This window comes from Nonomuraea thailandensis, from assembly GCF_024172165.1.
GTDB classification, from domain to species: Bacteria; Actinomycetota; Actinomycetes; order Streptosporangiales; family Streptosporangiaceae; genus Nonomuraea; species Nonomuraea thailandensis.
This window is the reverse complement of sequence record NZ_JAMZEB010000004.1, coordinates 1-54,572: the sequence shown is the minus strand read 5'-3', so window position 1 is coordinate 54,572 and position 54,572 is coordinate 1. Positions and strand designations below refer to the sequence as shown.

The following is a 54,572-nucleotide window of genomic DNA, read 5'->3' as shown; positions in this document are numbered from 1 at the left end:
GCACCAGCAGCTTGACGCTGAAGGCACAGAAGCCGATCGGGCGGGGATCGAACAGGGCGTAGCCGTGGATGATCCCCGCGCGCACCCGGGCAGCGCCGCCGATCAAGCTGGCCAGCGGGTCCTTCACCATCACGTCGGGCGCGAACTGGGTGTGCCGGACGTAGTCGGCCACCGCCTCGGCCATGCGCTCGACATCGACGTGGCCGAAGGTGAACAGGCTCTCGCAGTCCTCGCCGTCGTAGATGTTCAGGCCGGCGGCCGGGAAGCCGGGCGGCGGGTCGGTCAGCGGGTTGCGGGCCGGGATGACCTCGCCGCCGGTGGTGACGACGGCGATGAGCCGCTCCCGTTCGGGCGGGGTGAGCACGACGTCGGCGGCGTAGGCGTGCACGCCCGGGGCCGTGACGGTGTCGATGTGCAGGGTGCTGTGGCCGTTCGCGCTCTGGGTGACCGCGGCGATGAGCGCGGTGCCGTCGGCGAACTCCTCGCACTGATGGGGCTCGGGTCGGCAGTCGGCGAACTCGCGCTCGATGGTGTGGTCGTTGACGAGCGGGTCCGCCGGCGCTGCGGCGCGGTGGCTGCGCAATTCCTCGACCAGGTGGGCGCGGTTGCGGAGGTAGAGGGTGAGGCTGTGGCAGTGCCAGGTCCCGCCGGCGCGCCGGTGCCCGACGCTGAGGTGTATCCAGTCGCCGTCCAGGCAGGAGTCATCGATCGCATACGGCTCGGCGCCGCCGGCGGCCGCTCCGAGCGCGTTGGCGCCGGTCAGGGCGAACGAGTCGGCCGGTGCCGGCGTCGGGAGGGTGGTGTTGTTCACGAGCATGCCTTTCGTGGTGATGGCGAAGGGGTGATCTCGCAGATGGTGAGGGCGGGCCCAGATCCGGCGCAGGTCGTAGCGGGAGAGGCCGTCGATCACGGCGTTCGCGCCGTGGTGCAGTGCGTCAGTGAGGGACATGGGTCAGGCCACCCCGAGCATCTGCGTGAGGTCTTTCCAGTCCTGCTGGTCGTGGGCGAAGCGCTCGCACAGCCGCCGTACGGCGGCCGCCTCCTCCGGTGTGGGCGGTACGGGGCGGCACACCAGCAGCGCGTTCTCCTCGACCTTCAAGGCGGCATCGACGTGCGGGGCCTTGCGCTCCGGCGGGTCGGCCGGGGGCCGCCGCGCTCGCGGCTTGCGGGGGCGCGCGGCGGACGGTGGTGCCGCCTCGGGAGCCGGTTCGACCTGCGGTTCTGCCTCTGCGGCGGCGTCGACCCCGACGGATGCGGCCACGCTCGTGGTGTCGGCGTTTGTCGGGGTTTCAGCGGTTATCCCGGCCGTGCCGGGAGCGGGGCCGGTGGTGTCTTGTTCGGTGCGGACGCGCCGGTGCTCGGTGGCCAGCTCGGTGGCCACGACCTTGACCAGGCGGGTGCGGAGCCGTTCGATCGCGGCCGACAGTTGCCGGGCGGCCGGGCGCATCCCGGTGGCCGGGCAGGTGCGGGCCAGGTCGATCAGCTCGGCGGCGTCGGCCTGGGCCAGACGCTGCAGGAGCGCCTGGAAGGCGTCGGCCTCGCCGAGCGTGCCGGTCTCCGCGGGGGCGGTGGGGGGCGAGAGCGTCATGGGGTCACCTCGAACAGCGGCGTGGAAGGGAAGTCGTCCCAGGTGCGGCCGTCCAAAAGCCGGCCGCCGGCTTTCGGGGTCGGCCCACCGACCTGCACCGTTGACTGCACTATCTGGCTGTACTGCTGGTGATCACAGGGTGGAGGCATAGAGCATCTGTCCTTGTGTCTGGGAATGGTGAGTTCAATGGGGCCCATCGGGACCTGATGGATGGGCGTGCGGATCTCCCTCGGGTAGGGGCCGTGGTCGAGGGGGCGGTGCCGTCGCTGCCGTGGATGGTCGTGGACGCGGCCAACCGGGAGATCGAGGCAGTCAGCCGGTATCTGCGGGATCTGTACCTGGGTGATGTGAGCCCGCTGACCTGCCGTAGCTACGGACATGATCTGCTGCGGTGGTTCCGGCTGTTGTGGTCGGTGGATGTCGGGTGGCAACAAGCGACCGAGGCCGAGGTCGCCACGCTCGTCGGCTGGTTGCGAACGGCCCGGAACCCGCAGCGGCAGCGGCATCGCGAGGGCGGCTATGCGGCCGGTTCGGTCAATCCGAAGACCGGCAAGCCGACCCTGGCGGCCGGGTACGCGCCGGCAACCATCGCCCACAACCTGTCGGTGGTCCACGGCTTCTACGCTTTCCACCGACACTTCGGGCTCGGACCCCTGGTCAACCCGGTGCCCGAGAGCAAGTCCCGCCGGGCCGCGCTCGCGCACACGTCCCCGATCGAGCGGCCGCGGCCCTTCCGCCGGGCCCGTCTTCGCCCGAAGGTCCAGCCTCGCCAGCCACGGGCGATCCCCGACCCGCAGTGGGCGGAACTGTTCGCCCAGATGCGATGCGTCCGGGATCAGGCGCTGCTGGCCTGCTACGTCTCCTCCGGCGCCCGCGCCACGGAACTGCTCGGTATCCAGCTGTCGGACATCGACTGGACGACCGGACGGCTCTGGGTGATCTCCAAGGGCACTCGGCTCAGGCAGGCGGTTCCAACCTCTCCCGAGGCCTTGGCTTACCTGGCTGGCTACCTCGACCAGGCCGGACTGCCCGAGCCCGGTGAACCGGTCTGGCGCACTCGCCGGGGACCGGCCCGCCCGTTGAGCTACTGGGCCGCCCGACGAATCTTGCAGCGGGCCGCTGATCAGCTGGGAGCGAACTGGACGCTTCACGATTTGCGGCACACCGCGGCGACTCGCATGGCCAGAGACCAGGCGTTGACGTTGGTGGAGGTGCAGACCATCCTGCGGCACGCGCATATCACCACCACCGCCCTCTACACCGCGGTGGGCCTGGACGACCTGCTCGACAAGCTCGCCGAGCACTACCAGCGCCCCAGCGAACCGGCCCGCTGGTCACAGAGCTACGACGCCGACGACATCTCGGCGGTGTTCGGTGACTGATACCGCCGCCGGGCCGAACATGCGATCCAACGCGACCACGAACCGGATCCGTCGCCACGCCAGCGACCCGGGCGTGCTGTCCATTCCCTCCCAGACGACGCTGATCATCGCGGAGGAGCCGCCCGTTCCGGACAACCCTCCCCGGCCCGTGGGCGAGCTGTCGGCCGCCACGATCGACGAGGTCGTCACCGCCGTCAGGGACGCCTTCGCTGACGTTTCCCGCAACACGCTGGACAACTACCGGCATGGGATGCGGTGCCTGCTGGAACACCTGGCCGAACACCCCGGGCAGAGCTGGCAGCAGCGGTGGGAGGCCGCCGGGTTCAACGAGCGGGACCGTCCCGTCGCTGATCTGGCCGGCGACGACTCCAAAGGGCGCAGCCGGCTTCTCACCGCTACGGGTGCGGCCTTCGCCATGCGGCTGATCCAGCCGTCGATGGCGGCGATGCAGGCCAACGTCGCGCCGCAGTACGTCCGCAGGTTCCGCACGATCGCGGCCGATCCGCTGCTTGAGGAGTTCTTCGACCGCCTCGCCGCCCATCCGGTCAGCGCCGACCTGCGCAAGAAGGCCGCTGGGAGCCTGTGCCGAGCACTGACGGTCTTCGGCATCGACCTGGCCGACCTCACCCCCGGCGCCCTGATGAAGTACGCCCAGGACAACCCCGCAGCCGGGGTCAGCGGGGCCTGGCCGGTGCTGCACGCCATGGGCCGGTTCCCCGCCTGGGTGCCGCAGACCCTGCAGGACGCCAGGATCAAAGGCCGCCGTTCCATCGAAGAGCTGGTGGACCGCCACCAGCTGCGCAACACCGAGATCCGTGACCTGATCGTGGACTACGTCCGCCGCCGCTCCGTCGAGGTCGACTACTCGACCATGGAGAACCTGGTCCGCTCCCTGGCCCAGCTGTTCTGGAAGATCGTCGAAGAGGTCAACCCCGAGCAGACGGACCTGCGGCTCAGCGAAGAGACCGTCCAGGAGTGGAAGCAACGACTTCTGGTCCGCCGAGACGGCAAGCCCCGCGAGCACATCGACACGCCGTTCCTGTCGGTCCGAGCGTTCTACCTCGACCTTCAGACCTGGTCGGCCGCCGAGCCCGAACGGTGGGGACGCTGGGTCGCCCCATGCCCGATCCGCGACGCCGACCTGCGCTGGTTCCACCTGCGCCGCCGTCGGCTGCGGGAACGGATGGCCAACCGGACCCGCGACCGCCAACCGCTGCTGGCGATCCTGTCCCAGCACGTCAACGACGAATGGCAGCGGCTTCGCACCCTCCTGGACGCCGCTCAGCAGGTCGGACTCGGAGAACGGTTCGACCTCCACGGCGTCACCTGGCAGCGGGCTTCCAGCAAGACCGCCCAACGCCAGCCCAGCCTGCTGGGCAGCGAACCCGTCCGCGTCATCAACACCCAGACCGGCGAGCTGGTCCGCTTGTCCCAGGACGAAGACCGCGCGTTCTGGCAGTGGGCGATCGTCGAGACGCTGCGGCTTGCCGGGCTGCGCCGCGAGGAACTGGTCGAGCTGACCCACCTGAGCGTCCGCCAATACCAACGGCCCACCGGCGAAGTCGTCGCGCTGCTGGTGGTCAGCCCGTCCAAAAGCGACCGCGAACGCATCATCCCCATGTCCGCCGAGCTGTTCCACGTCGTCGCGCAGATCATCCGACGGCACCGCGCCGAGTACGGGACCGTCCCTGTCTGCCCCCGCTATGACCAGCACGAGCGCACCTGGTGCGAGCCCCTGCCCTACCTGTTCCAGCGCGTCCAGAGCGGAACACCTCGCGCCCTGTCGATCAGTGCGGTCCGAGTGATCGTCCTGGAAGCGGCCAAGGCCCTGATCCCCGCACATCCGCAGTTCGGCGAGATCCGATTCTCGCCGCACGACTTCCGGCGGCTTTTCGCGACCGAACTGGTCAACAACGGATTGCCGATCCACATCGGGGCGGCCCTGCTCGGCCACCTCGACATCCAGACCACTCGCGGCTACGTCGCGGTCTTCGACGACGACGTCATCGCCCACTACCAGGACTTCCTCGACCGGCGCCGAGCCCGACGGCCCGACAGCGAGTACCGGCAGCCCACCACCGAGGAATGGGACGATTTCCAAGACCACTTCGACAAGCGCAAGGTCGAACTCGGCTCCTGCGGACGCCCCTACGGCACCCCCTGCCAGCACGAACACGCCTGCATCCGCTGCCCGATGCTGTCGATCAACCCCAAGATGCTGCCTCGCCTGGAGGAGATGGAGCACGACCTGTTGGCCCGCCGCCAACGCGCGATCGAGGAAGAGTGGCATGGTGAGGTCGAAGGACTCGACCTCACCCTGAAGTTCCTGCGCAGCAAGCGGCTCCAAGCCCAGCGAGCCGCCGCCAGCGGCCCGGTCTCCCTCGGGATGCCGACCACTCGAGGCCCTCAATGAGGCAGTCAGATCAGCCACGGCTGACCTCGGTCGGGTACTCATCCCACGTCCGGCCGTCCAGCAACCGGCCGCCGGCTTTCGGTGTCGGCCCGCCGATTTGCTTGAAAAACAGGGCTGTGGGCAGGCCCGCACACCGGTCCCGGATCTCCCGCACCCATGCCAAGTCCAAGGGCCGATGTCCTGGGCCGCTCTCCCCACCGATGATCACCCAGTCGATCCCGGCTAGGTCTAGGGACGGCAGCGGGCCCAGCAACGGCTCCAGCGAGAGGAACCTGATCGCTGCCGGGGTCATACGCAATGCGTCGGCGCGCCAGCAGTAGTCGTCGGACTCGATCGAGGTGCCGACCCACACATTCGGAAGCGGCCACGGCGGCAACCACAGCGGTCCGTCGGCGGTTCGCTCCGTGCTCCACTGCGCGCCGAGACCCGAGTCGCCGGCGAGGCGCTGACCGTCCAGGTCGAGCTGCCACCTTCGCCAGAACCGGCTCGCGATCAACTCGCCGGCGTGCTCAGCGACTTCCCGCTGGAACGACGGACTGGCCAGTAGGGTCGCCAGCCGCTTGGGGCGCTTGGTGAGGACCTGGAATTGATGACGGGCCGTCAAGGCCATAACGGCCCATATGCGAGCAATCGCGCTATTCGGGATTCGGACGTGCCCGATGTCGCTCATCGAATTGACGAACACCTTGCGAGGGGTCCGCCAGTTCAACGGCTCGAGCATCGCCGTCTCGTGAACCGTGACGCCGAACCCGGGGCCAGACGTTCGTGGATCGCCGTCGTTTTGATACTTGGCCTGGCCCATGGCCTTGAGGCGCTTGGCCAGGGTCAGCGCATAGCAGTTGTCACATCCCGGCGAAATCCGGTCACATCCGGTGGTTGGATTCCACGTGACCTCGGTCCACTCAATGGACGTCGCGGTGCTCACGACGCCATCCCCAGCCCAGCGAAAATCGGGAGCCTGGGTTCGCTGATCCGTTCTACAGTTCTGCCATGAATCGGCAGTGGATGCGTCAGCGCCTCGAAGAGTTCGACAGCCTGGTTCTGCGCTACGAGCAGACCCGCCGTCCAGGCGACATTCTCGGTGACGACAAACTCCGCCAAGAGCTCTACCGAGCCGAGCCGACGATCAGAAAGATCCTGGGAGCTCTCGAGCCCAAGTTCGCCGAGGAACTCAACCTCGACCAGATGGCCGGCGAAGCCATGGCCCGCAACCTGGTCCATCGCGGGCTGGGCATCCTCGACGACATGGACGCGTGGGCGACCAACCTTGCTCCCGACGCTCCGACCATGCCCGCAGACCAGTTCCATCCCTGGATCTGGGACGCAGCCCGAACTTTCTGGGAGAGCAAGCACTACCGGAAGGCGGTCGACGTCGCAGCCAACGCCGTCAACGCCCACACCCAAGCCAAGGTCGGACGCACAGATGTCTTCGACACCGACCTGATGAACCAGGTCTTCACCGACAAGCCCAAGTCGGGACAGGTCTACCTGCGGCTGCCAGGCGACCAGACCGACCTGACGATCAAGAGCCGCAACCGAGCCCTTCGACCGTTCGCCGAGGGATGTTTCTCCGGCATCCGCAACCATGCAGCACACGAACACGGACCCGACTGGGACGAACAAAAAGCCCTCGAATGCCTCGCCGCCCTGAGCATCCTCGCCCGATGGATCGACGAATGCGCCGTCATGCGCGGAACCTGACCGATCAAGATCAGTGCAGAGAAGCTTGAAGAAGAGAGGAATGTGAAGATCGACACAGCGGTCCCGGATGTCCCTCACCCAGGTCAGGTCCAGCGGCCGGTGCTGCGGACCGCTCTCCCCGCCGACGATGACCCAGTCGATTCCCGACAGGTCCAGTGACGGCACGGGGCCCAGCAGCGGCTCCAGCGAGAGGAACCTGATCGTGGCCGGGGTCGCACGGAGCGCGTCGGCGCGCCAGCAGTAGTCGTCGGACTCGATGGAGGTGCCGGCCCACACGTTCGGCAGCGGCCACGGCGGCACCCACAGCGGCCCGGCGGCGGTGTGCTCCGTGCTCCACCGTGCGCCGAAACCCGAGTCTCCCGCGAGACGCTGGCCACCCAGGTCCAGCTGCCAGCTCCGCCAGAACTGGCTGGCGATCAGGTCGGTGGCCTGCTCGGCGACCTCGCGCTGGAAGCGTGGGTCGCCCAGCACGGCTGCCAGCCGCTTGGGGCGTTTGGTGAGCACCTGGAACTGGTGTCGCCCTGTGAGTGCCATGACCGCCCAGATGCGGGCCTGCGCCGCCCTGCCGACGCGCGCGTGCCCGAGGTCGCTCATCGAGTTGACGAACACCTTGCGCGGCGTGCGCCACCGCAGCGGCTCGAGCATCGCCGCCTGGTGAACCGTGACGCCGAACCCGGGGCCGCTGGTGCGCGGGTCGCCGTCCTGCTGGTACTTCGCTGATCCCATGGCCTTGAGGCGTTTGGCCAGGGTGAGCGCGTAGCAGTGATCACAGCCCGGGGAGATGCGGTCGCAGCCGGTCGTCGGGTTCCACGTGGCCTGGGTCCATTCGATGCGCGAGGTCGTGCTCACGAGGGCTCCCGGCGGTCGTCGGAGCGGGATGGCTCGGCCGGGGTGGCGCCGGCCTGTCCTTGCTCGTGGCAATCGAGGCAGACGCCGTAGCGTTTGGGCAGGCAGTAGTCCTTCTCGATGCCGCACTGCGGGCAGAGACGGCGGGCGCGCAAGGCCTTGGCGATCGCCTCCAGCTGGGCCGGGCTGGGCTCGCGCTTGGGCTTGGCCAGCGCCCGGTCATACAGGTAGGCGACACCGGTGGTCCGCGGGACGCCGGCGGCGCGGCCGCCGTTCGTGGTGGTGCGCCACATGACCTGCGCGCACACCGGCTGCCCGCCCGGGCGCAGCCCGTCGGCGGCCAGCTGGCGTTTCGTGGCCAGGTGGGGCGGGGCCATCTTCCACGGGTAGGTGGGCAGGCCGCCGAACCGGGACCCGGACGGGTCCCAGAACGGCAGCCTGGCCTTGCTCACGACGGACACTCCGCAGTGCCCGCCGCCTCCGGCATGGGATGGCACTGCGGGCACTGCGTCAGCCAGCCGCGCTCGTCCACCGTCTGGCGGGCGACGGCCAGGCAGTGCCCGCACCATGGTGGCCGCCCGTCCACGGGCGCCAGCGCGGCCAGCAGCGCTGTCAGCAGGTCCGTCAGCGGGAGCTCGCTACCGGGCTCGGTGAGCCGGGCGGTGAGCGCCTCCGGACTCCAGCCGGCGGCCAGCAGGTCCATGACGGGGTCGTAGTGGTCGTAACGGTCCTCGTCGTCGCTGGTGACGGCCTTGAGGATCGCGCCAGCGCGGTCGATCAGCGCCCCGCCCAGCAGCGCGTTCCACAGCCCGTCCGGCGTGCCGGTGGCCTTGAGGGTCTGGCTGGTCTGCCGCCAGTCGACGCCGAGCGCGCCGAGCCGGTCGGCGGCCATCAGGGCCTGCCAGGGCGAGGTGTAGTCGTGCCGGCCCTGGATCGCCTCGCCGTGCCAATGCACGACCAGCCAGCGCGGCCCGTCCTCGCCGTCTTCCGGGTTGCGGCTGCGCACCAGCAGGCCAGGCTCGCGTGTGGTGTAGGCGGTCGTGGTGACGACCTGGTCCTGGTCGTAGCTTTCGTAGGCGTACGGGAGCGGGGTGAGCACGACGGCGTCGGCCAGCGCGTCGACGGTCTGCAGGGGCTTCATGCGCTCCTCCCCAGCAGGGTCAGCGGCAGGGCGGTCGCCATCGCCGGCAGCGCGCCCAGCAGCAGGTGCACGGCCAGGCGCAGCCACCGGTACTTGCGGGCGGTCAGCTTGGATGCCTGCAGCAGTTCCTCGCCCAGCTGCTGGCTGACGCCGCTCGCGTCGCAGGCGAGCCCGGCGATGAGCTCGCCGACGTCGCCGGCGGCGGCGTGCCAGACGAAGCCGTAGCCGGCCCCGGCGCGGCCGCGCTGGCGCCGGGTGGGCAGGGCGGGCCGGATCACGCCCAGCAGCGTGGCCACCGCGGCGGCCAGCAGCATGACGGCGGTGATGACCGCCGCCAGCGCGGCCAGCGGCAGGCGGGTGATGCTCGCGGCCGCGGCCAGGATGGCCAGGGCGGTCCCGGCCCAGCCGATCAGCGCGGTGGCTTTGGCGTCGACGCGGGCCAGTTCGGCGCGTACGACCTCCAGTTCGCGCAGCAGCCGGGCGGGCGCGCCGGGGAAGGCGGCGTCGGTGGTGCTGGTGCTGGTGCTGGTGCTGGTGCCGGTGGTGCTGGTGTTGGGGCGGGTGGCGGTCATCGTCCACCCCCTGCGCCGAGCTCGGCGTACCGGGTGATCTGGGCGGTCAGCATGGCCATGACGGCCAGCTCGGCGAAGGAGACGGCCAGCACCGCCGGGCTGTGCGGGCCCACGGCCCAGACCAGCACCAGGGCGGCCAGCGGCGGCAGGCAGAACGCGGCGAGGTTCACCGCCAGCTGCAGCCGCCGGCGCGACGCACGCCGGCGGTCGGGGCTGCGGTGCTCGGTCTCCCACTCGAACATCGGGATGTCGGTGGCGTCGTCGACCAGGCCGTGCAGGCGCGGCCCCAGCCGCTCGCGCACGTACGTGCCGATCGACGTGATCATGTGGTCGTTGTGCGTGTGTGTCCAGCCGAGCACCAGCCCGGCCAGGGAGAGCACCAGCAGCAGCTCCAGCCGCTGCGCGGTGGCGGTGACGGCGGCGATCGCGGCGGCCGCGGTGAGCATCGCGTACAGCAGGTTGTCGCGGAACCTGATGCGGGAGCGTTGTTCGGCCTTGAGCGTCTCGTACTCGCTCAGCAGCACGGCGACGGTCAGCTCGGTGGCCAGCTCTGTGGCTCGCTCGGTGGCCGCGACGGCGCTGTTGGCGGTGTGCGTCATGATGGGAATCAGCCCTTTCCGGTTTCGTTCGGATCGAGTGGGCTTGGTGGGCGCGCTCGCCGCGGAGGTCTTGGCGGATTCGCCGCGGTGATGCGCGCCCGTCGTGCTGTGCGGGAGGTCAGAAGACGCCGGTCATGGCGCCGTACAGGGCGGCCGCGCGCATGAGGAAGGCGGCCGGGTCGTCGTCCGGGCCGACGTCGTCGGGGTCGTCGCCGCGGTCGTCGTTGATCCACTGCTGGTGGCCGGCGCGCCGGCGCAGCGTCAGGTCCTTGGTGTCGAGGGCGGCCTCGAGCCACTCGAAGATCGGCTCGGCGTTGCCGATGACGCTCAGCGGGTTGTGCCGCTCCTTGGTCAGAGAGCTGGCCCAGGCCAGGGCGTCGGCACGGGCATGAGCGCGGGTGTGCTCGCTGATCGGCGCCGGCGTCGGGTACGTGTTCTTCATGCGGTCCTCCGGGCGGCGAGCTGGGCGTAGACCAGGCCGGTCAGCGCCGCGTGGAACACGTCGCCGTCGGTGGCGGCGGCGCCCCCGTCGGCGACTTCGGCCGTCTTCTCGGCTTCCTGCAGGAGGTTGACGGCGTGCTGCTCGCAGCCGGGCAGCAGCGTGTACATCAGGGCCAGCAGGGTCTGGGCCAGCGCGGTCTCGGTCGGGTCGGCCTGGCCGCCGCGGTGGTTGCGGCGCAGCAGATTGCTGGCCGCAGCCAGGTGCTGACGGCCGCGCTTGCCCAGCAGCTCGGCGCTGGCGCCGAGCAGGCCGTGGATGACGGCGCGGTCCACAGGGTGGGTCAGCAGCGTGCTGCCGTGCCGGGCCACCTGGCGGGTGGCCGCGCCGACGAAGTGCCAGGCGTCGCCGGCGGTGGTGGGCGGCGATTCGATGAGGGTCTGGGTCATGCGGTTTCTACTCCTGGTGGGATCGGGCGCGGGCGTCGCCCGTGCGGGTGAGCGGGAACGGGGCCGGGCCTACGTCGGCAGCGGCTGTGGTCGAGGCCTGCTGCAGGTGGGTGATCACCCGGTCGTAGAGCGCCGCGGTGTGCGGGTCGAAGAAGGCGGCCGGCTGGTTGCGCGGGTCGCCGATCGCGGTCATGACCTCGTGGCCGGCCCACACCATGGCGGGCGCGTCGGCCTCGTACGGCTGCAGGCCGGTGAGGTCGGGCGCGAACTGATACAGCAGCGGGTCGGCGGCGCGGTTGCGGATGCCGAGGAAATACGGCCGCCAGCGGCGGAACCACAGGGCGTACCCGGACGCCGACGCGAGCGCCCAGGACGCCTGTTCGGCGAGGTTGCCGCCGGTGTGGCGGCCCCGGATCACGCTGCCGTCCTGGTGCACGAGGAACTGGCGTCCGGTCGCGGTGTCGGGGTAGGGCAGCACCTCGAAGACGCGGGCGGCGTCGTGGCGTCTGCTGACCACTGAGCTGTCCTCCTCGGTTCGCGGTGAGCTGGGGATCATGGCGGGTTCAGAACATGTCGCTCGGCGGAGGGGCGGGCTGGTGGTGCTGCTCAGCTCGCCTGCCGGCGCGGCGGCAGCGCAGGCGCCAGCGCCAGAAGACGACGCAGGCGATGGTCCGGGTCAACCTGCTGGCCTGGTGGTAGGCGGGCTGCGTAAGCCAGCAGCGGCAGCGGCGGCAGGCGAGTCCGCCTCCGCGCCACGTCCCCCATGCGGTGAGCTGCGGCAGCTTCCGCACCGGCAGATGCTCCTCCAGCTCGCAGGCCCGCCTGCGGGTGCAGTCCGGGCAGCGCCACAGCTGCGCGGCCGCGGGCACCTCGTGCGCCTCGCCGAGGCCGCCTTCGACGTCGTGGGCCCGGGTCCAGCCGTAGCCGGGCAGTTCCTCCACCGCCTCCTGCAGGCTGCGGAAGGTCGGCACGTTCGGCAGGCTGCCGGGCTTGATGAAGAACGAGGTGATCCAGCAGCCTTCGACGCATTCGACGCCGTATCCGGCGCGGACTGAGCCCGGCACCGTGCCCATGGGGTTGGTGGTGGCCGGCGGCTGCTGGTCATCGATGTCGTGGCCATGGTCGCCGTCGTGGTCGAAGGCCTCGCCAGCGTCCTGCGTGGGCGCGGATGTGCTGAGTGGGGTGCCGGGACTGGGCATGGTCTCCCCGTTGGTGTGGGCGATGGTGGGCGCCGGGGCGGCCGACGGCGCGTCATCGTCCGCGGCGGCCTCCGTTTCGCCGCAGACGATGACGTCCAGCAGCTCGTGCAGGTCAGCGACAGTCGTGGTGTGGCCATTGGTGTCGGTGAGCTCTGCCGTGGCCAGCCGGAAGCCGTAGGCGTCGATCGGGTAGCCGTGGGGGCGGCTGGTGTCCGGCGTGGGGTCGTAGGCCAAGGTGGCGTGAATGCTGAACCGGTGGCCGTGCTGCCCGGTGTGCGCGGTCAGGTGCAGGGCGGGCCGGTCGGGGTCGCCGCTCAGCTGGATGCTGGTCAGGGACATGCCCATCCAGGCGGGGTGGTCGAAGGCGGTGGCGTCGCCGGCGATGTAGGTGACCGTGGTGTCGTCGGTCAGGCGGGCGTGCAGTTCTGCAGCCCGGAAGTGGGCGCGTTCCTCCGGCAGGAGGCCGCGGTGCACGAGATGGTGGTGGGCGGCCGGGAAGGGCAGCGGCCGCACTTGGCTCGGTTCGGCTTCCAGCAGCCTGCGGGCGCAGGGTCCGCACCAGCCGAACCCATCGGATTCGGCCACCTGGGCGAAGCAGTCGTCGCAACCGCCCACGCACAGGAAGCCGTGGATGTCGCGGTTCCAGCGCGGAATCGGCGCCATGGCCAGGCAGAGGTCGTCCCAGGCGGTGAGCGGCTCCACGCCGGGCAGCGCGGCTCGGTGGTAGTCGCGCAGCCAGGCGGCGTACACCCAGGCGACGACGTCGCCGCCGTGCATGGTCTTGAGCATGCGGGCCTGGTCGACCTGCAGGAGAGCGGCAGCCGATTCGGAGGTGTCGGCGGCCAGGATCCGGTCGAGGTAAGCGCGGATCTGCCGCGCGATGCTGGCGGCCTGGTCTGCGCGGGCGGGGTGTGGCCTGGTAATGGTGGTCACGTAGTCCTCCAGGACGGGTAGCGCCGCGTGATCAGCGGTGGGTGCCGGACGGGAGCGGGGCCAGGCGGATCCAGCGGATCAGCGCCACGACGAACAGCACGGCCAGGACGATCACGACCGGTCCGGGAGCACCGCTCAGGGCGGCGATCAGCAGCGGGATTACCGTGATCATGCACTCGGCGTAGCCCCGCAGCGCCCGCCGCTGCAGCCGGTCCGCCGCGTCGTCGACCGGGTCGCCGGCGGGCGCCAGGACGCGGGGCAAGTGGGCGTGGCGGTGGTCGATCACGACCCGGTGGCCGCGCTCGCGCAGCCGCTCGCCCAGTAGCTGAACCAGAGCGCAGGCGCGGTGTTTGCCCCCGGCGCACCCGATCGCGATGCTGCGTGGCCCGGCGGGCAGTTCGGCGTAGGCGGTCAGGTTGTCGAGCAGTTCGGCGGCACCGGGCGTGGCCAGGACGATCTGCTGGACGCGCGGATCGCGGCCGTCCAAGTCGAGGATGCCGCCGTCGCGGGCGGCCGCCGGGTCACGCAGCCGCTTGCGGACGTCCTCGACCCGGTCGGCGGCCGGCGGCCTCTCGCCGGGCTGGTGCAGGTAGCCGAAGGAGATGAGCGTGATCGGGCGGTGAGCGCCGTCGGCACGCCCGGCGCCGGCGCGGGCGGTGTACGTGAGCGTCATCGATGTGTCCTCTGGGATCCGTGGTGGAGGGGTCAGGCCGGGGCGGAGACGGAGGAACGCAGGCTCTGCAGCAGGGCGGGCAGCCCATCGGGCTTGACGAGCACCTCGCGAGCCTTGGAGCCCTCGCTGGGGCCGACCACGTCGCGCTGCTCAAGCAGGTCCATCAGGCGGCCGGCCTTGGCGAAGCCGACGCGCAACTTGCGCTGCAACATCGAGGTGGAGCCGAACTGGGTGGTGACGATCAGCTCGGCGGCCTGGATCAGCAGGTCCAGGTCGTCGCCGATGTCCTCTCCGTCGACGGCCGCACCGGTGGTGCCGGGCCGCGTGGTCGTGTCGTCGAAGACGTCGCCATGGTGGTCCGGTGCGGCCTGCTGCAGCCAGTAGCCGACCACGGCCGCGATCTCCTTCTCCGAGACGAAGGCGGCCTGCAGCCGCACCGGAGTGCTGGCGCCCATCGGGGAGAACAGCGCGTCGCCCTGGCCGATGAGCTTCTCGGCGCCGGGGGCGTCGAGGATGACGCGGGAGTCGGTCAGGCTGGAGACGGCGAAGGCGAGCCGGGACGGCACGTTGGCCTTGATCAGGCCGGTGACCACGTCCACGCTGGGGCGCTGGGTGGCGAGCACCAGGTGGATGCCGGCGGCGCGGGCGAGCTGGGTGATGCGGACGATGGAGTCCTCGACGTCGCGCGGGGCGACCATCATCAGGTCGGCCAGCTCGTCGATGATCGTCAGCAGGTACGCGTACGGCTTGGCCAGGGTGCCGTCGTCCTTGGTCAGCTGGCCCGCGCGGGCGGCGGCGTTGAAGTCGTCGATGTGCTTGAAGCCGTGCCGCTCCAGGTCGTCGTAGCGGCGGTCCATCTCGCCGACGACCCAGCCGAGGGCTTCGGCGGCCTTCTTGGGGTTGGTGATGATCGGCGTGATCAGGTGGGGGATGCCCTGGTAGGTGGCCAGCTCGACCCGCTTGGGGTCGATGAGGATCATCTGTACTTCGTCCGGGGTGGCTCGCATGAGGATGCTGGTGATCAGGTCGTTGACGCACACGCTCTTGCCAGCGCCGGTCGCGCCGGCGATGAGCAGGTGCGGCATCTTGGCCAGGTTGGCCAGGATGGTGCGGCCCTCGACGTCCTTGCCCAGGCCGACGATGAGCGGGTGGCGGTCGTTCTGCGCGACCGCCGAGCGCAGCAGGTCGCCGAGCGCGACCAGGTCCTTGTCGGTGTTGGGGATCTCCACGCCAATCGCGGACTTGCCCGGCACCGGCGCCAGGATTCGCACGTCCGCCGAGCCGACGGCGTAGGTGATGTTCTTGGTCAGCGCGGTGACCTTTTCGACCTTGACGCCGGGCTCGATCTCGATCTCGTAGCGGGTGATGGTCGGGCCGCGGGTGTAGCGCTTGACGCCGGCGGCCACGTTGAACTCGGCGAGCACGCCGTCGATGGCCTCGACCACCCGCTGGTTGGCGTCGGCCCCGGCCCGGGGCATCGGGCCGGGGCGCAGCAGGCTCAGGCTGGGCACGACCGCCGGCCGCACCGGCATGGGCGTGACGGCGGCGCCTTCGGGGCCGCCGTCGACGGGCTGAGCGGCCGGGACCGCGTTCGTGGCGGCCGGGCTGGTGGTGCTGGTCGATGACGCCGGGTTCGGGGCCCCGGTCGGGGGCTGCTCACCCACGACGGGGCTGTCGTAGGGGGAGCTGTCGGTGAGCAGGTCAGGGTTGACCGGCCGCCGGATCGGCACGACGACCGGGCGGGTCGGCTGGCCGTGCGCGTCCACCTGGTCCTGATCGCCGGGGTGGTCCATGGGCGGCTGGGCGGGCGATGCGGCGGTGGTGGCCTGGGGGGCGCGCAGTTGCGCCAGGCGGCGCTGCAGGAGCCGCTGTGGGGTGCGGATCGCGGTCAGCAGTCCGCCGATCAGCGCGGCGACCAGGACGGTGATGACCCATCCGGTGGGCAGCACCGCCGCGGGGCTGGCGACGCTGATGCCGATCAGGCCGCCGGCGGCGACGATGGCGTGCACGTCCTGCAGATGAGGGGCGCCGCCGGCCAGATGCGCCAGGGCGGCGCCGGTGGCCGTCACGACGGCCCAGCCGACGCTGAGGCGCACCTTTTCGCCCTTGCCGGCCGGTCCGCGCAGCAGCTGCCAGGCCAGCACCATGGCGATCACCGGCGCGAGCATGATCAGGTCGCCGATCAGGGCCCGGGCCAGGATGCGGGCCAGATCGATGAGCGGGTTGCTGAAGGTGCTCCAGGCGGCAGCCGCCAGCAGCAGCGCGCTCAGCGCCAGGCCGAAGCCGATGCCGTCACAGGGGTAGGCGGGCGAGGTGGCGGTGCCGGTGCCGGCCGCCCGCACCGTACGGCCGACTCCGGCGGCGGCGGCGCGCCAGGCGGAGGCCGCCCGCTTGGCCGCTCTGGCGGTCGGGGACGGGGCGATGGCCTGGGCGAGGCGGTTGGTGGCTGCCGGACGCGCGGCGGGGCCGGCGCGGCGGGTCTTGATCCGGCGGGACGGGCTGGCGGTCATGACGTGCTCCTTGGTGATCAGCTGTCGGCGGGCGGGGGCGGAACTTTGCGGGGGCGGAACTGGACGGGCGGGCGGAACTGTGGGAGGCGGAAGTACAGGGCCTCGGGAGCGGAACTGGAGGCGGAACCGGAAGGGGAACTGGGGGCGGAACTGAGATCCGGCGGGGGCGGAACTGACGGCCTGCCGTGGGCGGAACTGAGGCCGGAACCGAGCCCCATGTGGGGGCGGAACCGAGCCGCGGAACCGGCCCGTCCTTCCCGGGTGGCAGAGCCGGTGTGGCCCCTGCCTCCCGCGGGTGTCAGGGCGGGTCCAGCAGTCCCGCCTCCCCGAGCAAGGTGTTACCGAGTGTGATCAGCCCGGCGATGATCAAGGCGAACACCAGAACGAACATGATCATGTTGAAGGCTGTGGGACGCATGAGATGCACTCCGTTTCGTCACGGGAAGGGACAGAGGACTGAGCGGGAGGACTCCCGGTCAGCTGCCGGGCCCCGTCGTCGCAGGTAGAGGCTTTAGGTGACTGCGCGCAGGCGGACGTCGCCAGTCGTGGAGAGGGGTTCCTCCTCCTGGGTTCCCTGGGCTTCTTCGGCCAGTTGTGCAAGGAGCGTGCGGCCGTACCGCTCGGACACGTCCAGCGCGCGGCCCAGCTCGGCGCCGGTGATGTCGGGCTTTTCGGTGAGCAGGGCGCGCGCCTGCTGCAGGCGGATCTCCAGGGCTTCTTGCCTGCTCAGGCCGTCAGTGGAGGTGCGCGGGGCGGGCCCGGCGGTGGTCTTGGCCCGGGCCTTGGGCCGGTCGCCGGCCATCTCCAGCCGGACGCGGGCCTCGGTCTCGGTCCTGGCCTGCTGCACGCGGGCCTCGGTCTCGCTCGCGGCACGCTGCGTGATCTGTTCCGCAGCCCGCTTCAGCCTGGCCGCGTACTCCTCTTCCAGCCGGGCGCGGACGGCCCTGAACTTCTCCTCCTCCTGTGCGCGGGTCTGGTCGCAGGCGGCCTTCAGTTCCGCCTCCCGGGTCCGGTCGGCTTCCGCCTTCAGTGCCGCCCGCGCGTTGGCGAGTTCCGTCTTCAGTTCCGCCCGGGCGGCGACGCGCTCGGCCTCCAGTTCCGCCTGAGCGGCGGCATGTTCTGCGGCCAGTTCCGCGCGGACTTCCGCCTCGACGCCGGGCCTCAGTTCCGCCCGCAGGGCGGCCAGTTCCGCCTCGACATCCGCCTGCCGGACGGCCTCGCGGGCGGTGGCCGCGCCCTTGATGATGAAGTTCAGGGCCAGCAGCGCGGAGGCGTCCAGGACCAGCGGGATGGACCATTCGGCGCCGTAGCCGCCGCCGTACGGCTTCATCACCGCCGCCTGCGAGGCGATCGAGGTCAGCATGGCGACCGCGAACAGGCTCAAGATCGCCATCCGGGTCCACAAGATCGCCTTCGTGGACCACGACGTGATGATGGGGCTGACCAGGCCGTGCGAGAGCATGGCCGCGAACAGCACCGGGACCAGGGCGAAGATGACGCCCAGCGCGCCCTCCGTGCCCGGCTTGTCCAGGGTCAGGGCGTGCCACATGTTCAGGAAGACCGAGATGGCGCATCCCGTGATCAAGATGGTCCACCACAGGCCCAGCCCATGGCTGGGCTGCGGGTGCGTGGTGGCCGTCGTCGGGCGGGTCATGACCGTCGTCCCTTCACAGAAAAAGTCACGGTTTGTAGTTGCCAGGAGGAGGAGCGGGCCGTACCCTCGCGCGCGCATGCGCACGGGCGGGTGTCGCTCCCCGGGTCCGGCCCTCCGGTAGGGGTGGAGGGCAGGAGGAGGAGTGGAGGAGGAGTACGCACCGTCACCGGCACGCTCACGGGCAGGTTCATGAGGCCGCCTTCCACCGGTAGCGGCCGCGCACGCCCTCGACCCGTTCGATGAGCTCCTTGTTCAGCAGCTCGTTCAGCAGGTCGTAGGCGCGGGAGGGAGAGCAGATCTCGGCGTTGCGGATGTCGGCGATGGTCACGTGCTCGCGCTGCTGGAACAGCTCGATCAGCGCGTCCTTGGCGGTCGGGTCGGCCGGGGAGCTGGGCACCGCGTGCAGGGTGCGGCCGCCGCCGTCGTCACCGTCGCCGGGCCGGCTGCTTGATCGCTGGCTCTGTTCGGCCAGCCGCTCGAGCTCGACGATGCCGCGCGCGTAGCCGCGCTCGAACGCCTCGCCGGTGCGGTCGTCGAACGGCGAGCCCATCGGCACCGTGCTGGTGAACGTCCGGGCGAGCACCTTGGCGGTGCGGGAGGGCAGCTCGCGCGGCGTGCCGGTAAGCACGTAGCCCAGGCCGGTGGTCAGCAGCTTCTGCTCCCGGTCGAAGTAGGGCGGCAGCAGGTGCGGGGCGACCTCGACGTCGCCGACCTTGATGTTGCGGGTGATGCGGTTGGAGGCGACCCGGAACAGCACCACGTTTCCGGCCAGCAGCAGGTCCAGCAGTTCACCGTTGTCGTGGAAGCCCTCTTCCACGCCCGGGTTCTGCAGCGCCACGGTCAGCTTGATCCACAGCTTGCGGCCCTCCCGGCCGATCGGGGTGAGGATCTGGCTGATCAGCGGGTTGCCCAGCACCGCCTGGTGGGAGGCCTCATCGATGACGGCGTGGATGATCGGGTGGCCGTACTCGGGACCCATGCGCGTCTCGCCGACCTCGTGCAAGATCGCGATCCGTTCGGCGTGGGCGGCCTCCAGGCCGCGCATCCCGGCGTAGATCTCGCCGGCGTCCAGGAACGAGCGGGTGGTGCGCGGCACCAGGTGCTCGAAGCTGCCGCCGCCGTGCGGGTCGTACAGCAGCACCGCGCTGCCGATGTTCAGCGACTCGCCGGCCACCAGGTGGATCAGGCTGGACTTGCCGGTGCCGGGCGCGCCGGCGAACAGGTCGTGCGGCACGCCCCAGCCCGGCACGTACAGCGGGTAGAACGCCCAGCCGGACCCGTCCGGGTAGACCGAGATCGGCACCAGCCCGCTGTCGGGGTCGAGGCTGGGGCCGGGCCACATGATCTCCTGGATCAGCGGGTTGCGCTCCAGCACGATCAGCTTGCCGCGCGTCTTGTACTGCTGCGGGTCCTGGTCCAGATAGATCAGGGAATCCACGTGCGGCCGGTCCAGCGTGGCCTTGATGTCCTCCATGGCGTTGCGCATGTCGCCGTAGGTGTGCCGGGCGGGCCCGCCGTCGATGATCCAGGCCGTGCCGTTCGGCTCGCCCCGGTGATCGGCGACCGGCTCGGGGTCGATCAGGCTGCTGAACTCCAGCTGGCCACGCGGGCCGCCGACGTGCTCGCCCCAGGCGACCTGGTGCGGGTGGGCGGCCTCGATCGCCGGTACCGGCGCGGCCGCCGTCAGCGCCAGCGGAGCCGCCGGGGCGGTGGGGCGGCGGTCTTCCCGTACGCGCAGCCGGTAGGTCCACCACCACGGGGCGGCCAGCAGGCTGCCGCCCGCCACCAGCGTGGCCGGCATGAGCGTGTCCAGGCCGGCTCCTCCGGTGGCCGCGGCCGCGGTCCAGGCCGTGGCGGCGGCCAGGCAGCCGGCCGCCCAGCGGGGCCGCCAGGGCGCCTTGGCCAGGAAGGTGCGCACCCCGCGCACGCACAGCCCGGCCACTGCAGTGGTGGCGCCGCCGGCCAGCACCCACAGCGGGTGCACGTCGCCGACCTCGTGCAGGACCGTCCCGGCCGTGTAGAGGGCGCCCATGGCGGCGACCGGGTACAGACCCCGGCGCGAGGCCCACAGCAGGCTCTTGGCGGCCCTGCCGAGCTCTTCCCCGACCGGCACCGTGACCGGCCCGGCGGCCTGCTCGGTGGCGGGCGCTTCCGTGCCGGGCAGGGCAGCCAGGTCCAGGTCCGGCTGGTCGTGGGTGGGCAGGGACGAAGAAGGGGCCTGCCGGTCGATGTGGATGGTCATTGTCGTGTCCCTCCTTCGCGGAAGATCAAGAGGTCGGGGCTGGTCAGCGCTTGCCGTAGTAGCGGGTCGACTCGGCGGCGGACTTGCCCGCGGCCTGGACGGCGGCCTGGATGTTGTCGCCGGTCTTGCGCTGGACGTTCATCGCGGCCGCGGCCACGTTGTTGGCCGCGGCGATGTCCTTGCGCAGCTGGGCGGCGGTCTGGGAGGCGGTCTCCAGGGCGATGACCGCGTCCGCCCACTTGTTCAGCACGGGGCCGCCGATCCCGGCGGCCGCCAGCGCGTCCAGGGCGTTCCAGGACGCCTTCAGCGACGCCCTGATCATCAGTTCGGCCTGCTCGGCGGGGTCAGCGGTCATGTCGACCGCGCGGACGATCTTCTTGGACAGGTCGACGGCGTCGTCGTGGGTGTTGCCGCCCACGTCCATGCTGGTCTTGGGCGCGTTGGCCCCCGGGATGGCGACGTACTTGGCCACGTCTTCGGTCCCTTCCATCTGGGGTTCGCCGGCGCGGACCGCGCCGGGGCCTGCTATGGCGGCCACCGCCCCGGCCGGGCGCGGTGGAAGCTCGGTCTGCACCGGCGGCGCAAGGTCACGCGGGGCAGAGGGCGTCGTGAGGGTTCCGCTGCGGGGATGCGGCACCTGGGGCGCCTCGCGGGGGCCGACCTCGATAGGCGCGATCGGCGCCGCGTCAGCCTCCGCCTCTGCCGCCGCGCGCTCGACCTCGACATGGCGGCGCATGCGCCACCGCCCCCACAGCACGGTGTAGTCGTCGCGCACGGTGTGCTTGGGAGCGGGCAGTTCGCCCGCACCACGGCGGTCATCGGGGTGGTCGTCGGACCGGTCAGGTAGGTCGTCGTACGACTCTTCGGGCCGGGCCTCGCCGTCCTGCGGCGCGGTCAGCTCCCGAACGGCCGGCCTCAGCGCACGGGGATCGGAGTCGCGATTGGGGTAGGTGCCGACGACCTCGACCTCGTAGTCCTCGCCCTGGTCCCCGTCATGGTCGGCGCCGTCGTGTTCGTCCGCCCGGCTGCGGCGACGTCGCTGCCACCACCGTCGCCAGTAGGCGGAGGCGTCGTCATCATCGTCGTCATCGTCGTCGCTGGCCTGGTCATCCTCGCCGCGCTCGGCACCGGGCCGTTCGTCGTCCTCCCGACCGTCGTCTTCGTCGCTACGGTCGTCGGCCTCACGCTGGTCACCGCCGCGCTGGTCGTCCTGGTCCTGCGCGCGCTGGTCATCGGCGTGACGATCGCCGTCGTTCCGACCGTCGTCCTGGCCGTCGTCGCGCCGGTCGTCGTCGCTGGCCTGGGCGGTGTCGCCGCTGGTGTCGTCGTCCCGGTCGAAGCGGTCGCGCACCCACTGGCCGCCGCGGCGCACGTCCGTGACGGGCTTCCAGGCCGCGCCCAGCAGGGCCCGCAGCCACCACCCGGGATTGCCCCAGTCGGTCTGGCGGGCGTCCTCGGTATTGGCGTCCAGCCGCTCGCGCAGGTTGCGGCGTACGGCCTCGGTGTTGTCCTGTTCGTCGCCGCCGGTGCCGGCGGCCTTGTCATCCGACTCCTGGGCCGCCTCGCCCTTGTCCAGCAGCATGCTGGTGACGCCCCAGCTGAGCCACAGCCAGATGATCACGCTGATGGGTTCCACAGCGGCCGCCTAACCCTGGCCGCCGGGCTTGACCAGCTGCGCGTTCTGCGTGACGCCCTTGACCCCGTTGACCAGGTCGTCGGGGTTGATGCCGAGCAGGCTGACCGGCGCCAACACGATCAGCAGCGGGGCGATGAACGCCACCATGACGGTGCCGCGGCCAGCATGGTTGTCCTTGCCCCAGCAGTCCAGCGCGACGCCGAGCCCGCAGAACACCGCGAGAAAGCCGACGATCGGCCCGGGCACCACCGCGGCGATCGTGGTGGCGAACCCCTGGAACCAGGAGCCGACCAGCCCGCACCCCGCGATGAACATGATCACAGCGGCCGCGCGATACCACTTCGCACGACGCTTGTCCTCTTTGATGAACTTCGCCTGCTTCATCAGGCGCATACCGATGGCGAGAAAAACAGCCGTGAAGCCGAGGCCCGCGAAGATCTGTCCCACGGTCTCGCTCCTTTCACTAGATCGTTTGGTGAGGCGGGTTGAGGGGCTGAGAGTCAGAGCGCGGCGAGCCAGCTCGCCAGGTTGATCACGATCACGAAGAGGCCGGCGGCCAGCAGGAACGCCCGGCCGGGCCGCTGGCACATCCACGCCAGCGCGTAGCAGGCCAGCGTCACCGGCAGGCCCACGAGCAGGCCGAAGACGATGTAGAAGCCGGCGTGTATGCCGTTGATCAGCGGGACCGCGGTGGCCAGGCCCCAGCCGCGCCGGCCGTCCGCTCGCTGCTCGCGCTGGGCGAGGTAGTAGTCCAGGTGGTCGGCCACGCTGGTGGGCTGCTCGCGCATCCACCGTGCTCCCCACCACCGGCCGCGGCCGCGCTGCTTGCGCAGGGCGCGGTCGCTGCGGGAGGCCTGCCACATCTGGCCGACCGGGCCCGCCGAGCGCTCGTCAGGGCCCGTCGGCGGCATCTGCTGGCCCGTGCCGGCCTGGGGGTGCTCGTGCGGCGGGACCGGGGGGTGCGAGTCCCCGGTGTGCGCTGCCGGCGGCGTGGACGGGTACGGGTGCTGGCCGGTCGGCGGTTGCGGCGCGGTGCGCGCCTCGTGGCGGCCGATCGGCATGGACTGGGTGCGCTGGTCGGTCATGAGGTCCTCCGGGGGATGCGGTCGCTGGCGCTGATGAGGTAGTCGATGGCCTCCAGGCCGATCTGCTGGGCCTTGGCCGGGTCGCCGTTCTTGATCTCGGCGCGCAGCAGCCCGAAGGCGGCCTCGAGCTTCTCCATCAGGCTCGGCGCGGTCTCGATGCGGTTCAGGTGGAAACTGCGGCGGCGGGCCCGCTTGTCGGTGGCCCGGGTGCGGGCGTCAGCCACGCTCTCCTCCTTCCGTGTCCGTGCTGTCCGTGCTGTCCTCGCTGCTGGCGTCGGTGGTGGTGCTGGCCATCGCCTTCGCGAGGGCCAGCTGCCACGTGTTCATCCGGGCCACCCGCTCAGCGAGGCGGCTCCGGTCGTCGTGCTCGGTGCTCACGCCGGGCCTCCGCCCCAGATCAGGCGGCAGCGCACCTCGCGGCTGGTAGGCGTCTGATCGGCGCTGTAGGCGTCGACCAGGGCTCGCACCAGTCGCAGGCCGCGGCCGCCCTCGCAGGCGTCCTCGCGCTCGTCCTGAAGGCCGGCCCCGGGCCCCAGGTCGACGCACGTCAGCTCGACCGCGCCGCGCTCGGCGGTGGAGCCGGGGTCGAGCGAGACCTGCAGGCAGTAGCGGCCGCCGCGCGCGCCGGACATCGAGTGCCGGATGGCGTTGGTGGCCAGCTCGGTCACCACCGTGGCCAGATCACTGGCGCGCGGGTGGCTCCTAGGCAGCGGCACCGCCGCCAGCGCCCACGCGCGGGCCGCGGCGACCTGATCCCGCGTGCCGAGGAAGGCCTGCCCGGAGGTGACGGGCACGGACAACGTGATCGACATCTACGCCACCCCCGCAACCAGGGCAGATATGCGCCTTTGGTCCCAGAGGAGGTCCAGGTGGGAGAGCATGCGTACATGCGAACCCCACGGATGGGCGCCCGGCTGTGGCGTGCCTTTCGCCGCCCTGAACCACCCGCTGCCGGGCTGAGCGCTGAGATCGCGGCCTACAACTGGCACACCGCCTTCGCCCGTAAGCGCCTGCATGACGCCTACGAACACCTGCGGGCGATCACCGCCACCGCCTATCGGGCTGCGGCTGAACACGACGACCAGGTGCTGGCCAAGGAACTCGACGCCATCCATGAGGACCTTCGCGCCGACCTGCTCGAAGCGAGCAGGAAGATCCGTCGCCAAATGGCGGCGCGTGGCTACGCCGACGATCTTCGTCATGACACACCGCCGGCAGAAGAGTCCGGCCACTCCTCGGCACTGAACAACCGGGCCAAGCGCCGCTGAGTCCGCGCCGCCGCCCTGCCACTACCGTCCCGCTCCGGCAGGACGTGCCTCCCGGCCAGATCAAGGAGGCCTTCGAGCGTGTTCTCGATGGTCTGAACTCGGTCGTCCAGTCCCTCAGCGCCCGGCACGCCAGCGGCGATCAGGGCGTCGATCCGGTTGTGCAGGGCGCTGCCGTCGTGGTCGGCGTAGACCTGGTACAGCTCCCACAACACATGCATCGTGTCGTCCACGAACATGTCCAGGTCGCTTCGCTGGTTCGCCACCGTCAGGTGCAGCCAGGTGCGCAGCCACTTCAACGGCGGGCGACGGCTGGACAGGAGGCCGATCTTGATGCGCCACCGCATCACGCCACCCCCGCCCGGGCCGGAGCGGCCAGCGCGAGCAACTGCGCAGGGCGCGCACCGTCGGGCGGCAGCTGGCCATGCTCTGCCAGGTAGCTGGCCAGGATGGCCAGCGGCTCGGGGTCACCGAGCGCGGCGGCTGCCACGGTCGCGCGGGCAGCGGCCAGCAGTTCGTCGTAGGCGGCGGTCATCGCCGGCTCGCGCGTCATGACCCCACCTCCGCGTGGCGGCGGGTCCGGGAGCCGCGCCCAGCGCCGAAGGCCACACCTGTGACCACGGCGGCGGAGGCGACGTCGGCGGACGCCGTGCCTCGCAGCTGATCGGCGATCGCCTGCAGGCGGGCCCGCTCGACCAGCAGCTCGAACCGGCCGCCCTCGGCACTCGCGTCCGGGGCCGGCACCGACAGCACCAGCTGTCCCGGCTCGGGCGAAGGACCGATGAGCACCTCGCCGTCACCGGCGGGCGCCGTCAGGTCCTCCGCGAGGGCCTCGGTCAGTACGTCGGTGGGCAGCGTGTAGACGAACGGGGTCTCGCGCCGGTGCGCGTCGACGAACGCCAGGCGCAGCAGGAACGGCACGTCGGCCTGGTAGGACACCACCGCCACCAGCGGCGCGTCCGGCTCGGCGAGCGGCCGCAGGACCAGGCCTTCCACCAGAGTGGGGAGGGTGCTGACGCTCATGCGCCACCTCCCGCGTCCAGCGTCTGGCGGCGCAGCGCCGACCAGGCGCCGTCCCAGTCGATGTAGTCGTCCTCGCGCTCGTCCGGCACCCTCTTGTAGGCCTGGGCCACGAAGGGGCCGAGTTCGTCACGACGGGCATACAGCCGCGTCGGCTTCGAGCTGCGGGGGTGTAGCACGATCTCGACGTAGTCGTCGGCCTCGGTCGGGCCGATCGTGATGTCGCCCTCGCCCACAGGGCCGCCCGCCAGAGACTTCAGGCCCTCCGCCAGCAAGTTGCGAGCGAACGTCCAGGTGGGCGAAGTGGGGAAGCGGAACTGGACGGCGTACGGGTCGCTCGGCTCAAAGATGGCCGTCACCCGCATCGACTGGTTCGGCAAATCCGCGAAGGCCACCGTCAACGTGACCTTGATCGTCGAGGTGGTCACGAGGCCACCCCCGCGGCGGCCTGGCCAGCCCTGGAGTGACGCGTGCGCGAGCGCAGCATCGCCTGGCGCTGCCAGGGAGCCTTGCCGCCCTGGACCCCGTGCACCCAGGTCCGGGGAAGCTTCGCCTCCTCCTGCAGCGCGAGCTCCAGGCACGCCGCCCGCGCCGGGCAGCCCCCGCACAGGCGTTCTGCGGTCTGCTCGTAAGCGGCGCGGCGCGCCTGCCACGCCTCCTTCGACTCCCGGCCCGACCGATTGGGCTCAGGCGGGAACCAGGCGTCAGGGTCGTCGGCAGTGCGGCAGACGCCCTGCTGTTGTACCTGCCGAGACAACTCGGCAGCGGCCAGGGTGTTCAGGTCCTGGCGCGCCAATGAGAGCATGGTGCTCATCCGGGGTTGTTCCCTTCGTAGAGGTGGTCCCGGTGTTCAGGGGTCTCGCCCGGGCGCAATCCGGGCGGGGCCCCATTTGATGTCTCGCCCGGGCGCAATCCGGGCGGGCGGGGGCCCATTGATGTTGTGGGGCTAGATGCAGTCACCCCCTACATGTGTGTGCAGGCCGTCAGGCCAGGCTGAGACGACGCTCACAGATCCAGCGTCGTGTAGACCCAGAGCCTGCTCACATGGACCTACGCGAGCCACCCAGCGTTTGGGCTGGGATGTGGGCTCTTCGGCCTCCTGTGCGCTGCGCTGTCGGGTCGTCACGAGATCAGCGTCCGACCCAAGCTCGCAAGAGTCAAGCATTGCGCGAGAATTGTGGCTTGGAGGCTACGATTAGGGAGCCAGGTTCCGACAACACCACGCAGATCCCCGCCTCTTGCACCTTTGGCGGGGATCATTGCCTTTGTGGCTGCAACTTGCGAGCATGGAAGCGTGGTGACGGAACCAGAAAGGTGAACCCCATGGAGATCACGTTCAAGTGGAAGACCTCCGACTCCGGCGGTGGCCAGTGTCCGGCCATCTACGACGCGCCGAGCGGCTACGTCGTTCAAGGCAAGAAGATCGACGAGGCCACGCGCGCACAACTACGAGACCTCGCCATGGACGAAGACGCCGTCTATGTCCCCGCCGACGTCATCGATCGCCTCGTTGAGGAGCGCCTCGCTCAGCGAGCCACGGTGCCGGCGTGATCCAAGGCCGGCCCATCGCGCCGGAGCGGTTCGGTGACACCCTCCATCAGTTCAAGCACACGGCGTTTCGCCTTGAACTGCAGCCGAGCTATCTGGTGCCCGAGGAGACTGAAATCCTTGCCGCGTTCCTCAAGGGCGAGCCTCGGTCTCCTGTACCGGTCTACCAAGATTGGTACGACCAGGTTGCTGAAGGCGTCCGGCAAGGCAAGCGCATCGAGCGGGTGCGTGTCCAGGATGATCCACCAACGCCGTACCAGAGGTTCGAACGGTGGCTCGACGCCTGGAATGTCGCGTCAGGCGAGATCATGCGATACCTCACCCGGCAGCAGGCTTTCGACATCGGCTTGCTGCCGGACGCGGGCAGCACTGACTGGTGGCTGCTCGATTCATCACAGCTGATCATCATGCGGTTCGATGAGGCAGGACGGCCTGGCACGCACGAGCTCGTTGATGATCCAGCAGTTGTGGTGCAGGCGTGCGCGTGGCGGGACCTGGCAGTCCACCACAGCGTCCTGAGTACTCCGGACGCGCCCGCCGACTAGAAGGAATGATCGTTGTGGAATCGCTAGAGGACTGGCTCACCCAGCCCGATGGGGTAGCAACCCGCCTGCGGAACCTGCGCACGCAGGCGGGGCTATCCGGAAAGAACCTCGCCGACTCGCACGGCTGGCAGCAGTCAAAGGTCAGCCGTATCGAGAATGGCAAACAACTGCCCTCTCCCGAGGACGTACGGACTTGGGCGGAGACATGCGGTGCTAGTGAAACCGAGGTGGACGAGCTCCTGCAGCTGCAGGAGAAAGGCCGCATAGCCCAACTCACGTTTCGCAGCCGCATGCGTGGCGGCCAGGCCGCTGTTCAAGAGAGCTACAACGCTCTCGTGCGGGAGGCGAGCCACGTCCGACATTTTGAGACGGTCTACGTTCCGGGACTGCTACAGGTACCCGCATACACCAAGCGGGTGCTAACCGAGATGATCTGGTTGCATGAACTCGACGTCGACGACGTAGACACCGCTGTCTCTACCCGCATGCAGCGCCAGCAACTGCTGTACGACCCGGCCAAACAGTTCGAGTTCCTCCTGGCCGAACCCGTGCTGCGCACGCTGATCTGCCCACCCAGTGTGATGCGCACCCAACTTGATCGTCTTCAAACCGTAATCGGGCTTGAGCGTGTTCGATTCGGCATCATCCCCATGGGCGTGGAACTGCAGGTCACCCCGCAAAACAGTTTCGGCATCTACGAAGGCGAAGAGTCGCTCGCAGTTGTGGAGACGTTCATCGGTGAGACGTTTCACCGGGGAGCTGAGGCCGCCGGATACAGGCGAGTCATGGACAAGCTCTGGGACCAGGCCGTCACCGGCGATCAGGCTCGTGATCTCATCATCGCAGCTGCCGACGCACTGTCCGGCAAGTGATGTTTGGTGGCCCAGCGCAGCTCCAGCAATACCTCGGCTTCTCCTCACATGCTCTCGGCCGCTTGCAAGAGAACTGTCGGTGGCCGCTTGTATCGTTCCGGACGTCGCCATCGTGAACACAGGTTGGAGGGCAAGTGGCCCGACAGCAGATCTTGCGGGCGTTCAAGTTCACGCTGGCCCCTTCTCTCGCTCAGGAGAGCGAACTTCGCCGGTATGCCGGCGCATCCCGGTGGGCGTTCAATCACGCACTGGCCGCCAAAGTGGCCGCGCACGAGCTGTGGCGCAGCAAGGTGGCCGCCCTTGTCGAAACTGGCGTGGAAGAGGCTGCCGCACGCAGACAGATCAAGGTCGCGGTGCCTACCAAACCAACTGTGCACAAGGCGTGGATCGCTGCTCGCGGTGACTCTCGAACCGGGGAGGATGGGGCATGCCCGTGGTGGCACGAAGTCAATACCTACTGTTTTCAGTCGGCGTTCCTGGACGCCGATGCCGCATGGAAGAACTGGCTCGCATGGGTACAAGGCGGGCGCACCGGGCGACGCGTCGGCTATCCAGTCTTCAAGAAGCGCGGCCGGTCTCGAGATAGCTTCCGCATCCACCACAACGTAACTAAGCCCGGCATCCGGTTGACCAGTCATCGTCGATTGCGAATCCCCAAGCTGGGCGAGATCCGGTTGCATGACTCTGGCAAGCGCCTCGCGCGGCTGATCGGTCGTGGGGACGCGGTTGTGCAGTCGGTAACCGTGTTGCGCGGTGGGCTTCGCTGGTACGCGAGCGTGCTGTGCAAGGTGACCGTCGAACTGCCCGAGCGGCCAACCCGTCGCCAAGCGGCGGCTGGGCTCGTCGGTGTCGATCTCGGCGTGACACACCTGATGGCGCTGTCCCAGCCTGTCGACTTCGGAGCTGGGCCCGTGGAGCTTGTCGACAATCCGCGCCACCTCCTGGCTATCTCGAGACGGCTGCATCGTGCCCAGCAGGCTCTGTCACGTACCCAGCCAGGTTCTGGCCGGAGGGAGAAAGCCAAGCAGCGGGTTGCTCACCTGCACAACAAGGTTGCTGTCCGGCGTGCCGGATTCCTGCACACGCTGACAAAGCGGCTGGCAACGGGGTTCCACACGGTGGCCGTCGAAGATCTCAACGTCACCGGCATGACCTCCTCCGCGCGTGGCACCGTGAAACGACCAGGTCGGCAAGTACGGCAGAAGGCAGGGCTGAATCGAGCGATCCTCGACGCGGCCTTCGGGGAGATCCGTCGGCAGCTCGCCTACAAAACCTCCTGGTACGGAGCGAAATTGGTGGTCATTGACCGCTGGTTCCCTTCCAGCAAGACCTGTTCGGCCTGTGGCAAGCAAAACCCACGCATGACCCTGGCCGACCGGGTGTTCACCTGCTCGTGTGGGCTCGTCTTGAACCGGGACATGAACGCGGCCCGGAACATTGCCATCCAAGCGCTTCCCATCCCTGCGCTTGGCCGCGGGACCGTCGCCTCCGATAGGGGGGAGACGTAAAACGCCCGCGGAGCTCCGGTAAGCCCTTCCGCCCCTCGGGGGTGGACGGGCACAGAGCGAGGAAGCGGGAAGACGTTGGCCCCCCTTGAGGGACCAGCGCCATCCCCAGCAGGGCAACCTGTTGGCGTTCCCTTGCAGCAAGGGTCTTGTACTGCGGGCGTAGGGAACGATCGCCCAAGTGGTACCGGGCAGGGCAGCGGAAACGATCAGAATCCCCGGATGGGCACACCGTCCCTCGGGGGACGGAGGAGGCCGTTTCGGGGCCGTCCGAACGCTGGCCGCCAAGATGGCTGTGCCCCTTACCAACGCCCTCTGACTCACCAGGGTCATCTCTGGGTACAGCACGTACAGCGAGTACGTGGAACTGCCTGAAACAGGGGGCCACGATGGGCGCGGTGACAGAGCGCGAACGGATGCTGGAAGCGTACCGATGGGCTTCCTGTCTGACTGAACGGTGTTGGGACCCAGCGGAGGTCTCGGATTCCGTAGGGCTGATCTACGAGTTCCTCAGCACGTATCGGAACGGCAACCGTGAAGACTTCACGTTCCTGGTGAGGTGCCTCGAACTGCAGATCATGAACTACGGCTTGCATCCGACCAACTGCCGTCCTGACGAGCGCGAGGCGCGACTGAAGCAGGTGGGTAAGAACGGCTTTGGTCGTCCGCTCGCCAAGGAGATCGTGAAGTCGTCCGAGAAGCTCCTCGAGTACGTCACGGACGATTACGGCCACTGACCTCTGCTGACACCTGTGCGTCGTGTCTCCAGCCCAGGGCGGCGAGCGCCGGAGGGGTGGGCGTCAGCTTACGGCTGGTCTACGGTGCTGTGCCCTTCGGCAATCTTGATGGTCTGCCAGCTTGAACGGACAATCCGCCCGTGAGGACCTTGACCTGGCGAGGGAGGTCTGATGGCGGAACCTGCGTTCCATGAAGACGACGAGGCCCATCGGCGGCTGGAGGAGTTGGGGCTGAGCTGGTCCGATATCGAGCATGCGCTGCTCGCGGCGGATCGTGAGGCGCGTTTGTACACCCATCTCGATCCGCCCAACACTCCTGGCATCGGCCGCTGGGGCAAGACCAACCGCTTTCTGCGGGAGCGGTTGACGATGCGCGGCTGGACATACGACAACCCGCGGAATCTGCCCCGGACGATCCATCCGGAGGGTGAGTTCGCGATCGTGGCCACCACGGGTGACGAGTGCACCGGTCTTCGTCTGCCCGGTATGCAGCCGACGACGAGGTACGCCAAGGGGCCAGCGACGGCGCATCTGGTGGAGAGGAACGAGCGCTTCGTGCAGCCTGCGCTGTTCGAGGAGGAGGTGCCGGGCGAGGAGATCGGTGAGGCGCTGGCGGAGGTGACCGGACCGACCGGCGGAGAGCCGCATGTCGTATGGCTGCTGCTGTACAACGCGATGCCGGCGGAGATTCGCTCGGAGTTGTCGCTGCCCCTGTCGATCACGTCGAAGGGGTACGTGGACAGCTGGAGCGAGCGGATTCTGCTGCCGGCTCTGGCGGGAAAGGATCTCGGAGAGGAGGCGTGAAATCAGTGACGGGAGAGGCTGAGGCGAGGATGATGGGTCGTCTCTCTTGGCCGATCAGCGGAGGATGCGCCACGGTGTAGTCCCCGTCCGAGCTTCCAACGTCTGGTTGATGTGATGAGTTCTCCGTCCGGGTTTTTCGCCCCCTCACGTCTGGTGTTGGCGCGCAAGCGCCGTGGGCTGACGGTCCTGGGCTTGGCTCAGCTCAGCGGTGTGAGCCCGCGCTCGGTGTCGGCATACGAGCGGGGCGAGCGCAGCCCAAGCCCGCAGGCCCGTTCCTGCCTCGCCGACGCTCTGGATTTTCCTGAAGGCTTTTTTCTCGGAGAAGACCTGGAGGAGGTACCTGAGCCGGCGATCAGCTTCCGCGCGGCCATCAAGCACACCGCGGGACGCAAGAACGCTGGCCGCAGCGCCGCCCGAATCGGCATTCTCATCAATGAGTGGGTGGAGGAGCGCGTCAGCCGGCCCGATCCGGACGTGCCGCGCTTGCCGGGGACGGACCCGGAGACGGCCGCGCAGGTGGTCCGGATCAGTTGGGGGCTGGGGCAGGCGCCGGTCTCGAACATGATCCGTCTGCTGGAGAGGCACGGGGTGCGTGTCTATGCGCTGCCGCCCGACTGCGCCGATGTGGGGAGCTTCTCGTTGTACTGGCGCGGTGTGCCGTTCTTGTTCCTCGGCCAGGCGGGCGGCGGCGCAGAAGCCCGGGTGGAGGCTGCCCACGAGCTGGCGCACCTGGTGTTGCACCGTGGTGAAGCATCACCGGCCAGCAGTGAGGCCGAGACGGCCGCGGACGAGTTCGCCGCCCACTTCCTGATGCCGGCTCCCGATCTGCTGGGCCGGACGCTGTATCGCGCCGGCAGCGACCGCATTCAAGATGTGAGCCGTGCCTTGAAGGTGCCCGGAATGGCGTTGGCTCACCGGTTGCGTGGCATGGGCCTGCTGGACGGGGAGGACTACCGCAGCGCGTGCGCCAACCTGCATCGGTTTGCCGCGCCGTTCGTGGGTGGGGAGACCTCGCAGGTGCTTACCGACCTGCTGACGGCCGGGCAGGGCCAGCAGGTGCGCCCGGCCGACATTGCCCGCCAGCTCCGGCTCACTCGTGAGGACGTCATCGGCCACCTGCATGGTCTGGCTCCTGTCTTGATGGCGGGTAACGGGTATCCCATGGGGCCGCCCCCAGGCCGTCCTCCCCTTCGGATGATCAGAAGCAGTTAGCCGGGCCGGCAGAGGTATCATCGCCGTAACTTCTGTGATGAGAAGCCTAGGAAGGCCGCCCCCGCTCGCCGGGGGCGGCCTTTCTGCGTGCCTGCCGGTGAGGGTCTCTCTAGGATGTCGGTTGTCACTGGCGTCAGTGACAACTCATCACAGGAGGACCACATGACCGCCCACTCCGGCCGACATGGCGAGATGATGCCGTGACGACTCCACCCTCAACCCCCGTCCAGCTCGATGCCGCAGCTGTCCAGGAACAGCTCGCTGGGATCTGGAGCCTCCTCACGCCCACCGACCGGGCCCAGTTCGAGAGCGTGGTCGCGGCCATTGCCGGTCGGCCCATCCGTATCACGATCGGCAACATGAAGGGCGGCGTCAACAAGACGACAACCGCCGTCCATCTGGCCCTGGCCCTCGCGCTGACCGGTGACCCCGTCCTGCTGGTCGACGGTGATCCGAAGAACCAGAGCAGCCTCATGTGGAAGCTCGGTGCCGGCGACGAATGGCCGATCAACCTGACCGTCATGCCCTGGGCAACTCCGGATCTGGCCAAACGGGTGACTGCCATGGAGGGGCAGTTCAAGCATCTGGTCATCGACACCAGCCCTCAGCACGACGACATCCTGCGCGCCGGGCTGATGGTGACCGATACCTTCGTGATCCCCTGCCAGCCGACGCCCATGGACACCGCCCAGCTCGACTCCACGTTCAAGGTGGCGGAGCAGATGGACGCTCTCAAGGGCGCCCAGGGTGGCGAGCTGGCCGCGATCGTTCTGTTCGCCCGGGCCAAGCAGGCGGGCGCGAACGACACGAATTTGCTCCGGACTTCCTATGCCCGGGTGGAGAAGAAGGACTACCCGGTGTTCTCCACGCCGCTGTACGACTCCATCCGCTACGCGGAGGCGTTCGGCATGTTCCCGCGCACTTTCCGGGAGTACGGCAAGGTAGTCGCCGAGCTGGCGGCGTTCGCGCTGGGGCTCGATGAGGTGCCCGGTGTGCAGGGAGGCCGTAGGTGACCCCTCCGGACACTCGCGAGCAGCATCGGCCGCCTCAGCGAAGGCGGGCCGCCAACCGGGGCAATGCGGCGGAGGACGCCTTCGATCGGCTGGAGAAGGCACAGCAGGAAGCTGCGGCGATGACGAACCGGGCCGATGACGCCTGGTCGACGCCGGCACCAGACGCCACCGGCGCAGAGGTTGTCCACGCACCGGATCCTGCCGCGCCGATGCCTGCAGACGCGTTCGTGGAGAAGCTGGCTCGCGGGGACGTGCCCACTCTGGAGGACTGCGAGAAGCACATCACCGCGATCACCACGCAGTGGCTTCTCGCTGTCGGCCGGGCCCTGGCCGCCATCCGTGACCATGAACTGTTCCGAGACAAGGGCTACACCTCGTTCACGGCCTACCTCAAGAACGAGCATCCTTGGCATCCGTCGTACGTGTCTCGCGTCATAGCCGACATCCCCGTCGTGGAGGCACTCGCCGAGCACGGCGTGGACAGGGATCTCAATGAGGGACAGGCCAGCGCGGTCCGGCCGGTATTGGAAGAGCATGGCCGCGAAGCCCTGTACGACGTGTGGGACTCCACGGAAGGCAAGAAGTCCGCGGCCGCCCTTGTTCGGGTCGCCCGGGCCAAGGGTTACCTCCCCCCTCCCGAGGAAGCCGAGACCGAGAGTGGGGCTGCCACCTTCTCGAAAAATTTGGCGCGCTTCCGCGAGTTCGCCGATCTGGTGGGCGACGGCCAGGGGAAGCGTCTCATCGAGGCTGCCAAGGAGGACCCGGACTGGGGCAAGGGCGTACTCTTTCCTGCTCTACGACAGGCAGTGGGGATACTGGAATCGGAGTTCGGGCCCGAAAGTTGATCTTGTTGACAAATTTGTCATCAGCAACGGAGGGCGCCCTGCGCACGGCGAAGGGCGCCCTCGGCGCTTTCGGCCCCCGAGTGCAGGCCACGTCCACAGAACCTGCGGAGACATACGGCCCAACCCCTACAAGACCCCCTCGACGCCCACAAGGCACCTCCCACTCCTTTGACTGCCCCCATCCACGACGTTTCGCGGAGGTTCCGCGGCGGCAATCATCTCGGGCCTCTGCAGCGCCAGCCGACGTCGAGCCGCCGCGAGAGGACTCAATCCGGTTCATCCGTGCTCTGTGCTGAAGGTGCCGCAGTTTGCGGTAGCGCATGCGGATGGAAGTTGATCAAGTAGAGCCCGGCATACTTTCGCAGCAGGTCTAGTCGCGATTCGCTGGTGTCGTCGGGTGCGGGCGAGGAGTCGTGCGAGCTGGGGCACAGGTCGGCGACCATGCTTGCGGCCACCCGGAGGATTGCCTTGACGACTCGATCAGCATCCGCTTCGTCCTTGAACGCCTTCCACAGGGCACGGAACGGGGTTTCGGGACAGTCCTCACATGGGTCTACGCCGTGAATCATTTGTAGTGCAAGTCGGAACTCCTTCAGGTCCTTCAGGTCACGCATCTCGGCCGATGTGATCATGTAGGCCGGATCTTTCGCCGGGTCCTGCGTGTGGGGTTGCTTCGATGTCTTGGTCGCCGTTACTTGATCAGTAGCCATGCGGCGCACCTTGTCATGAAGGATGTTCGGGTGAGATCACATCTGGCGGACGCGGAGACAAGACTTTGCTTGGCGGTGCCTCTTCCTTCCGACGCGCCACCCCGGAACCGAACAGATTTTCGCCCACACAGCGCGCACGAGCGAGGCGTGTGAGGCAAGCTGGCAGCAGCAGGCCGGACGAGCGACCCGGGCCCCACGCATAGGAGACCCATGCCCACCCTCGCTCCCGCCCACTGCCCTCGCTGTTCATGCAACGCCTGGTGGCGTCGCACGGCTCGGCGGCTCGCGCCGCATCCACCTCATCGGCCCTGCGTGGATGGCCGTGATCATTACCATCCCGCCGTCCATCGCCACGGTGGTGATGCTCTTCCTCACGTTGTTGCGCTGAACCGGGCATCGGCCCCTTGCTGACGAGGCTCGGCGTCAACTTCTCCCGTGTGCGCGCAGCGCCGCGCCCACGACCTTGATGGCGGCGGCGGCCTCGGTCAGCCGGCGGCCCTCGACGCGGTAGGCCTCCAGCGCATCGGCGATCGCGTGCGGCGGCAGGTGCGGCTTGAGGTCGACTGCCGCCGTGCGGTAACCGGCGCGGAGCGCGACCAGGGCGTGCTGGACGTGGCCGGCGGCCATCCAGGTCAGCACGCTGGGGTCGTGCACCACGGCGTGGGCTCTGAAGTCCGGCGGGATGCACTCCAGCAGCCACGCGGTTGCCTGGCCGGCCCAGCCGGGGTCGTCGTCGGGCAGGGGCATCTCTGCGGGCCAACCAGTGGGCCGCGGGCTGAGACGGGGGGCCCGATCGGCGGGCATCGGTCCGGCGGTGGAGCCGTCGGGGTTCGCGGTGAGGTGCTCGTGATCGACGCCGCTGTAGTCGAGTCCCTGCAGCAGTCTCACCCGCTCCATGGGCAGCCATTCCTCACGGGAAACCAATCCTCCCCGAGGCCCGGACGTGATGTCCGTCCAAGAGACCAGCACCTCCTGCCGTCCACTGGCGAGGGTGCGCCGCTTGAGCAGGTAGCCGGCCCTATCAGGCAAGATCTTTACCGCCGGTGGATCAGACATGGCCGAACCAATGTATCGAACACGCGTACGGCAGCGCAGGTGGGCTCGCGCGACTCCGCGTGCAGCCTGGCAACCCGGACGCGACGCGAGCGCGATGCTCTTTGTGTGCTTGGCCGTTAGCCCAGTTCGACGAAGTCGCGGACGGTCGCTCTGCCGCGGTGGACGACGTAGGTCCCGGGCTCTTCCTCAAGCTCGAACGAGCGAGCCTTCATATCTTCGATGTCGATCAAGGACGGCCACAGTGTGCCAGGCAGTGACCAGCGCACGCCTGCGAGATCGACATCGGCCAAGTCGAGGTCGCGCAGGTCGGAGGTTGTGAAGTCGTCGAGGAAGTCCTCCACCGATGTCGCGGTGAAGGCCGGCAGGTCGAACCGGCCAAGTACTGTTCTGATCGCTTCGTTGATCGCCTGGACGCGAGCGTCGATAGCGGCCAGCGACTGCCTGATGGCACATCCCCGTGCTGTCTCCAAGCCGGCGGTGATGCGGTGCCGCTGCTTGAGGAGTTGCTGGGCGTGGATGTGGTCGACGTGGCTCTCCTGGTGGGCGTGCCAAGCCTTCTGGCTGTCGTCGTACAAAGCACGGACGGTTTGGAGGAGCCCCTTCAGCATGTCGATGACGGACGCGGATTCGGTTGCGGCAGCATCGCCCAGTTCCTCGATCAGATCCTGAAACCTGATGATGATCTTTTCGAGAGATTCCTTGAGACTGAACAGCCACGAGGCCACCCGATCCCACTCGGCCTCCTCCGCGCTGTTCACCAGCGAGAAGAGATGGTTGGTGCTCGTCACGGCGCCGCCGAGTTCACGTTCTAGGGAGTAGACCAGTCCCTTGGTCCGGCGCAGTTGCCGCCACTTCGCAACGACGTTGGGATGCTTGCGGAGCAGAAGGCGGCTATGGGCCGACACGAGCTGGAGGATGTCGGTGGCAGCATGATCGAGCCTGGGCGGCCTCTGGGCGGCGCTTGAGGTGGGCAAGATTTCGCGCAGTCCCGCTTCGACGTCAAGGACGTGGTCGAGGGCGCGGGCGAAGGTGGCGTGCTGAGCGTTCAGCATGACCTCGCGTAGGCCTGCCTCGACGTCGAGGATGCGGTCGAGATCGGTCAGGAACTGCTGAGTGACGGCGTCGTGGTCGTCGGGCTGGCGTGCCATCGTCACGATTTCTCCTCACCTGGAGGCTCGGCGTGGTAGCCGGCCGCGCTGGGGTGTCGGCTGGCGGCGCGGCGGGCCTTTTTGAGGCTGGCTCTGACCGCGTCGGGGGTGATGCGGAGTTGTTGGGCGATCTCGCTGGGGGTGTAACCGGCGAAGGTCCAGGCCAGCACTTGGCGCTGCCGGATCGGCAGTCTGGGCAGTATGCGCAGCAGGTCCTGCCGGACTTCCCATTCGGCGGCCATGTCCGGAGCAGGGAGCAGCGAGGTGGGCTCGGGGGTTTGCTCGTAGGGGTCTTCTCGGATGTCGGCGACCTGGCGGACCAGTGCGCGGCCGGCCACCGTGTACACCCAGGCCTTCGGGTGAGTGACGGTGTTCCACCGCTGGTATGCCTTGATCATCGCCTCCTGGGCGATTTCCGCGGCGATGGGCAGTGAGGCGCCCTGGATGAGGAGGAAGCCGACCAGGGAACGGATCGTGGCGCGATAGAAGCACGAGAAGGCCTCGTTCGTGGCCGCCTGGCGGAGCGCTTCGGTGTCGTCGTCCGGTACGACGCCGGGCGGATAGGTTGTGCGCTCTGGGTCGTGGTCGCTCATCGCGTCGCCTGCCTCCCTGGTTTGGAGGCCCCGCGTACGACCTTCACGCTGAGGCGGCGCCCCTCGCCGCGTTCTTCGTCCAGCTCGATGCGGCCGCCTTCGTCGAGCACCGTGGCTAAGTCGGTCAGGTGCCTGCTTTGAACCTGCTCATGCCGTACCCACCAACGCAATCGAAGCCGCAGTCCGAGCAGCGCGCAGACGTGGACCAGGGCGAGCGAGACGAGAGCAACCATGATGGTCGCCATGTCCATGGGCGGATCCCCTCCAGCAGTGTCGTGGAGCCTCGGTCTGATTGACCTGCAGTCCCCCTTCTCATGAGTTAAGAGCCCGCCCGTGCCATGGGCGTGAACCTCAGCCTCAAGATTCTTTGGCGGTGACGTCCTCACTCCGCTCCAGGTGTGCGCGGACGATTCACGGAGGTTCAGGGACAGGGTGACGCCAGCGACTCTCAGGGGTCACCGTGTTGGCTGCGCTGCGAAGATCCCGCCAGCGGGAAGGAGGTCCACAATCGTGTCGACGAGCAGGCGGAACGTGATGGAGGGGGAGAGGAGCGCGATGAGGCACCCTGGACCGTTCGGGTTCCTGCTGGAGGGCTGGGAGGACCGCAGCGTGTGGGGCTGGGATGAGGGCACCGGCAGCTGGTGGGCGCAGCTGTGGCGCAACGATCTGCCCGACGACCCGGTGGCCGACGCCCCGCATGTGGGGATCGGCCCGCTGTACGGGCAGCACGTCTCCGCGGTGAGCGGGCTGGTGCCGCTGATCGCGGTCGCGACGGGGGAGACGCCGGACCACATCGACCAACTGCTGGCCGAAGGCATGCGCTGAGCCGATCTCGCCCTCCTGGTGGTGGCCGTCGTTGACACCAATTGGTGTCAACGACGGGGACGTGACACGCGGTCCGGGTCCTCCTGCCTGCGGTGGGGGCAAGGCATTCGGGTCAGCGGCTCAGGCCGGGCCCGCGGTCGATCCGGGGCGCGGGCGGCGGACGGTACGCCTCGCGTCGTTCGCGCTCACGTTGCCGGCCGGGCGTCGGGCGGGTCGGCCCGTCTCCCCTGTCTGCCGCTTCGCGCTGGCGCTGGGCGTGTTCGGCGCGGGCGGCGCGTTCGTCGTCGCGCTGATCGGGTGGCAGGTCGGCGCGGCGCTCGCGTTCGTCGCGTACGGCGGCCAGCTCAGCGCGGGCCTTCTGGTGGCCGTCCCGGGCCTGGGCGGCCTGATGGGCGGCGGCGTCGACGTCGCGGGCCCGGGCGCCGCGCTGGGCGGAGTCCAGGTCGCGTTCGAGGTCGGTGTGGAGGCGGCGGACCAGCGGCCAGGCGGTCGACGGCGGCGCCGCCGCGGCGGTCTGCTCGGCGGCCGCCTCCAGCGCCGGCCCTTCCTCCAGGACGGGCGCCAGGCGCTCGCGCACGGCGGCCAGGTCCTCGCGGATACGGGGCAGAGCGGCCTCCAGCTCTCGGCGGCGGGCCCGGTGGGAGGGCCGCAGGCTGCCCAGCCCGGCGAGCTCGCGCTGCATGTCGGCCTCGCGCTGGCGCAGCCGGCGGACCTGCTCGCGCCCGTCGATGACCGTCTGGCGGGCCTGCTGCAGCCGGTGGGCGGCCTGCTCGGCGGCGTTGACCTGGCGGACCTGCTCGGCGAGCTGGGCGCGCCGCTGCTGCAGCGCCCGCTCGGTGGGGCCGCCGCCGTCGCGGGCGTAGCGAGCAAGCTGCTGGTCGGCGGCCTCGATGGCGGCGGCCGCCGCAGTAACGCGCTCGGCAAGCGGCCGCACCCGGGCGTCCAGCTGGGTGTCGTCGAGCAGGCCGACCCCAAGCGGGCGCTGGGTCAGGGCCAGCAGGGCGCTGGCCCGGCGCACGGCGGCCATCGCCTCGCGCTCGGCGTCCTGCAGTTCCTGGCGGGCCCGGCGCAGGCCTTCGTCGTCTCCGGCGGCCGCATGCTCGGCGGCCGCCTGCGGCGTCTGTGCGGCTCGCTCAGGCTCGCTCTGGCGTCCGCCGGGGTCTCGGTCCGGTGAGGGCGCGCTGGCGGGCTCTACATCGCGTTGAGCGCCTCGGTCGGCGCCTCGGTCGGCGTCGCCGTCCCTGCTGCGGGCCTTGTCGTGGGCGTCGTCACGTCCCCAGTCGCGGGCGAAGTCGGCCAGCCGGTCGCGGATCTGCTGCGGACTGGCCGGCGCGGCGGCGCGGCCGGGCTCGGTGGCGCGCTCGGCGTGCTGGTGGGCGATGGGGTCGGGTTCGGCGGTGACCAGCTTGTCGGCGCGGTCGCCGCGCAGTGTGGCGGCGTAGGCGGCCAGCGCGCGCTGCAGCTCCACCTCGTAGCTGTCCGGCTCGCCGAGGCGGGCCCGGTCGGCGTCGGTCTCCAGCAGCTCGCGCGGCAGGTACAGGCGCACGCTCTCGCGGTCGCGGCTCATGGCCGCATACAGCGAGTGCGGATCGAGGCCATGGCCGTAGACCAGGGTGCGGTCGACGGTGGCGCCTTGGGTGGCGGCCACCGTCATGGCGGTGCCGTAGCCGAGCCCGCCGGCGGCGATGTAGTCCGGTTCGATCCACTCCTGCTCGATGCGGAGCCCGTCGGCGTAGGGGGCGCGCCATTCGACCAGCACCCGCCGCTGGTCGTCGATCGCCACGACGCGGCCGCGGTAGCCGTTGAGCACGTTGGCGCCCTGGCCGCGCCGGGCCCGGTAGTCGTTCTTGTGCACCCGCACGTGGTCGCCGATCGCGAGGGCGAGGGTGCGGCCGTCGGGCTGGCGGTAGCGCGTCTCGGGGCCGGTGATCTCGCCGGCGGCGCGGCGCACCGCCCGGGCCGCGGCGTTGAGCCGGTCGACGTCGGCGTTGCTGCCGGCCAGCAGCGCCACGGCGGCCAGTTCGGCGTGCACATCGCTTGCGTACGCGGCGCGAGCTTGCTGCCAGTCGGCCAGCATCGCGGCCATGGTGTCGTCGGCGGCGCGGCCGGCGTGCACCCGCCGGGCCTGAGCCCAGGTGCGCAGCGCCTGCTCGCGCTGCCCGTCGCGCCACAGCTGCAGGGCGGCCCGCTCGCCGTCGTGGCGCTGGCGCCGGTTCTCCCCGAGCACCAGCCCGTCGACCTGGCGGTGGATCGCGGCGAACGTGCCGCCGACGCCGATCGCGCGCAGCTGGACCGGGTCGCCGATCAGCACCACCTTCGTGCGCGTGCGGCGGGCCTCGCTGAGCAGGGTGGCGAGCTGGCGGTCGTCGACGATCGCGGCCTCATCGATGACCAGGACGTCCACGCCGTCCAGGCCGGGCCCGCTCTCGATGCGGCGCAGCCAGGTGGCGATCGTGTCGGAGCCGATGCCGGACTCGGCGGCCAGCCCCATGGCGGCCACCGCGGCGGTGGCCGCGCCGGCGACCACCAGGCCGCGGCTCTCCCACGCCGAACGGGCCGCGGCCATGATGAGGGTCTTGCCGGCGCCGGCCACGCCGATGACCGCCTCCACGCCGTGACCGCCGCCCAGCAGCCGCTCCAGCACCTGCCGCTGGGAGGGCGACAGGTCGATTCCGGCGCCGGCCTCGAACGTGCCCAGCGCGAGCTCGGCAGCCGCGTCGTCGACCACAGCCAGACCCGCGCCGTAGCCGGCACGGGCGGCGGCCAGCGCCGTCTGCTCGGCGGCGATGACGTCGCTGGAGGTGTAGCGCTGGTTGTTGGTCAGGTGCACCGCCCCGGCCGGCGGCAGCTCCACCACCGGCCCGTGGGTAAGGACCTGGTCGGTGAGCGCGTCGGCGTCGGCCAGGCCGGCGACGCCGTCCGGCAGCGCGTCCATCACTTCGGCGAGCACGTCGGCCCGGGTCACGATCTTGTCGTGGCCGGTCAGCCCGTCCTCGCTCCGCCAGATCCACGCGGCGATCTCCTCCGGCGAGGGACGTGCCGGCAGGCTCCGGGCGGCGCCGACGCACGCGGCGGTCAGCGCGGCCGGCTCGACGCCGGCGGCGCGGGCCTGGGCCGCCCAGGAGGTGCGCAGGTCCACCGGCGCCGTCGGCGCGGAGTTCTTGTCCTCCCGGGTCCTGGCGGCCGCGTTCTTGGCCTGGGCGGTGCTCGCGCTGCCGACCTCGAGGCCCATCTCCTTGAGGAGATCGGCGACCTGGCCGCCGCGCTTGCTGAACCGGCCGCGCAGGTCCTCCCCGATGCCAGCGATCTCCCAGGCGCCGGTGTGCGGATCGCGTTCCCAGGCGAGGCCGTACCGCTCGGTCAGCAGCCGGCGCAGGCGCGCCTGCACCAGCGTGCCGGCCGCCTTCACATGCCGGTGCACATCGCGGCCGCCGGCACCGAGCGTGGACCACTTGCCGTCGATGCCGCGCAGCATGTTCGCGATCATCACGTGGGCGTGCAGATGCGGGTCCGGCGCCTGGCCGCCCACGGGGCGGGCGGCCCGATGCCAGAGGATCCAGCCGAGCACGCCGGTGCCCGCGATGCGCGTCGCGCGCTTGCCGTCGCCGTGGCGGCCGCGCATGCCGTACCCGGCCCACTGCTCAAGCGCGGCCACCGTGTCGTACACCGCTTCGGCGAAGGTGTCCTCGACGCCTTGGGCCAGTTCCGGATCGGCCAGCCCGTACAGCACGCTCACGCTCTTCGGAAGCTCGAGGGTGAGGTCGTAGCCGCGGTTGCCGACCTGGACCCGCTCATCGCGGTGGGCGCGGGCCTGCGCCAGGCGGTCCGGCTCATACAGCGCATCGAGGTCGAGGCCGGCGGCGGCCGCCAGGCGTTCGGCGTCGCCGACCGGGATGCGGTGCGCCTCGCCCTCGCGTTCGACGCCGCGCTCCAGACGCCCGGCGCGCTTGGCCGCCCACTTCGCGCCGGCGAGCATGCCCTCCACGCTCTGCCCGCGCTCGACGGCGGCTTGCTGCAGCGCCTGCAGCAGCACCTCGCCGGGCAGCATCGCCCGCGGGTGCACGGCCAGCTTCGGCTTGACGAGCCGCTTGCCCGTGCCCAGATCGCGGCCGGCCATGAGCCGCCGGGCGGCCTGGTGGTCCTCGGGTGTCAACGGGGTGCCCGGCTCGATGCCGAACTCGCGCAGCCCGTCGCCGATCCACGTCAGGCCACGCCCGGGTTCGGCCCCGGCGGCCGCCTCCTGACCGGCTTCCTGGCTGTCGCCGTCGGCGAGGCGGTAGTCGACCTGGCCGCAGCCGGCGTCCGCACGCAGCCGGTAGTCGATCTGCGCCGCGGCGGGGCCGAGCACGGTGAGCCATGCCATGCCGTGCACCCCCTTCGCGCACGCGACCAGGCCGTCGGGCGGAGCCCGCGTATCGCCCCTGCGATACCTGGGTCCAAACGATCTTTTCTGCTCTGAGCTTGGAAGATAAGGATGACATGTGTGTTTCGGTTGAGCAATGACGGTTGTCAGGTAGCGGTGAGGTTCATGGTGGGGGTTGGGGTATGAGGGCATGCTTGGGATCTCGGTTGTCGCTCGGTGTGCCGGCCTCGGTCTGCCGCGCCGTACGACCCCTCCGCTCGGGGTTCGGCCAGACGCCCGTGCAGGGCCGTCCCACGAGCAAGCCCGCCCGCCCTGCAGGGGGGCGGGCGGGCTTGCTCGTGTCACTCCAGGGTGGCGAGGATCGTTCTCGCCAGGTCGGCCAGGGCCGCCGCTAATCGCGCCAGGACAGTCCAGTCGGGTCGTGGTCGTTCCCGCCTGCGCGGTGGTCGTCGTCTCATCGTCGCCTTCTCACGGTGGGTGGTTTCGGAGTTCCAGGGTGAGCGGCGGCGTTACGAGGTCGGTCACAGGATCATGAGGAGGCCGGGCATATGCGAGGGAAGGCGCGTGTGGATGCGCGCCGGACGGCGGGGCACCGAAGACGTTCCAGCCGCCGGGCTGAATGGAGCTGAAGCCCTAACGTGGGTCTCGGATGAACGCCAGGAAGGCGCTCGCGTGGTCGGTCGTCATCGGCTGCCACGCTCCGGCGGCCGTCATCATGCCGTGGATGCTGCCGTTGACAAGGCCGCCGTCGGCCAGCGGCGCGAAGAACCGCTCGATGATCGCCTGCCCTTGCGCGCCGAGATCCGGCAGCGCCGCCGAGATCAGCTGGACGCGGTTGGAGGACAGGCTGAACGTCGGGCGCGTCAGCTCGGGATGCCGATCGAACCAGCCCGGCGGGTCGTTCAGGAGCGCCAGCAGCCGCATGTGGGTCGGGGTCAGCCGGTCGATGAGGTCGAAGAACAGCTGTTGGATGTCCAGGTCCGGGGCGCCCGGCATGGCGGAGTTGAGGACCGCGTTGCGCAGCACCTCGATCTTGTCTTGCTGGGAGGTGCGGAACACGGTCTGGGTCGCCGTCATCACCGCGTCGACGAACGCGTCGTTGTCCACCAGCGCGTCGGGGTCGAACCCGTCCAGGCTCCGGCTCAGTTCCTCGACCGCCTCGGCGAGCTCGGTGAGCCAGCGCTCGCGCCGTTGGTTGAGCTTGTGGTTGAGGCCTGCCATCAGCAGCACCGTGATGGTGCTGCCCACCGCCGGCACGAGGTTGACGATCGCTTCGATGGCGGTCTGGGTAAGCTCGCGCCCCTTGCTGTGTGCGGGGGGATTCGTCTCCATGGGCCCCAGCATGTCGAGTCCGGACAACCGCAGCACGCTGCCGGCAGGGCGTGTCGCCCGGCGCCGGTGAGCGTGTTCGAGCGCGACGTGGGAGACCCGGGTGCGCCGTCCCACAAGGTCGGCGCACCCGGGTCCTGGGCGCTCGCGGGCCGCTACGTCGGAGTGCGCGCCGGATGCGTCCAGCCCATCTGCTCGCGCAGCCGGGCGAGCGTCTCATCGACCGGCAGCACGTCGCCGACGACGTCGTCGGAGTCGCCGGGGTCGCGCGGCGGCCGGAAGGTGAGACGCTCGCGAGCCGGCGGCGGCAGCGGCGTGGACCGCACCCGCGCGTGCCAGCGCGCCCAGCTGTCGGGCGTCCAGGCAGCGAGATAGCGCTGCCAGTCGGTGATGGTCTTGCCCTGCCCGATGAGATCGACCATCGCCTCGGCGTCGGCCTGTGAGCACGGGTAGAGGCCGCGCAGGATCTGCGCGGCCTGGGCACGATGCGGCGAAACGGGCTCGGCGAGGCCGCCGGCCACGCCGTCACCGACGCCGTCGCTGATGTCGTCGGCCGCCGTGACCCCGGTATGGGCCGCAGCGTGCTGGTCTTCGAGTTCGCCTTCGCGTTCGTCGGTCGCGGCGCGCGGCCGGGGGACTTCCGGCTCAGCCTCCGGCGGCGGGGCGGGCGCGCTCACTGACTGATGACTCTGTTGACGACACTCCTTATTCACTTGTGGCCAATGGTTGGACGGTGCTGTCCAACCATTGGCCAGGTCGCTGTTCAACGGTTGAACAGCGACCTGGCCAATGGTTGAACAGGTCGCCGCCTCGCCGGTGGTGTTCAACGGTTGGACACCACCGGCGTCGTCCTGCCCGTCGTCCTGCCCGTCGTCCGGGTGCTCGCCGGGTGCCGGTTCGGCGGCTTCGTCCCGGCCGGCCGAAGCGTCGGCGGGCCGGTGAAGCTTGCACGGTCCGCTGCCGGGCGTCGCGGTGCCCCAGCCGGCACGGCGGATGCACAGCTGCCCGGTCTTGGTCGGCGCCGCGCACCGCTCCGGGCCGTCGATGGGCGTCAGGCAGTCGCTCGGCGGCCAGGTCAGCCAGCGTTCCTTTCCGCGGCCGCCGGGACGGGGCCGCTGGGCGATCCACCCCTCATCGGCCAGCTCCTGCAGCACCGTGTTGACGGTGGTGCGCGACAGGTTGAGGTCGGCGGCCAGCTGACCCTCGGTGTGCCAGTCCTTCTTGGGCACCCCGGCGGGCTTGAACGCGACCGACAGGAAGACGCGCTGGGCGACGGACACGTGCGAGGCGTCCCAGCCGGCCCGCTGGTACAGCAGCGTGATCCAGCGCAACGCCGGCGACAGCGCCTGCTGCTTGGCGCTGAGGTGGTCACGTCCCCAGCCGGGCATCGGCGTGTCCTCGACGCAGCCGGGCAACTCGCCCATCAGGCCGCCTCCCCGGCGGGCCGTGCGCGGCGGCGATTGCGGGCATGACGGCATGAACCAGGCTGGCCTTCAGCCATTTTGCTAAGATCCCTTTCAGGGTGTTGGCGCTGCTGGGCGTGCAGAGAGAAGTTGCAGCAGCGTGACGATCAGGTCCCCTCATGCGGGCCCCGCCCTTGACGCGATGGCCGCCCCCTTGCCCGGGGCGGCCTTCTGCGTTCGCGGGCCCGCGCGGGTGCATCAGGCCAAGGCGACATCACCGCCCAGGCCGGCCCTCGCCGTACGGTCGCGGGGAACGCGCTTGGCCCCGTCCAGCAGCCAGGCCCGCACCTCCGAGCGGCTGTAGCGGATCGTGCGTGCGTTGATGACGTACTTCGTCGGCCCGATCCCCTTGCGGTCCCAGTGCCACAGGGTGGCCCGGGCACGCACGCCGACCAGTTGCATCAGTTCCTTCGGCGGCATGGTGGCGTCCTCGGGGAGGTCGGCGGCGGGTATGACCATGGCGGGCATCGGACGAAAGTTCACATCCTTCGCATGCGTTCAATGATTCATCGTCAGCCCCACCAGCATACCCGAAGATGATCACCGAAATATGGTCGCGACCTGCGCAAAGACGCGCACTATAGAACGTATGTCTGATTGCGTCCACAGCCCGCTTTCACCTCTTGAATCGAGTGCGGGAACGTCTACCGTCAAGGCATGACACCGGCTGGGTCGGAGCCGCCGCGGGCTTCGCTGGCGGCGCGGTGCCGCAGATACGTGCGCTCCCTGGCGGCGCTCAGCAAGACCCAGTACTGGCTGCTCACCCGTGCCCTGTGGGTGGTGCTGGCGTGTCTGGCGGTCTTCGTCGTCGATGGGATGCTGATCGGCTGGTCGACGGCGTACGAGGTGCTCATCGGCATCACCTCGCCGACGGACGCGGGCTCGGCTCCGGTGACGTGGCTGGTGTCCCTGGTGGGCTGGCTGGCGATCCCGGCGTTCGTCGGCGGCACCGTGGGCTATCTGGCCACCCGGCAGATCGAGGCGCGCCGCCGGCGCTCGCGGGCGGAGGTCATCGCCGAGCTGCGGCAGCGGGCCCGGGCCAACCGGCGGCCGGGGAGCCGGCGATGAGGTCCCTGGCCCAGCTGCACAAGCAGGACGAGGAGTGGGAGCGGTTCGTCGAGACATTCGTGACCAAGGTCCATCGGGGTCGCTGGGCGAAGGCGGAAGACTGCTGGGAGCGGACCGTGGTGGAGTTCCTCAACACCAGCGAGATGGAGGGGCGCTCGCCGTGGCTGGCCACCGACCTGGCCCAGCGTGATGCCCAGGCCATCCTGTGGGCTGCGGCCAAGTGGGGGTCATGTACGAGGTGTCACTGACCTTCCCGGCGGGGGTGGGACATCTGGCCGCCGGCCGCTACGTTGGCTGTATGGCGAGCACGAGCTCGGTGACGGCGCAGCAAGTCGCGGAACGACTGCTTCGGCGTGCGGCTCCGCCGTCAGTGAGCGCCGACGACATCGCCTCGACCGCAGCCGCCCTGCTCGACCTGGCCCGCGCCGGCGACATCACCGAGGAACAGATCGACCGGGTGATCGCCGGGCACATCGCCAGGCCCCGGTCTTCGGCGGGGGAGCGGCCGCTGTCGGAGGTGAACTTCCTGACGGTGCTCGAGGTGGCCACGCTCATGCAGGTCTCCAAGATGACGGTCTACCGCCTGGTCCACAGCGGGGAGCTGCCCGCCATCCGCGTGGGTCGCAGCTTCCGCGTTCCCGAACAGGCCGTGTACGACTACATGCGCGAACTGCACGATCACCACCCCGGCCAGGGAGCGCCCCGCGGCTGACCAGCCGCGCTCCGATCATCACCCTGCAGACGTGGTGGAAGCAGACCCTGGCAGGGGGCGGTAAAGCGCCTCCCGGGCCGGGGTCCGGGTTGTCCACCCGTCCGGCTGCTACCTGCTACCGACCTGTTCAGGACGTGGTTCAGGGTGCTAGCGGGGGTGCTTCCGGAAGCAGGAGGGGTTGCTTCCGGAAGCAGGGGGCGAACGCGTGAACAGCAACCCTCACTCCTCGCGCGCGTACGCGTAGAGGGGTCCGGAAAGTCCCGAAACTAACCCCTCTCCCATTGCACCCGAGGCCGGCGACCCGGGCAGACCGGTTTGCCTTCGGGAGCACGGGCGGGCAGGTGAAGATGGGCTCCATACGCCGTCAGCTACGGGGGCCGAAGGGTCGTGGGACATGCCACAGGCGGATCTGCTGCAAATCGAACATGACCTCATCCAGTTTCTGACCACTGCCGGGTTCCAGCCCGCCACCGATGAGACCGGCGGGTTCGTCCTCAACAGGCATGCCGACTCGATCAGCCTGTTCTGGAGCGTGGGTCCCAGGCTCGATGAGATGACCGTCGGTGTGGACGGTGATCACCCGGCGCAACGCTTCTTGCTGGAGGTCGTGAACATCATGGCGATCGCCTTCGCCCAACTCCTGGCGAAAGCCGGTTACGCCGTCACCTTGCAGGTGACCCATGCCGAAGATGGAGACATCACGGTCCGGATCACCTCGGGCCCGAACATGCGCAGCCAGTGAGGGGCGTCGCTGTTCCCCCCAATGACCGTGGAACGCGTTGACCAGGGCTCTCCACGATCTGCAGCGCCGGGGACGTGACAGCGCCTGGGAGCGTGAAAAGTCCCGAACCCGTCTTCCTTTCCAGGGAAGCGCGCACGAAGAGAGCCCCCCGGCCCTTCGCAGTTTCAAGGGGGCCGGGGGGCTCTCGTGGATCAGCTATGAGTTCTTGAGCAGGGGGTACCCGTCGGGCCCGAACCCCTCGGCCTCCAGCCTGCCCACCACGTTCTGCACATCGTCAGAGTCCCCCAGCAGCTCGGCTTCTTCCACCTGCAGGCGGCGCTGGGCGGCGTGCAGTTCGGCCCTGGCCTCGTCCAGTCTGCGTCCCATCGTGGTCGCGTCCTCTCGCGTCGGGATCTTGTACGTGAATCAGTGGCGACTTACTGACGTACGGCCGGGCCCCGTATCGAGGTCCGGGTCGTGCCAGCGCGCGACCGCCAGCGCGGCCGCGGTGCGGGTGCGCCAGTACCCGTCGGCGCTGCTGCGGCCGGGCTCGTCCCCGATCGGCTCGATGGGGATGGGGTCGTGGTGCCGCTTGGCCGGATCGCCGGCGGTGGCCTCCCACGCCTGGTGGTGCCAGCCGGCCTTGGTCACCGTCCCGGCGACGTCGCTGGTGGGGGTGACGACGTTCCAGCGGTGACGGTCGTGGTCGGCTTGGGTCTGCCTCAGCCGCCAGCCGGGCGCGCCGTCGAGTGCCACGTCGGCGTGCACGGTGCGGGCGCGGCGGCGGGCCTCGAAGTCGGCTGCCACGGCGGCCAGCGCCTTGATCCTGGAGGGATAGGCGCCGCGCTTGCCGGCGCCGGTGGCGATCGGGGTGTGCTGGGCGGTGCGGGCGGTCCAGCCGGGACCGGGCCAGGCCGGGGCCACGCTGCCGGCGCGGGTCCCGCGCCGCCACCACAGAACGTCGTCCTCGTCGGTGGCCCAGTCCGGCCCCAGCCGCGATTCGTTGCGCAGGCGTCCCGTCGGCCGGTCGGCTGCTTGCCGCTCTTCGGCTTCCGGTTGATCCTCAGCCGGGGTGATCTCGCTGCCATCGTCGGCGAGTTGCGGGGAGGGCGCCGGCGCGTCGTCCTGGTCGAGCGGCGGCGCGGTTTCCAGCGCGCGATAGAGCGTGCTGCGGCCGACGCCGAGCGCGAGGGCGATGGCGGGGATGGGCTGCCCGCCGGCGTGCCGGGCCCGGGCGTCGGCGAGCTGGTCGTCGGTCAGGGCGCGCGGGCGGCCTCCGAGGCGGCCGTGGGCGCGGGCGACGGCCAGGCCCTCGTGGGTGCGCTCGCTGCGCAGGTCGTGCTCCAGCTCCGCGGCCAGCGCGGCGGTGGCGAACAAGCCCATCTCGGCGCGCGTCCCGCGGGGCTCGTGCACGCCGGCACTCACGCCGGACAGGATCTCCAGGGCGATGCCGCGCGGGGCCAGCTCGGCGGCCAGCAGGGCCAGCAGCGCATGCGCGTCGGCGGCCAGGTGGCTGGGCCGCAGGACGACCAGGATGTCGCCGGCGGTCAGGCGGTCGAGAAGGGCAAGCAGCCGGGGCCGCTCCTGGCGGACGCCGACGGTCTCGGAGACGATCTCGTGGCAGCCGGCCGAGCTCAGGTCCTTGCCGGGGCGGTCGGGGGCGCCCGCCGGGGTGCGGGTGTAGCCGACGCGGTAGCGGTGCATGCCCATCGTCCGCGGCCCGTTCAGGCGATCAGGGACTGGGCGACCTGGTGCCAGTCCAGGCTGTGCAGCTGGTCGTAGGTGAGCGTGTCGTGGAGCTGGTGGACGTGTTCGCGGGCGTCCGCGTGCTCCTGGTGGTCGGGGTACTTCCACGGGTGGTGGACGATGTCGCGCAGTTCGAGCAGGTAGAGCCACTGAGCGTCGGGCTGGTCGGCGGCCAGGGCGCGTTCGGCCACCGTCGTGGCGTACCGGCGGACGTGGGCGACCTCGGGGGCCTGGAGCCAGCCGACGACGTACGCGGTCGGCATCGGATCGGGGGCGGGGTCGGTCCGGTCGACCGGCGTGTCCGCCGTCGCGGCGGGGCTCGGTGCGGGGCTCAGGGGCGTGTCCGCCGTGGCCTGCTGCACGACGGCGGCGATCTGCTGCTGCGTCTCCTCCTGGCCGCGCCGGGCGTGCTCGGCGGCCTGCGTCAGGTCGTGGCCGTACCAGCGGATGTCTTCCTTGGCGCCGGCGACGGCGTCGGCGGCCTTGTCCCAGTGCGCGGAGTGGGCGTCGTCGGCGATTCCCTCGACCACCCGGTCGATGTTCGCGACCGCGTCGTCGATGTTCACCAGGGCGGGGCCGATCTCGCCGAGGATTGCCGCGTAGTCGCCGTCGAAGTCGGCGAAGGCTTCGGTGTCAGGGTTGAGCAGGTCGCGCAGAGTGGCGGTGTCGGCGGCGATCCGGGCCGCCAGGGCCTGGGCCGTGGCGGTTGCCGCGGTGGTCGTGGCCATCAGGTCGTTCCCTTCATCTCGGGGACTCCACACGAGCGTCCCTAAAACGATCCCTGAATTCAAGCGGGAGGGCCCTCCTAGTTTCGGGATCGTTTTCGGGAAGCACTCCGGAGCTGGTCAGACCACATGGACGACGGCTCCGGGTCACAGTGTTGTCGCCACCCGGCCAGGGCCTCGGTCAAGACGCCGGGCGTAGCGTGCGCCGGGCAACCGCGGACAGGGCCCCACAGTCCCACCGCGTCGAGGAGTTGAACGCGATGCTGAAGACTCTGGTGAACATCGCTCTGAACTGGACAGCGCGCGGTGCCGAGCTGCGTCACGTACGCTGCGCTCGCTGCCACGAGGTCCACGCCGAGATGGTAGAAGGCCACTTCCTCAGGATCGCCAGCTTCACCATGCGCAGGGCGGCCGATGGCCAGGTGGTGACCGATGGGGTGCAGACCCCGGAGGAGTGGGTGTGCCCGTGCGGGCGCAGAGCTCCGCTGGAAGTGGGCGAGCTGCTGGTCAACGACACGATGACGCTCTGCCGCCGGCGGCTCTGCCGGAACCGATGGCGCGTCCCGGCAGAGGTGGAGCGGATAACGTGTCCGTGCTGCTGGAGTGACCAGCCGGGCCCGGCCGCGGGGTGACCAAGGTCTGCCACTTGGAGACGATCAGGCCGCGATGGCCTTCTCGACGACCGCGCACGGCCAGGCCGCCATCTGCTCGGCAATGGTGGCCTTGGCGTCCCTGGTGCACTTGGCGCAGGCGATACTGAGGCCGAAGTCGATCAGGGGGAATCGGGCCGGCCAGTGCTCGGCGAACACCTCGTGGAGATCGGGGCGGTCGGGGGCGGTGATGGTCGGCGGGTCGGTCACGAGGGTGACGACACGGGTCTCGGTGGTCGTGGAGCTACGGCCGTTCCAGACCCAGAGGGGGGCCTCGTAGACAGCCGCGCGGCGGGTGGCGCGCTGCTCCACGCGGACTTCGTGCTGCCCGCTGACGTCCTCGATGCCGTTGGCCTCCAGCCAGTCGGCCACCGCCACCACCTCGTCGGCGTCGGCATACAGGGCATGGTACGACGGCAGCGTCCACACGGTCGGGCCGGGCTCGTCATCACCGAGGCGCTCGCGGCGCCGTTCGGCCTCGCGACGCTCATCCTCTGCTTCCCGCTCCGCCTGCCGCCGGGCCTGTTCGGCCTGCTGCTCCGCGCGGGCCATCGCGGCCTGGCGGTCGTGACCGTCGGGATCGGTGACGTACTCACGGACCTGGGCGTGCTCGGCGGCCTCCCGCGTGGGGTGGCCGCACGACAAACCGCGCGGCCCCCACGAGGCCCACGACTCGCCGGGCAGGCCGCCGTCGTTGGATCCCCAGCCGGCGGAGGCCGCCGGGTTGTAGGAGCACCAGTAGGTGCCGCCGATCTCCGCGCCGTCGATAAGGATGAGGAACTCGTCGGGGGCCAGCTTGGCGGTGCCGTGCAGGTCGTCGTAGCCCTCGTAGCGGGGCCGGCGGGTGACGGCGAACGTCCTCACTAGCCCGCCCCTTCCGCGGAGACGACGATCTCGACGCGGGAGCCCTGGCGGCGGACGCCGACGATCCGCAGCTCACGCCCGTAGGCGTCGACGACGGCCATCGGGGACTCGTTGTCGCCGCAACCTTCGAGGGCCATGACGACCCCTTCGACGGTGAGGTCGGCGGGACCCCAGTCGGCCAGGTCCCAGTCGGGCTGGGTGATCCGGATCTTTTCCATCGCACCTCCAACTACTGATACTGCTCAATATCAGAACTTACGCTAGGCGGGAACTTCTGATATCGCAAGAGTGGGGCTAGGATTGGGACCCGAAATCACTTCTGATATCAGCGGGAGGGCGACGGTGGGGCGACGCCAGGAGGTGCCGGCCGCGTTCACCGCGGTGCACGACGACTACACCGCGGCGCTCGAACGCGCGCCCTTGGACGATGACACCCGCCGGGCCTACGCCTCCCGGGTCCGCTCCTTCCTGGCCTGGCTGGACGCCGCCGACCTCGACGGCGCCGATCCGCTGAGCGACGCGCACGGCCGCGACTTCGCCGTACGCGACTACAAGACCCACCTGAAGACGGTGGCCAAACGGAAGGCCAACACCGTCAACGCGCACCTGGCCGCGCTCGACCATTTCTTCACCCACCGCGGCCTGGGCCCGGTCCAGGTCCGCCGCGACACCCCGCCCAAGCTCGCCCCCCAGGCGCTCGACGCCCGCGAGCAGAAGCGCTTCCTGCGCGCGGTGGAGGTCCGTCGGCTGGCCCGCGACCGCGCCATCGGCCGGCTGCTGTTCTACTCCGGGCTGCGCGTCGCCGAGCTCGTCGCCCTGGACGTCGACGACGTGCCGCTCTCCGCGCGCAAGGGCAAGGTCATCGTCCGCAACGGCAAGGGCGAGACCTCCCGCGAGGTGCCCCTGCTGGATGTCACCGTGCGCGAGGCCGTCAAGGAGTGGAAGGCCGAGCGCAGCGAGTGGCCGGGCGCGGGCGGCCCGGCGCTGTTCCTCAACCGCTACCGCGGCGGCCGGCTGTCGGCCCGCGCCGTCGACCAGCTGCTCGACGAGCTCGCGGCCGAGGCTGACCTGGTGGACGAGAGCGGCGCGCCCGCCGCCTCCGCGCACACCCTGCGGCACACGTTCGGCACCAATCTGCTGCGCCAGGGCGTGGACATCGTCGTGGTCGCCGAGCTGTTGGGCCATGCTCGCCTGGACACCACGCGGCGGTACACCCTGCCCACCCACGGCGACCTGGAGGCCGCGGTCGCCAAGCTCCCCACCGACCAGTAGCCCGCGCATACCGGTGGCGCACGCCGAGAGGGCCGATCAGACTCAGAGGATGAGCGCGCCAGGCAGCCAGTACGCCTTCGTGATCCAGACGAAGGACGACCTGGACGGATCATGGTCGTGGATCACGAACTACGGCGACGCCGACAATCCCGTGGTAGGGCGCGGCGTGATCGACGACGCCCCGGGAAGCCCGCAGGACTTCGGCCGGGCGACGTTCGACGCCTACTTGAATCGCCTGGCCGCCGTCTCGCCCGAAGCGGTCGAGTACTTCCTGTTCGAGGACCACGACGACACATGGTGGCGCATCCAGGTCTGGGACGTTCCCGCGACCGGCTACGACCAGCGGAGTACCGTCCCTCCGCCCGGCGACCGCGCCCGCCTGCAGTACCCGCTCGCCATGGCCGCCGACGGGATCGAGCCGCAGGCCACAAGAACCTGGCCAGGCACCGTGGTCCGCAAGCGGCTCCAGGCCAAACAGGCCGCCCAGCAGGCCGCCGACAGGCGGCAGCAAGGCTCCGCGTGACGGAGCGGGAGGAGGAGCGGATCTGGTGCGAGGTGCGCCTGAACGACGTCGCCGGTGTCTTCGGCTCCTACGAACTGTGGAAGGACGGGCCGTGGTACCACCGCGTTGACTGGCAACGCGTCTGCGAGGCGTTCGGCGGCTTCCTGCAGCGCAACGCGATGGACGGTGTCGTCACCGATCTTCCTGCCCAGCTGCGCGATGTCGAGGATCGGCTGGGCCAGCACGAGCGGGAAGGGCTACTCGCCCTCGTTCTCGAGCCCATCACTCGCATCGCCCCAGAGGAGTACGTGGCAGGGCCGCGGCCCTGCTGCCGCTGGCCAGTGCCTCGGGGAGACGCAAACGTACTCGGCGAGGGACGTGACGGGGGTGTGGCCGC

General features: G+C 70.0%; 62 protein-coding genes and 1 pseudogene (1 of these 63 running past the window's edge). 22 read left to right on the top strand and 41 right to left on the bottom strand.

The window, feature by feature from the left end:
- On the bottom strand, positions 1–949 hold the 5' portion of the coding sequence (locus HD597_RS63870; RefSeq protein ID WP_253760360.1) for a hypothetical protein. 803 nt of this gene lie to the left of the window's left edge; the window shows 949 of its 1,752 coding nt (coding positions 1–949); the start codon lies at positions 947–949; its stop codon lies beyond the left edge, outside the window.
- Between the two features lie 3 nt (positions 950–952).
- Entirely contained in the window at positions 953–1,588 is a 636-nt protein-coding gene (locus tag HD597_RS63865) for a hypothetical protein (RefSeq protein ID WP_253760359.1), read from the bottom strand.
- A 242-nt stretch (positions 1,589–1,830) separates the two neighbouring features.
- Between HD597_RS63865 and HD597_RS66435 the strand changes: the two genes are divergently transcribed.
- Together HD597_RS66435 and HD597_RS63855 are read left to right on the top strand one after the other, a co-directional pair.
- The gene (locus HD597_RS66435) at positions 1,831–2,970 is read left to right on the top strand and encodes a tyrosine-type recombinase/integrase (protein ID WP_253760357.1); all 1,140 of its coding nucleotides are present in this window, start codon (positions 1,831–1,833) and stop codon (positions 2,968–2,970) included.
- 19 nt (positions 2,971–2,989) lie between these two features.
- A complete protein-coding gene (locus HD597_RS63855) occupies positions 2,990–5,383 on the top strand; it encodes a tyrosine-type recombinase/integrase (protein WP_253760355.1) in 2,394 nt (797 codons plus the stop codon).
- A 10-nt stretch (positions 5,384–5,393) separates the two neighbouring features.
- Here HD597_RS63855 and HD597_RS63850 read toward each other — a convergent pair whose 3' ends face one another.
- Entirely contained in the window at positions 5,394–6,308 is a 915-nt protein-coding gene (locus HD597_RS63850) for a DUF5131 family protein (protein WP_253760353.1), read from the bottom strand.
- Positions 6,309–6,373: 65 nt separating this feature from the next.
- Here HD597_RS63850 and HD597_RS67170 point away from each other — a divergent pair, with 65 nt between their 5' ends.
- The gene (locus HD597_RS67170; RefSeq protein WP_372513662.1) at positions 6,374–7,084 is read left to right on the top strand and encodes a TIGR02391 family protein; all 711 of its coding nucleotides are present in this window, start codon (positions 6,374–6,376) and stop codon (positions 7,082–7,084) included.
- A gap of 33 nt (positions 7,085–7,117) precedes the next feature.
- Here the strand turns inward: HD597_RS67170 and HD597_RS67165 are convergent.
- The 19 genes and pseudogenes from HD597_RS67165 to HD597_RS63755 form a co-directional block, all read right to left on the bottom strand.
- Positions 7,118–7,933, bottom strand: a pseudogene (locus HD597_RS67165) (DUF5131 family protein); the annotation flags it as partial.
- A complete protein-coding gene (locus HD597_RS63840) occupies positions 7,930–8,382 on the bottom strand; it encodes an RRQRL motif-containing zinc-binding protein (protein WP_253760351.1) in 453 nt (150 codons plus the stop codon). The gene HD597_RS63840 and the pseudogene HD597_RS67165, both read right to left, overlap by 4 nt.
- Positions 8,379–9,071 carry a hypothetical protein gene (locus tag HD597_RS63835; protein ID WP_253760350.1) on the bottom strand — a complete coding sequence of 231 codons (693 nt, stop codon included), beginning with the start codon at positions 9,069–9,071 and terminating at the stop codon, positions 8,379–8,381. Before HD597_RS63835 ends, HD597_RS63840 begins: the two co-directional genes overlap by 4 nt.
- Positions 9,068–9,643 (bottom strand): Pycsar system effector family protein, encoded by a 576-nt coding sequence (locus HD597_RS63830; protein WP_253760348.1) that lies wholly within the window; start codon positions 9,641–9,643, stop codon positions 9,068–9,070. Before HD597_RS63830 ends, HD597_RS63835 begins: the two co-directional genes overlap by 4 nt.
- Positions 9,640–10,242 carry a hypothetical protein gene (locus HD597_RS63825; protein WP_253760346.1) on the bottom strand — a complete coding sequence of 201 codons (603 nt, stop codon included), beginning with the start codon at positions 10,240–10,242 and terminating at the stop codon, positions 9,640–9,642. Before HD597_RS63825 ends, HD597_RS63830 begins: the two co-directional genes overlap by 4 nt.
- A gap of 118 nt (positions 10,243–10,360) precedes the next feature.
- Positions 10,361–10,684, bottom strand: a complete 324-nt coding sequence (locus HD597_RS63820) for a hypothetical protein (protein WP_253760345.1) — start codon at positions 10,682–10,684, stop codon at positions 10,361–10,363.
- Positions 10,681–11,130 carry a hypothetical protein gene (locus HD597_RS63815; RefSeq protein WP_253760344.1) on the bottom strand — a complete coding sequence of 150 codons (450 nt, stop codon included), beginning with the start codon at positions 11,128–11,130 and terminating at the stop codon, positions 10,681–10,683. Before HD597_RS63815 ends, HD597_RS63820 begins: the two co-directional genes overlap by 4 nt.
- Positions 11,131–11,137: 7 nt before the next feature.
- The gene (locus HD597_RS63810) at positions 11,138–11,647 is read right to left on the bottom strand and encodes a hypothetical protein (protein ID WP_253760342.1); all 510 of its coding nucleotides are present in this window, start codon (positions 11,645–11,647) and stop codon (positions 11,138–11,140) included.
- 46 nt (positions 11,648–11,693) lie between these two features.
- Positions 11,694–13,262 carry a hypothetical protein gene (locus HD597_RS63805; protein ID WP_253760339.1) on the bottom strand — a complete coding sequence of 523 codons (1,569 nt, stop codon included), beginning with the start codon at positions 13,260–13,262 and terminating at the stop codon, positions 11,694–11,696.
- A 31-nt stretch (positions 13,263–13,293) separates the two neighbouring features.
- On the bottom strand, positions 13,294–13,935 hold the full coding sequence (locus HD597_RS63800) for a RapZ C-terminal domain-containing protein (RefSeq protein ID WP_253760338.1): 642 nt from the start codon (positions 13,933–13,935) through the stop codon (positions 13,294–13,296).
- A 32-nt stretch (positions 13,936–13,967) separates the two neighbouring features.
- The gene (locus HD597_RS63795) at positions 13,968–16,445 is read right to left on the bottom strand and encodes a DNA translocase FtsK (protein WP_253760335.1); all 2,478 of its coding nucleotides are present in this window, start codon (positions 16,443–16,445) and stop codon (positions 13,968–13,970) included.
- A gap of 511 nt (positions 16,446–16,956) precedes the next feature.
- Positions 16,957–18,183: a coiled-coil domain-containing protein gene (locus HD597_RS63790; RefSeq protein WP_253760333.1), complete on the bottom strand. Its 1,227-nt coding sequence runs from the start codon at positions 18,181–18,183 to the stop codon at positions 16,957–16,959.
- A 103-nt stretch (positions 18,184–18,286) separates the two neighbouring features.
- Positions 18,287–20,341: a P-loop NTPase family protein gene (locus HD597_RS63785; RefSeq protein WP_253760330.1), complete on the bottom strand. Its 2,055-nt coding sequence runs from the start codon at positions 20,339–20,341 to the stop codon at positions 18,287–18,289.
- A gap of 43 nt (positions 20,342–20,384) precedes the next feature.
- Positions 20,385–21,977 carry a hypothetical protein gene (locus tag HD597_RS63780; RefSeq protein ID WP_253760327.1) on the bottom strand — a complete coding sequence of 531 codons (1,593 nt, stop codon included), beginning with the start codon at positions 21,975–21,977 and terminating at the stop codon, positions 20,385–20,387.
- A 9-nt stretch (positions 21,978–21,986) separates the two neighbouring features.
- Entirely contained in the window at positions 21,987–22,424 is a 438-nt protein-coding gene (locus tag HD597_RS63775; protein WP_253760325.1) for a hypothetical protein, read from the bottom strand.
- A gap of 53 nt (positions 22,425–22,477) precedes the next feature.
- Complete coding sequence (locus HD597_RS63770; protein ID WP_253760322.1) at positions 22,478–23,062, bottom strand: hypothetical protein; 585 nt, start codon at positions 23,060–23,062, stop codon at positions 22,478–22,480.
- On the bottom strand, positions 23,059–23,286 hold the full coding sequence (locus HD597_RS63765; protein WP_253760321.1) for a hypothetical protein: 228 nt from the start codon (positions 23,284–23,286) through the stop codon (positions 23,059–23,061). Before HD597_RS63765 ends, HD597_RS63770 begins: the two co-directional genes overlap by 4 nt.
- The gene (locus tag HD597_RS63760) at positions 23,279–23,440 is read right to left on the bottom strand and encodes a hypothetical protein (protein WP_253760319.1); all 162 of its coding nucleotides are present in this window, start codon (positions 23,438–23,440) and stop codon (positions 23,279–23,281) included. Before HD597_RS63760 ends, HD597_RS63765 begins: the two co-directional genes overlap by 8 nt.
- Complete coding sequence (locus HD597_RS63755) at positions 23,437–23,874, bottom strand: ATP-binding protein (protein WP_253760316.1); 438 nt, start codon at positions 23,872–23,874, stop codon at positions 23,437–23,439. Before HD597_RS63755 ends, HD597_RS63760 begins: the two co-directional genes overlap by 4 nt.
- Before the next feature lie 57 nt (positions 23,875–23,931).
- Between HD597_RS63755 and HD597_RS63750 the strand changes: the two genes are divergently transcribed.
- The gene (locus HD597_RS63750; RefSeq protein WP_253760314.1) at positions 23,932–24,330 is read left to right on the top strand and encodes a hypothetical protein; all 399 of its coding nucleotides are present in this window, start codon (positions 23,932–23,934) and stop codon (positions 24,328–24,330) included.
- On the opposite strand, the gene HD597_RS63745 is transcribed toward HD597_RS63750, so the two are convergent.
- From HD597_RS63745 to HD597_RS63725, 5 genes are read right to left on the bottom strand one after another with little or no spacing between them, the layout of a single operon-like run.
- Positions 24,261–24,674, bottom strand: a complete 414-nt coding sequence (locus HD597_RS63745) for a hypothetical protein (RefSeq protein WP_253760311.1) — start codon at positions 24,672–24,674, stop codon at positions 24,261–24,263. The two genes, HD597_RS63750 and HD597_RS63745, sit on opposite strands and share 70 nt — an antisense overlap.
- Positions 24,674–24,880, bottom strand: coding sequence for a hypothetical protein (locus tag HD597_RS63740; RefSeq protein WP_253760307.1), 207 nt, complete (start codon positions 24,878–24,880; stop codon positions 24,674–24,676). Before HD597_RS63740 ends, HD597_RS63745 begins: the two co-directional genes overlap by 1 nt.
- A complete protein-coding gene (locus HD597_RS63735; RefSeq protein WP_253760304.1) occupies positions 24,877–25,350 on the bottom strand; it encodes an SsgA family sporulation/cell division regulator in 474 nt (157 codons plus the stop codon). The genes HD597_RS63740 and HD597_RS63735 overlap by 4 nt, the downstream gene beginning before the upstream one ends.
- Positions 25,347–25,775 (bottom strand): SsgA family sporulation/cell division regulator, encoded by a 429-nt coding sequence (locus HD597_RS63730; RefSeq protein ID WP_253760302.1) that lies wholly within the window; start codon positions 25,773–25,775, stop codon positions 25,347–25,349. Before HD597_RS63730 ends, HD597_RS63735 begins: the two co-directional genes overlap by 4 nt.
- Positions 25,772–26,152: a WhiB family transcriptional regulator gene (locus tag HD597_RS63725; protein ID WP_253760300.1), complete on the bottom strand. Its 381-nt coding sequence runs from the start codon at positions 26,150–26,152 to the stop codon at positions 25,772–25,774. Before HD597_RS63725 ends, HD597_RS63730 begins: the two co-directional genes overlap by 4 nt.
- 518 nt (positions 26,153–26,670) lie before the next feature.
- Between HD597_RS63725 and HD597_RS63720 the strand changes: the two genes are divergently transcribed.
- The 9 genes from HD597_RS63720 to HD597_RS63680 all read left to right on the top strand — a co-directional run bounded on the left by HD597_RS63720 (position 26,671) and on the right by HD597_RS63680 (position 34,428).
- Positions 26,671–26,898 (top strand): hypothetical protein, encoded by a 228-nt coding sequence (locus HD597_RS63720; RefSeq protein WP_253760297.1) that lies wholly within the window; start codon positions 26,671–26,673, stop codon positions 26,896–26,898.
- Positions 26,895–27,440: a DUF6879 family protein gene (locus tag HD597_RS63715; protein WP_253760295.1), complete on the top strand. Its 546-nt coding sequence runs from the start codon at positions 26,895–26,897 to the stop codon at positions 27,438–27,440. Before HD597_RS63720 ends, HD597_RS63715 begins: the two co-directional genes overlap by 4 nt.
- A gap of 5 nt (positions 27,441–27,445) precedes the next feature.
- Positions 27,446–28,312, top strand: a complete 867-nt coding sequence (locus HD597_RS63710) for a helix-turn-helix domain-containing protein (RefSeq protein ID WP_253760293.1) — start codon at positions 27,446–27,448, stop codon at positions 28,310–28,312.
- Between the two features lie 134 nt (positions 28,313–28,446).
- Positions 28,447–29,820 carry an RNA-guided endonuclease InsQ/TnpB family protein gene (locus HD597_RS63705; RefSeq protein WP_253760290.1) on the top strand — a complete coding sequence of 458 codons (1,374 nt, stop codon included), beginning with the start codon at positions 28,447–28,449 and terminating at the stop codon, positions 29,818–29,820.
- A 395-nt stretch (positions 29,821–30,215) separates the two neighbouring features.
- Positions 30,216–30,554 (top strand): hypothetical protein, encoded by a 339-nt coding sequence (locus HD597_RS63700; RefSeq protein ID WP_253760289.1) that lies wholly within the window; start codon positions 30,216–30,218, stop codon positions 30,552–30,554.
- A gap of 171 nt (positions 30,555–30,725) precedes the next feature.
- On the top strand, positions 30,726–31,358 hold the full coding sequence (locus HD597_RS63695; protein ID WP_253760287.1) for a hypothetical protein: 633 nt from the start codon (positions 30,726–30,728) through the stop codon (positions 31,356–31,358).
- Between the two features lie 114 nt (positions 31,359–31,472).
- On the top strand, positions 31,473–32,570 hold the full coding sequence (locus HD597_RS63690) for a helix-turn-helix domain-containing protein (protein ID WP_253760285.1): 1,098 nt from the start codon (positions 31,473–31,475) through the stop codon (positions 32,568–32,570).
- Between the two features lie 200 nt (positions 32,571–32,770).
- Positions 32,771–33,583: an AAA family ATPase gene (locus HD597_RS63685; protein ID WP_308211028.1), complete on the top strand. Its 813-nt coding sequence runs from the start codon at positions 32,771–32,773 to the stop codon at positions 33,581–33,583.
- The gene (locus tag HD597_RS63680; RefSeq protein WP_253760283.1) at positions 33,580–34,428 is read left to right on the top strand and encodes a hypothetical protein; all 849 of its coding nucleotides are present in this window, start codon (positions 33,580–33,582) and stop codon (positions 34,426–34,428) included. The genes HD597_RS63685 and HD597_RS63680 overlap by 4 nt, the downstream gene beginning before the upstream one ends.
- 266 nt (positions 34,429–34,694) lie before the next feature.
- Here HD597_RS63680 and HD597_RS63675 read toward each other — a convergent pair whose 3' ends face one another.
- The 5 genes from HD597_RS63675 to HD597_RS63655 form a co-directional block, all read right to left on the bottom strand.
- On the bottom strand, positions 34,695–35,138 hold the full coding sequence (locus tag HD597_RS63675; RefSeq protein ID WP_253760280.1) for a hypothetical protein: 444 nt from the start codon (positions 35,136–35,138) through the stop codon (positions 34,695–34,697).
- 423 nt (positions 35,139–35,561) lie between these two features.
- Positions 35,562–36,035 (bottom strand): hypothetical protein, encoded by a 474-nt coding sequence (locus HD597_RS63670; protein ID WP_253760277.1) that lies wholly within the window; start codon positions 36,033–36,035, stop codon positions 35,562–35,564.
- 275 nt (positions 36,036–36,310) lie between these two features.
- A complete protein-coding gene (locus HD597_RS63665) occupies positions 36,311–37,348 on the bottom strand; it encodes a hypothetical protein (RefSeq protein WP_253760274.1) in 1,038 nt (345 codons plus the stop codon).
- Positions 37,345–37,935 carry an RNA polymerase sigma factor gene (locus tag HD597_RS63660; RefSeq protein WP_253760271.1) on the bottom strand — a complete coding sequence of 197 codons (591 nt, stop codon included), beginning with the start codon at positions 37,933–37,935 and terminating at the stop codon, positions 37,345–37,347. The genes HD597_RS63665 and HD597_RS63660 overlap by 4 nt, the downstream gene beginning before the upstream one ends.
- Positions 37,932–38,186, bottom strand: a complete 255-nt coding sequence (locus HD597_RS63655; protein WP_253760269.1) for a hypothetical protein — start codon at positions 38,184–38,186, stop codon at positions 37,932–37,934. Before HD597_RS63655 ends, HD597_RS63660 begins: the two co-directional genes overlap by 4 nt.
- Positions 38,187–38,490: 304 nt before the next feature.
- Between HD597_RS63655 and HD597_RS63650 the strand changes: the two genes are divergently transcribed.
- The gene (locus HD597_RS63650; RefSeq protein ID WP_253760267.1) at positions 38,491–38,760 is read left to right on the top strand and encodes a hypothetical protein; all 270 of its coding nucleotides are present in this window, start codon (positions 38,491–38,493) and stop codon (positions 38,758–38,760) included.
- Positions 38,761–38,872: 112 nt separating this feature from the next.
- On the opposite strand, the gene mobF is transcribed toward HD597_RS63650, so the two are convergent.
- From mobF to HD597_RS63630, 4 genes are all read right to left on the bottom strand, one after another.
- Positions 38,873–43,123, bottom strand: coding sequence for a MobF family relaxase (mobF, locus tag HD597_RS63645; RefSeq protein WP_253760265.1), 4,251 nt, complete (start codon positions 43,121–43,123; stop codon positions 38,873–38,875).
- A gap of 633 nt (positions 43,124–43,756) precedes the next feature.
- Positions 43,757–44,482 (bottom strand): hypothetical protein, encoded by a 726-nt coding sequence (locus HD597_RS63640; RefSeq protein WP_253760262.1) that lies wholly within the window; start codon positions 44,480–44,482, stop codon positions 43,757–43,759.
- A gap of 125 nt (positions 44,483–44,607) precedes the next feature.
- On the bottom strand, positions 44,608–45,876 hold the full coding sequence (locus HD597_RS63635; RefSeq protein WP_253760259.1) for a helix-turn-helix domain-containing protein: 1,269 nt from the start codon (positions 45,874–45,876) through the stop codon (positions 44,608–44,610).
- 237 nt (positions 45,877–46,113) lie between these two features.
- Positions 46,114–46,383: a helix-turn-helix transcriptional regulator gene (locus HD597_RS63630; RefSeq protein ID WP_253760256.1), complete on the bottom strand. Its 270-nt coding sequence runs from the start codon at positions 46,381–46,383 to the stop codon at positions 46,114–46,116.
- Between the two features lie 189 nt (positions 46,384–46,572).
- Here HD597_RS63630 and HD597_RS63625 point away from each other — a divergent pair, with 189 nt between their 5' ends.
- The 4 genes from HD597_RS63625 to HD597_RS63610 all read left to right on the top strand — a co-directional run bounded on the left by HD597_RS63625 (position 46,573) and on the right by HD597_RS63610 (position 48,437).
- Positions 46,573–46,983 (top strand): DUF6313 family protein, encoded by a 411-nt coding sequence (locus HD597_RS63625; protein WP_253760253.1) that lies wholly within the window; start codon positions 46,573–46,575, stop codon positions 46,981–46,983.
- A complete protein-coding gene (locus tag HD597_RS63620) occupies positions 46,980–47,231 on the top strand; it encodes a DUF6313 family protein (protein ID WP_253760250.1) in 252 nt (83 codons plus the stop codon). Before HD597_RS63625 ends, HD597_RS63620 begins: the two co-directional genes overlap by 4 nt.
- Before the next feature lie 305 nt (positions 47,232–47,536).
- Entirely contained in the window at positions 47,537–47,695 is a 159-nt protein-coding gene (locus HD597_RS63615) for an excisionase family DNA-binding protein (protein WP_425572313.1), read from the top strand.
- 394 nt (positions 47,696–48,089) lie between these two features.
- Positions 48,090–48,437, top strand: a complete 348-nt coding sequence (locus HD597_RS63610) for a hypothetical protein (protein WP_253760248.1) — start codon at positions 48,090–48,092, stop codon at positions 48,435–48,437.
- 195 nt (positions 48,438–48,632) lie between these two features.
- On the opposite strand, the gene HD597_RS63605 is transcribed toward HD597_RS63610, so the two are convergent.
- From HD597_RS63605 to HD597_RS63595, 3 genes are read right to left on the bottom strand one after another with little or no spacing between them, the layout of a single operon-like run.
- Positions 48,633–48,803 (bottom strand): hypothetical protein, encoded by a 171-nt coding sequence (locus HD597_RS63605; RefSeq protein ID WP_253760246.1) that lies wholly within the window; start codon positions 48,801–48,803, stop codon positions 48,633–48,635.
- A 39-nt stretch (positions 48,804–48,842) separates the two neighbouring features.
- Positions 48,843–50,120 (bottom strand): recombinase family protein, encoded by a 1,278-nt coding sequence (locus tag HD597_RS63600; RefSeq protein WP_253760244.1) that lies wholly within the window; start codon positions 50,118–50,120, stop codon positions 48,843–48,845.
- Positions 50,121–50,140: 20 nt separating this feature from the next.
- On the bottom strand, positions 50,141–50,890 hold the full coding sequence (locus HD597_RS63595) for a hypothetical protein (protein WP_253760240.1): 750 nt from the start codon (positions 50,888–50,890) through the stop codon (positions 50,141–50,143).
- 257 nt (positions 50,891–51,147) lie between these two features.
- Between HD597_RS63595 and HD597_RS63590 the strand changes: the two genes are divergently transcribed.
- Positions 51,148–51,519 carry a hypothetical protein gene (locus HD597_RS63590; RefSeq protein WP_253760237.1) on the top strand — a complete coding sequence of 124 codons (372 nt, stop codon included), beginning with the start codon at positions 51,148–51,150 and terminating at the stop codon, positions 51,517–51,519.
- Positions 51,520–51,543: 24 nt separating this feature from the next.
- Here HD597_RS63590 and HD597_RS63585 read toward each other — a convergent pair whose 3' ends face one another.
- Both HD597_RS63585 and HD597_RS63580 read right to left on the bottom strand, forming a co-directional pair.
- Positions 51,544–52,401: a hypothetical protein gene (locus HD597_RS63585; protein WP_253760234.1), complete on the bottom strand. Its 858-nt coding sequence runs from the start codon at positions 52,399–52,401 to the stop codon at positions 51,544–51,546.
- The gene (locus HD597_RS63580; protein ID WP_253760232.1) at positions 52,401–52,619 is read right to left on the bottom strand and encodes a hypothetical protein; all 219 of its coding nucleotides are present in this window, start codon (positions 52,617–52,619) and stop codon (positions 52,401–52,403) included. The genes HD597_RS63585 and HD597_RS63580 overlap by 1 nt, the downstream gene beginning before the upstream one ends.
- 124 nt (positions 52,620–52,743) lie before the next feature.
- Between HD597_RS63580 and HD597_RS63575 the strand changes: the two genes are divergently transcribed.
- The 3 genes from HD597_RS63575 to HD597_RS63565 form a co-directional block, all read left to right on the top strand.
- The gene (locus tag HD597_RS63575; RefSeq protein ID WP_253760230.1) at positions 52,744–53,673 is read left to right on the top strand and encodes a tyrosine-type recombinase/integrase; all 930 of its coding nucleotides are present in this window, start codon (positions 52,744–52,746) and stop codon (positions 53,671–53,673) included.
- Between the two features lie 49 nt (positions 53,674–53,722).
- The gene (locus tag HD597_RS63570; RefSeq protein WP_253760228.1) at positions 53,723–54,196 is read left to right on the top strand and encodes a hypothetical protein; all 474 of its coding nucleotides are present in this window, start codon (positions 53,723–53,725) and stop codon (positions 54,194–54,196) included.
- On the top strand, positions 54,193–54,572 hold a 380-nt coding region (locus HD597_RS63565), incomplete at its 3' end, for a hypothetical protein (RefSeq protein ID WP_253760226.1). The genes HD597_RS63570 and HD597_RS63565, both read left to right, overlap by 4 nt.

Bases quoted from the DNA above. Each gene is read 5' to 3' on its own strand.
- HD597_RS63865 (WP_253760359.1), bottom strand. From the start codon at position 1,588: ATGACGCTCTCGCCCCCCACCGCCCCCGCGGAGACCGGCACGCTCGGC.
- HD597_RS63855 (WP_253760355.1), top strand. From the start codon at position 2,990: ATGCGATCCAACGCGACCACGAACCGGATCCGTCGCCACGCCAGCGAC.
- HD597_RS67170 (WP_372513662.1), top strand. From the start codon at position 6,374: ATGAATCGGCAGTGGATGCGTCAGCGCCTCGAAGAGTTCGACAGCCTG.
- HD597_RS63835 (WP_253760350.1), bottom strand. From the start codon at position 9,071: ATGAAGCCCCTGCAGACCGTCGACGCGCTGGCCGACGCCGTCGTGCTC.
- HD597_RS63830 (WP_253760348.1), bottom strand. From the start codon at position 9,643: ATGACCGCCACCCGCCCCAACACCAGCACCACCGGCACCAGCACCAGC.
- HD597_RS63825 (WP_253760346.1), bottom strand. From the start codon at position 10,242: ATGACGCACACCGCCAACAGCGCCGTCGCGGCCACCGAGCGAGCCACA.
- HD597_RS63820 (WP_253760345.1), bottom strand. From the start codon at position 10,684: ATGAAGAACACGTACCCGACGCCGGCGCCGATCAGCGAGCACACCCGC.
- HD597_RS63815 (WP_253760344.1), bottom strand. From the start codon at position 11,130: ATGACCCAGACCCTCATCGAATCGCCGCCCACCACCGCCGGCGACGCC.
- HD597_RS63800 (WP_253760338.1), bottom strand. From the start codon at position 13,935: ATGACGCTCACGTACACCGCCCGCGCCGGCGCCGGGCGTGCCGACGGC.
- HD597_RS63795 (WP_253760335.1), bottom strand. From the start codon at position 16,445: ATGACCGCCAGCCCGTCCCGCCGGATCAAGACCCGCCGCGCCGGCCCC.
- HD597_RS63785 (WP_253760330.1), bottom strand. From the start codon at position 20,341: ATGACCATCCACATCGACCGGCAGGCCCCTTCTTCGTCCCTGCCCACC.
- HD597_RS63770 (WP_253760322.1), bottom strand. From the start codon at position 23,062: ATGACCGACCAGCGCACCCAGTCCATGCCGATCGGCCGCCACGAGGCG.
- HD597_RS63755 (WP_253760316.1), bottom strand. From the start codon at position 23,874: ATGTCGATCACGTTGTCCGTGCCCGTCACCTCCGGGCAGGCCTTCCTC.
- HD597_RS63745 (WP_253760311.1), bottom strand. From the start codon at position 24,674: ATGCGGTGGCGCATCAAGATCGGCCTCCTGTCCAGCCGTCGCCCGCCG.
- HD597_RS63740 (WP_253760307.1), bottom strand. From the start codon at position 24,880: ATGACGCGCGAGCCGGCGATGACCGCCGCCTACGACGAACTGCTGGCC.
- HD597_RS63735 (WP_253760304.1), bottom strand. From the start codon at position 25,350: ATGAGCGTCAGCACCCTCCCCACTCTGGTGGAAGGCCTGGTCCTGCGG.
- HD597_RS63725 (WP_253760300.1), bottom strand. From the start codon at position 26,152: ATGCTCTCATTGGCGCGCCAGGACCTGAACACCCTGGCCGCTGCCGAG.
- HD597_RS63720 (WP_253760297.1), top strand. From the start codon at position 26,671: ATGGAGATCACGTTCAAGTGGAAGACCTCCGACTCCGGCGGTGGCCAG.
- HD597_RS63710 (WP_253760293.1), top strand. From the start codon at position 27,446: ATGATCGTTGTGGAATCGCTAGAGGACTGGCTCACCCAGCCCGATGGG.
- HD597_RS63695 (WP_253760287.1), top strand. From the start codon at position 30,726: ATGGCGGAACCTGCGTTCCATGAAGACGACGAGGCCCATCGGCGGCTG.
- HD597_RS63690 (WP_253760285.1), top strand. From the start codon at position 31,473: ATGAGTTCTCCGTCCGGGTTTTTCGCCCCCTCACGTCTGGTGTTGGCG.
- HD597_RS63675 (WP_253760280.1), bottom strand. From the start codon at position 35,138: ATGGCTACTGATCAAGTAACGGCGACCAAGACATCGAAGCAACCCCAC.
- HD597_RS63670 (WP_253760277.1), bottom strand. From the start codon at position 36,035: ATGGAGCGGGTGAGACTGCTGCAGGGACTCGACTACAGCGGCGTCGAT.
- HD597_RS63660 (WP_253760271.1), bottom strand. From the start codon at position 37,935: ATGAGCGACCACGACCCAGAGCGCACAACCTATCCGCCCGGCGTCGTA.
- HD597_RS63655 (WP_253760269.1), bottom strand. From the start codon at position 38,186: ATGGACATGGCGACCATCATGGTTGCTCTCGTCTCGCTCGCCCTGGTC.
- HD597_RS63650 (WP_253760267.1), top strand. From the start codon at position 38,491: ATGAGGCACCCTGGACCGTTCGGGTTCCTGCTGGAGGGCTGGGAGGAC.
- mobF (WP_253760265.1), bottom strand. From the start codon at position 43,123: ATGGCATGGCTCACCGTGCTCGGCCCCGCCGCGGCGCAGATCGACTAC.
- HD597_RS63635 (WP_253760259.1), bottom strand. From the start codon at position 45,876: ATGGGCGAGTTGCCCGGCTGCGTCGAGGACACGCCGATGCCCGGCTGG.
- HD597_RS63630 (WP_253760256.1), bottom strand. From the start codon at position 46,383: ATGCCCGCCATGGTCATACCCGCCGCCGACCTCCCCGAGGACGCCACC.
- HD597_RS63625 (WP_253760253.1), top strand. From the start codon at position 46,573: ATGACACCGGCTGGGTCGGAGCCGCCGCGGGCTTCGCTGGCGGCGCGG.
- HD597_RS63620 (WP_253760250.1), top strand. From the start codon at position 46,980: ATGAGGTCCCTGGCCCAGCTGCACAAGCAGGACGAGGAGTGGGAGCGG.
- HD597_RS63615 (WP_425572313.1), top strand. From the start codon at position 47,537: ATGCAGGTCTCCAAGATGACGGTCTACCGCCTGGTCCACAGCGGGGAG.
- HD597_RS63610 (WP_253760248.1), top strand. From the start codon at position 48,090: ATGCCACAGGCGGATCTGCTGCAAATCGAACATGACCTCATCCAGTTT.
- HD597_RS63605 (WP_253760246.1), bottom strand. From the start codon at position 48,803: ATGGGACGCAGACTGGACGAGGCCAGGGCCGAACTGCACGCCGCCCAG.
- HD597_RS63600 (WP_253760244.1), bottom strand. From the start codon at position 50,120: ATGCACCGCTACCGCGTCGGCTACACCCGCACCCCGGCGGGCGCCCCC.
- HD597_RS63595 (WP_253760240.1), bottom strand. From the start codon at position 50,890: ATGGCCACGACCACCGCGGCAACCGCCACGGCCCAGGCCCTGGCGGCC.
- HD597_RS63590 (WP_253760237.1), top strand. From the start codon at position 51,148: ATGCTGAAGACTCTGGTGAACATCGCTCTGAACTGGACAGCGCGCGGT.
- HD597_RS63580 (WP_253760232.1), bottom strand. From the start codon at position 52,619: ATGGAAAAGATCCGGATCACCCAGCCCGACTGGGACCTGGCCGACTGG.
- HD597_RS63570 (WP_253760228.1), top strand. From the start codon at position 53,723: ATGAGCGCGCCAGGCAGCCAGTACGCCTTCGTGATCCAGACGAAGGAC.